Below are 57,671 nucleotides of genomic sequence, written 5' to 3' on the forward strand. Positions count from 1 at the left end.
CCCTACTCAACTGTGCGGAGGTGGGACGACGAAATCGAATTCTAACGAATGACCGATTTCTGTCCCACTCTCTTTTTTATTCACCAATTTCTTGGTTAAATTTGTAGAAAGTATTCTTATAAATGAGATACGTCGCAAGAGCTCCAATACCCGCTATGAGAAGATAAATCACACTAGCAAGCAAGGTGGTGAAAGCTACAGCGGATAGATAGAAAGTAAAGCCTATCAGGACGAGCATAACGATAATAAAGACGAATATCAACAATCCTCTCAAGGCAGCATTTCCTCTATTACGGTTCATCAAATCCGTTACAGTCGACCAATTGGTCGTTAAGAGCTTGTAGTCTCGTCGAAAAGCGATCACACTCAAACTCAAACTGGTCAAAAACCAAATCAAAAGCATAGCTAGAAGAGAGAGGGGATGGACCCCAAAGTAGCTGGACACCCCTACTAATAGCACAATCGGCAAAGCAGACTGAACGGAAAAGAGAATCCAAAACTTCTTCAAACAATAGCGTTTAAAATCAATCGGAAGGGCACGAAGATAAGCGAAATTTTCCCGCTCCAAGGAGATTCCGATACTGGTCAAGCTTTCTACAGAGTTGAAAACTCCGATCATGAAAGCGATAAGAGACAAAGGAAGTAAATATTGGGGCGTGAGGTAGTTTTCAATTTGAAGGGAAGCTCGCGATGCCCCTAAAAACAAGCCAAAGGTAAAAAGATAAGGAAAGATCGCCATCATAAAGATGACCTGCGTCAGCAAGGTACCATCACTTAGAAGCCGTTTATGATAGGAAACGGTAAAGCGATGGAAGGCCTTTTGATCTCCTACCTTCATCTGGCTCACCCGCTCCTTGACTGCATGGCTGGAAGAGACCTCAAGGGCAGCATCATAGAAATGAGGCAAGACCTGACTTTTGACCAGCCAAAGGAGGACTGCTAGAACCAATATCCAAGCCAACATCCCAAGCAGAGCACCTGAATCCAAAGGATTCAAGATAAAGGTATGAAAGACCTCTATCGGAGGAAAAATACTCGGTTGAGTGACCAAATCACCAGCCACCGAGTGCTCTGACTGGAGCATATTGATATAGAGATAAGCTCCAATGGAGATAAGACTACTCAAGCCAATGATGACGTTAGACACCAAACTCGTGTGCTTCTTAAAGACAGCTGATTTGGTAATCAGGTGAGATAAGAACAAGGTGCCCAAGAAGAGGATAGAGAGGAGAATCATGGCACAAAGAAGGCCAAGAAAGAGCCCCACTAGGATATTTCCCCCTGCTTGGATAGGAAGAATGATAAAATAACTGACCATTGGAAGCAGGGCCATCAAGAGCACTAAAATGACTGAAATACTCTTTCCTGCAATGACTTCTGCATCCGAAAAAGCATAGGGACGGTAAAATTGCAAATCCTTGCTCTCGTAAAAGACATTGTAAAAACTCATCAAGCCCTGGGAAATCGTCAAGAGCCCAAAGAGCGTAATCATATTGACAAAAGGACCAGGGCTAGAGACGAAATCATTGGCACTCGAGAGAATCCCAAAAAGGAAAAGATAAAGGAGACCAATAAAAATATAGGTCCGAATGGACTGGGCGGAAACATTCACCTTCCTAGTCGGATTCTTTTCCTGCTTCTTACGAAATTTCGCTAATTGTGCGGGCTGAGTAGCATAGATGATGTTGACATCCACTAGGCGACGAACCATCTTAAGACGCATCTGGACTCACCTCTTCTCTTCGACCAGCCAGTCCAAGATAGATGGACTCTAGGCTTTGTTCTGGGTGTTGCCCCTTCAGTTCCTCAATGGTTCCATAAAAGATGAGGTTCCCCTTCTTCAGGATGGCAATCTTATCACAGAGTTGCTCTGCCACTTCGAGGACATGGGTTGAGAAGATGACGGTATTCCCCTTATCTGCATGTTCCCGCATCATCTGTTTCAGGTCGTAGGAGGCTTGTGGATCCAAACCAGTCATCGGCTCATCTAGAACCCAGATGTCTGGATCAGATAGGAGAGCTCCGATAACAAAGACCTTCTGGCGCATCCCATGAGAGAAAGACTCAATGACCTCATATCGATGACTTGTAAAGTCAAAAAGGTTCAGCAAATGTTCCAAACGCTCATCACATTCCTGCTGACTCATATCATAGGAAGTGGCAACCAACTCCCAAAATTCATTGGCTGTCAAACGTAGAAAGAGATCTGGCGAATCGGCTACGTAACCAATTTTCTTTTTGATTTCTAATCGATTGCTGTAGAGATCCTTCCCATCGACTAGAATGCTGCCTGTCGTCGGTGTGATGACACTGACCAAGCTCTTAATGGTCGTTGATTTTCCGGCACCATTATGGCCAATCAAGCCGACAATTTGCCCATCTTCAATGGTCAAATTCAAGTGGTTTAATGCCAGATGCCCATCGTAATCCTTTGTGACTCCTTGAAATTCAATCATAGATTCTCCTTCTTCTATCCCACTTCCCTGATGAAAGAAAACGGTTTACTTGTTTTGCCAATATTTTATTCCATTTTTCCTCTTTTGTCAATGGAAAACTCAAGTATTAAAGTAATTCATCAAAGCGGTAGAGAAGGCCAAATAGATAACTAGGAATGGTATCTAGGAGGTCCTCCCTAAAGACCCGCTCCCCTCTTTGGTGGAGTTCCTTGCCCCAAGGCCCTAAATTGACCGCAGGCACTTGAATCTGTGCAATGTTTGCAAGATCCAACTCGTAAACTTGAGAGGGACTAGCTAAACTATCCAATACGACTTGATAGCTTTCTAGCTCTCTCTCCAAGGCACAATAACTGGTGTCGCAAATGCCCATGAAGTACTCTTCCACCTTCAGTGACAAGCCCCTGCTTGCTAAATAGTAGCGATAATCATCTATTAGGTTATCAATTTTTAGACTGGTATTCGGTAAATACCGACAATTCATAGAAGGGTAATAAGGTGGAGCAAAGCCAATAACCACCAGAGGATTTTTCTCACTCAAAAACTCTAAGAAACTTTGAATCTGCTGGATGGCAATGGTCTGATAGCTGACTCCTGATAAGAAATCTTGATAGGCTCTTTGCTCACACTGCTCTTGAAAGCTTAAAAATCCTTCCTTCTTTTGGCAACCATCCAGCAATTCTTGATAGCTGATGACTATTGGCTGAGAGATCAGATGTTCTTGCCCTGCTTGGTCCTGAAGGGACAGGTATTTGACATAAAATTGATCAACCGCTTCCTGGCTCAACTCTTTGATGCGTTGCAACAATTCTTGAGGGGTCTTTTTCAGATGCAGAACGCTGAAATAGCCGGCAGCATGGAGGACAGTCGACACGTCATATTGATCCTTCAAATCCCTCAGATAAGACCAAGAAGGAAGGGGAGACCGCTCACCCAGAGCATGATCAGATAAGTCTGGGTGAAGGTCCAATTTTGATGCAACTGCTATTAGGAGAGAGAGGGCGTTGATTCCTTTGAGGGGCTCCTTCATATGAGACAAAACTCCTTGGACGACAACGACTGGCATCAGCTTGCCAACCGTTCCGATATGAAGAACTTTCTCCTTGTCACTCCCTGCTTCAAAGGGCTCTGAATCCACTGCTAACACATAGTCCAAGTCAAACTCATCTTTTAACTGACAGAGTAGACCCAAGGCTCCTCTCATCCCACGAGAATAGGACTCCTCGTCTCCCACGGATAGATAAAGCAGATTTACCTGGCCCCCATCAGGATCTGAGGCATAGGCTTCTAGGACTCCTAGCTGGAGTGCTAAGGCTGCCTTCATGTCACAAGAACCTCGTCCGAATTGCCATTGGCCAGAATTTAGGTCCTCCTGCATTTCTGAACGAAAATCAATGCCCTTCAAGGCTTGAACCAGTGCCTCAGAATCCAAAGCTATTGGTGCTAGAGGACCGTAATCTTCTAGATCTACCGTATCATGGTGGTGAAAAAGAATCACTGTTTTTTTCTTTCCCTTATCGACCAAAGCCCAGTTGACACTACGATGAAGATGGTCATTAGGAAGAGGGTAGCGACCAAAGTGATGGGGGTGACTCTTTAAATATGGAATAGCCCCAATTCGTCGGTCTAAATAGTCTTCCATCTCCCTTTCTGTCTCGGTATTGGTAAAGCTAGGAATTGCCATGGCTTCTTGAAATATAGTGGCAATTTGTTCTTGGAAATCTTCTATGGATCTCAATGGAGGCCTCCTTTTAATGATAATAGCTATCTCTACTAGAAAGAGTCTATATTACCTCTATTCTAGGACCTTCAACCTGCTTTCAAACAGGATCACAACTTAACTTACAGCAGGGAAAGCTCTCTGTACTTTCCTTCCTGTAAATCAAATGATGGAGACACTTTTTCAACTAGCAAAGCCTTCTTAGACAGATTGAGCGAACTTGAATAAAAATAAAAAAATAGTTCCTATTCATGGGGCCAAATCCCTCTCTCTGATCCATACAAGACCTATCTTTTTACCCATTTATACACTATGAAATAAAGACAGCGCTTTCGAGAGCATAAACCTTTGCCCTATCCTTTCATTTTTGGTAAAATAAGGCATTAATTCACGAAAGATGAGAAACAAATGGAAAATCAAGCCTTAATGCAATATTTTGAATGGTACTTACCTTCGGATGGTCAACACTGGTCCCGCTTAGCTGCAGATGCTCCTCACCTAGCAGACTTGGGTATTCGTAAAATTTGGATGCCTCCTGCTTTTAAAGCCACTTCTGCCAATGATGTCGGCTACGGCGTCTATGACCTCTTTGACCTTGGGGAATTCGACCAAAAAGGGACTGTTCGGACCAAATATGGTTTCAAAGAGGACTACTTGCAAGCCATCCAAGCCTTAAAAGAAGCTGGAATCCAACCCATGGCCGATGTCGTTCTCAACCATAAAGCAGCTGCCGATGGTTTAGAAACATTTGAAGTAGTCGAAGTGGACCCTAACGATCGGACCATCGTCTTGACAGAGCCTTTTACGATCAAAGGTTGGACAAAATTTACCTTTGATGGTCGAAATGGGGCCTACAATGACTTCCACTGGCATTGGTACCACTTTACTGGTACCGATTACGATGCTTCCCGCAATAAGAGTGGGATTTACCAGATTCAAGGGGAAAACAAAGGTTGGGCACAAGACTACCTCGTTGATAGTGAGAACGGAAACTACGATTACCTCATGTACGCCGATATCGACTTTAAACACCCCGAAGTGATCGAAAACCTCAATCAATGGGCAGAATGGTTTATTGAAACAACTGGGGTTCAAGGCTTTCGTCTAGACGCTGTTAAACACATCGACTCCTTCTTCATGAAGAACTTCATCCAACAAATTACGGACAAATATGGAGAAGATTTCTATGTATTTGGTGAGTTTTGGAATGGGGATGAACAAAGCAACAATGACTACCTAGCCAGCATTGACTACAAGTTTGACTTAGTGGACGTTGCCCTCCACCAAAATCTCTTTAGAGCTAGCCAAGAAGGGGAAAACTTTGATTTAACGACTATTTTCAATGGTACACTTGCAAGTAATCATCCAGAAAGTGCGGTAACCTTTGTCGATAATCACGATACCCAAAGAGGACAAGCCCTTGAGTCCACAGTTGGTGAATGGTTCAAGCCTGCTGCTTACGCCCTCATTCTCCTCCGCGAGGCTGGTCTCCCATGTGTCTTTTATGGAGACTACTACGGGATTTCAGGTGAGTTTGCCCAGCAAGATTTCCAAGCGGAGCTTGATCAACTCCTTCGTATCCGCAAAGACTTAGCCTACGGTGAACAAAGAGACTACTTTGACGATCCTAACTGTATTGGTTGGACCCGCTCTGGAACTGAAGAGACTGCTCCTATCGCCTGCGTCATTTCAAATGCTGCTTCATCCGCAAAACGGATGGAAATCGGCCAAGCCTATGCAGGACGGACTTACCACGACGCTTTAGGAAATTACCAAGATACCATCCAAATTGAAGAAGACGGTTGGGCTGATTTCCCAGTCTCAGACCGCTCCGTCAGCGTATGGGTTTTAGCAGACTAACTAGAAAATGAGATTGACTAAAGAGGCTGGGACAAAAGTTCTAGCCTTTTAATTGTCTTTGGATTGTCGAGCAAGACGCAGTGGTTGAGTGGGACGACGAAATCGAATTCTAACGAATGACCGATTTCTGTCCCACTCTCTTTCTTATATTTTATAGCAAACTACAGGTTCATTCTAACACCTTAGGAAAGCGCTGTCAATTCTTTATCTGATTCTGTTAACAACTTCATGAAAGAAAAAACTCGCTCACTTCCTCAGTTGGAAATGAACGAGTTTAATCATCTAACAAGCAAGGGCTTCTTTTCTGTTAGCTTAATTCTGCAACAATCGCTTTGAGTTGTTCTTTGGTATGAACACCAGCGACTTGTTTCACCACTTGGCCATCTTTCTTGAATAAGAGAGTTGGGATGGACATGATGCCGAAGTTGCGAGCAGTGTTTGGATTTTCATCCACATCCATCTTAAAGATTTTCAAGTCATCTTCATGGATTTCTTCTGCCAGCTGTTCTAAGATTGGTGCCTGCATCCGGCAAGGACCACACCAAGTTGCCCAGAAGTCGACCAAGACCAAACCTTGGCTCGTTTCTTGTTCAAATGTTGCATCTGTTAGTACGTGTACCATAGTTCCTCCTTTGATCAGTGATTGTCACTAATCTCTCATTGATAGTTCTATTCTACACCAAAATTCAAGTTTTTAGAAATATTTGCTACGTTCCTCAGCCTTGGGACTCCTCTTTCTTTTTCTTCCAGAAAAGAAGGCTAGACAAGAAGAGGGTACCTAAACCATAGAATCCCATCCATTCCTCTGCGCTACCTGTTTGAGGAAGCTGACCTGCTTTTTCTTGTGCTGGAGTTGCTTCTTTAACCGTCTCAGAGACAAATCTTTGTCCATAAGCAACAGATAGAGCCTCTGGTTTTGCCGTTTCTTTCTCAGCTGTTTTGACGAGAGGAAGTAGACTTGGACTAGCAGGAATTTCTGGTTTTCCATATTTTTCAGGCTCTGGAAGGACTGGCAAATTGTATTCTTCGATAGAATGAATGGCTGGTTCTACTAATTTTGCTCCTTGAATCTCAGGAAGGGCAGCATATGCTGTATCAGCCGCGTTCGGAAGATAAGAGGCTACCTGGGAACGAGTCCCTTCTACGATCGGAATAGTCGCACGGATCGAATCTGTCTTGAAGGTCACTTCATAAGGATTCTCAACGGTTAAGTCTGATGGATCATAAGTATTGAAGACTAGGGCTAGCTTGTGTCCTTTTTTAACCGTATAAAGGTTTGGTTGGAGATGGACCGTATAGTCGTGGAATTCTCCAATTTTTGGCTCGATGCTATTTCTTGAGCTAGCTGAATCATAGCCAGACTCAGGGTTGGCCAGGTTGATCCAACCTTTTGCGATGACCTTATACTTGGTCTTGATGGTTTCGAATTCAGCCACAGAAAGGTTGCTTAAATTGCTACCCATCCAGAAGCCATCTGCTTTTTTATCCGCCTTAACCCCACCGTTGCCGACCACATCAAATTCTTCATCCGATACGTCGACTAAAAGAGCATTGATTTGGAAGTTCTTTCCTTTCCCCTTAGCCAGGGCTGCCTTGAAGTGTACAGGGATATGTCCTTTGATAGTCGTGTCTTCTGTCACTTCCGATACGAAGGTCATGTTGGCTTTTGAAGAACCTTGGCTCACGGTTTCATCACGCTTGGCAACTTCGACACCAGCTCCAGCATAATCGCTCGAAATGGTTTCTTCCAAGCGTTTCGACTGCGCATTGAGGAAGAGGCGCTGCGTGGTCTTCCAATTATCATAAGTGGTCCACTTGCTTGGATCATAGTTATTTTGCGCCAAGACAGCTGGTAAATTTTCGACGTGATTGTCCACTCCATATAGGTAATGGGTCAACCAGGTATTGAGCAGGTCATAGAAATCTTGGCCATTAGCCTGAATACCATACCCACGAGACATGGCTGCTGGATAGACGTGGTCTCCTTGGTGGAGATAGAGTTTGACATTTTGCCCTGCCTTCTTAAGGGCATCGTACATGAGCTCAAAGTGTTTGGTCTTAACATTGTCATCATTCAAGCCATGAACCAGGAGGGCACTGGTCTTGAATTTTTCAGGATTGAGGGTATAATCCCGTTCCTTCCAGACATCGCTATAATTGCGTTCATGTGCATTTTGATCCTTATTGAGCTGGTTGATGTAGTTGGCATAATTTTGCCAAATGCCTGCCCAGTCTTTTTCATCTAGGATCCGAGTACCGACATAGAGGGACAACCAAGATAAATCACTATATGGTGGGTTCCCATAAGCTGTTCCTTGACTATTGAAATAGTCATACCAAGAAGCAATCCCAGCAGCTGGTACGATGGTCTTCAAACCTTCGACTCCTGTACCTGCGACACCAAAGGTCGTGGTTCCAGCCCAGGATAGACCGGTCATGGCGACATTTCCTGTAGCCCAATCTGCCTTGATTTCGACATTGCTAGTCTTATCTGTGTAGGCCTTGCGCTTGCCATTGACCCACTCGATAATATTCTTGAAGGCATTGATTTCGAGATCAGACCCTGTCGTATTGAACCCTTCTGATCCCTTGGTTCCTAGACCAGCACTGGAGATAAAGGCATAGCCTCTGACCAAGAAATAGTCATACCAGTTTAAATTTTCGTAGTCATAGATATACTCGTAGGGACTATAGTAATACCAATCAGAAGCCTTGGCTTTCTTGGCTGCTTCGACTGTCGAAGAGCTTCCGACTGCCTGGCGTTTAGCTGGTTGCTCCCGCAATTTCTTCATATCATAAGAACCATCTGTCGGCAAGCCCAAGCTTTCAAGGGTCACAGAGTTCTCATCCAAGGTTCCTGCTACATATGGACGCGCTTCGAGAATGGTCGCCGCCTTAAAGTCTCCCCTGGCCACAGCCTTAGGTAACTGCACAATGGCCTTGACTAAGTCAGGCTTGCCATCCCCATCTGTATCATAATCGGTCTCTACATAGACCGGGAAGCGAACAATTTCGCTATCCTCATAGTGATAGTCTTCATCTGCTTTTTCCCCTGTAGTATAAGGGAAGATGGGTTGAGCCCGCCCATTCAAAAAGAGAGGAGCTTTCTTTTCAGAGCGATAGGCATCATAGAGCTTTTTAGCAATACTGTACATATTGGTCAGCTCTTCCTGACTGACCTTACGACTCAAGTCCTCATGGCTACTAATCATTCCCAGACTTTTAGCAAATCGTTCCCGATCTGCGGTCGATTGACCAGCCTGCTTGGGATCCTTCGCAGCCCACTGAAGCAATTCATCAACGGCATCTTGAACGGTTAATTCCTTGTCCTTGAGTTCACTATTTGCCAAGCTACCTGTATAAGAAGTTAAGGCTTGTCCTGTTGCTGGAGAAGTTGCTCCTGTCGAAGCTGCAGGGCTAGCTTTGTCACCTGTTCCCTGAGGTGCCTGTGGGATGCTTGTTTTTTCAACAATCGTAAGAGGCTTGTCTTGACCAACTTGCTTGTCGACCTTCTCCATCTCTGCTGGATCCTTTGGATTCCCTATCACTGGTTCAGAAGTCGCTACTTCATTTTTTTGATCCACACTTGGGACTGATGCAGTCTGATCCGCTTGAGATTGGGAAGCTGCTCCTTCAGAAGTTACAGGCTCAGGAGCCACCTGAGTCACGACTTCTTTCGTTGGAGAAAGCTCTGGTAGATTCTCATCTGCTGCCACCACTTGATTTAAGATAAAGGGAGCTAGCAGGAGGCTAGAAGCCACCATCGACACCATTGTTTTCTTTTTCATAAAAGAGACCTCGCTATTTTGTAATCAATATAGCTATTATACTATGTAAGCGCTTTTATATCAAATTCTTTTTAACAAAAAAATCGAGGCGAACTGCCTCGATTAATTCATGCTTATTTCACATGGTTTTTTAATTCTTCTTGAGCTTTTTGGTTAGACTCTGCTTGCTCTTTCTTCCATTTTTCAAGAGCTTTGTTGTAGTCTTCGGTTGTTACAGCCTTGTCTTGAAGTTCCATACCTTTATAGACAACGTTGTCTTTCCCTTTACCACCGGTCCAGCCAAATGGTGCTGAAAATGGTACAACACGAGTCAAGAATGGACGACCAGTCTTAGATGTTGTTGGGATGACCAAAGCACTATCTGTCAACCAAGCTTGAGCTGCAGCATATTTCTCATAACGTTTGTTAAGGTCTTGTGTTTCAGCTCCTGCTTCTGTTACCATCTTCTCAAAGTCGTACAAACCAACTTTCTTAGCTGCCTCATTGTTTTCGCTTGGGTCAAATCCAAGGAAGGTACGAGTGTTTTCACCAGAAGATGCTTTCAAGATATCAAGGTAAGTTGATGGGTCTTGATAGTCAGGGCTCCATCCAACGTTATCTGAGATATCCCAGTCTTCGTCTTCTGCTTTTGCAGCAAAGAGCGTTACGTTCAAGAGGTCTTCTTTGGATACCATATGGATGTCGACAACGACGTTTTCTTTTCCAAGCGTACTTTCAACCGATTGTTTGAAGGATTGAGCACGTTGAACCTTAGATTGAGTCGTTTGGTCTACTGGCATATCCAAGTGGATTGGGAATTTCACACCATCTGCTTCAAGTGCAGATTTAGCTTTCGCAAACTCTTCTTTGGCTTGTTTTGCGTTGTAAAGACCATTTTGACCATCGTCAAGATTTGCATCTTTCCACTCGTCTCCATAAGTCACCAACTCAGATTTAACCATCTCACCGAAGGACTTGCCATCTGCTTGAACGAATGTAGGTGGGATGTACAAGTTACGGATCAGTTTGCTTGCTCCATCTTTACCATTTGCTTGGGCAGCATAGGCTTCACGGTCAAAGGCAAAGCTGATTGATTGACGGAAGTCCTTGTTCAAGAGAGCTTTCTTAGTAGATGATTTTTCTTCATCTGTTGTTTTTGATGTGTACTTGTATGACTGACGATCGATGTTGACACCGATAACGAAGGTGCTGGCATCTTGAGGAGTGTAGATGATTTCATCTTTAAACTTCTTAGCTTGGTCAGTAAATCCAGGTCCAGTTGGGAACAATTTAGCAAGGCTAAGAGCGTTGTCCTCAAATGAGTTGGCCAATTTACTTTGGTCTTGACCATCATAGTATTCTAGCTTAACATCTGTGATGTGAACATTGTCTTTATCCCAGTAGTTTTCATTCTTGCTCATCTCGATAGATGATTTAGAAGTGAAGCTCTTCAAGATGTAAGGACCATTGTAAAGAAGAGAGCTAGTGTCACTTGCTTGGGCAAATTTATCCCCTTTAGATTCTACGAATTTCTCATTGATAGGGAAGGTGATCCCAAGAGTCAACTTAGAATTCCAGAAAGGCTCTGCCTGGTTCAAAGTGATTTGAAGGGTATGATCATCGACTGCTTTAATGCCAACATTTGAGAAATCAGAGGTCTTTCCTTCAACATAATCATTCAAGCCCTTGATGGAATTTTGAATGATGTAGAGCATTTCAGACTTGTGGTCAGCGGCATATTTGATCCCTGCAACGAAGTCATCAGCTGTCACGTCCGCATACTCTTCCCCTTCTGAATCATACCATTTAGCATCATCACGAAGTTTGTAAGTATAAGTCAAGCCATCTTCTGAAACTGTCCAATCTTTAGCAAGTGAAGGAATCAAATTTCCATACTTGTCGTTTTCAAACAATCCATCAATCAAGTTTCCTGTGATTTCGTGGGTTGCAGCTTTACCAGATGTGATGTAGTTCAAGTTTTCAGGTTCTGTCTCATAGACGTATGAGAATTTTTGACCTGCTTCACTTGATTTTGAGCTAGAGCTAGATGATTTAGAACCACCAGAACATGCTGCAAGAATACCTGCTGAAAGAAGAGCTACTCCTGCAAGAGCAATGACATTTCTTTTTTTCATTGTTTACTCCTAATAAATTTTTAAGGTTGTCCTAAGATTATACCACAAAGATTTTCAGAAGAGAAGTAATTTTCTGAAAATTTATTAAATTTTGTAATTTTTCTTATCCTTAGCATTTATTAAAGTGGGAACCATAGTCTACAAAGTCCTTGACATCGCTGGTTTTGCCCTCATGAAGGTCCCGAACAATTTTCGATCCGACGATGACACCATCAGATACCTGATTAAAGCGGTCGATATCTTCCTTAGTGGAGACTCCAAAACCTGTCAGTACTGGAATAGTGGCCAAGTCTCTCAAGGTCGCCAAGTGCTGATCCAAGTCATCCCGGTAGTTGCCCATTTTCCCAGTTACCCCATTAATGGCTACCGCATAGATAAAGCCTTCTGCTTCTTGGATCAAAGTCTTCTGGCGTTCGATACCAGTGGTCAAGCTGACCAAGGGAACGAGGGCAACGTCACTCTCTTTCAAGTAAGGGGCTATCATATCCGCATGTTCGTTTGGCAGATCCGGAATGATCAAACCTTTGACTGAAGTAGAGGCTAACTCTTTTATAAAGGCTTCTATCCCATATTGGTAGACCGGATTGATATAGGTCATGATGACGAGAGGAATCTTGGTCTCTTGCTCTTGGAGTTTTTTTACAATAGCTGTTAAGGTCACGCCCTTGGCTAAACTGCGTTGCCCAGCCATTTCGATGACCGGCCCATCTGCTACAGGATCAGACCAAGGAATCCCCACTTCAATAGCCGATGCTCCACTTTCTTCCAAGAGCTGAATAGTATCAAAGAGGCCATCGAGTCCCTTCTCATGATCCCCCGCCATGATGTAAGGGACGAAGATCCCACGCTTGCTGTCTTTAATGGCTTGTAAATGCTCTGTTAGTGTTTTCGTCATTTCTACTTCCCTTCTGCTTCAAACCGTTCTTTGACCTGCATGACATCCTTGTCTCCACGACCAGATAGGCAGATGATCAGCGTTTGGTCTGGAGTCATTTCTGCTGCGACTTTTTGCGCTAGAGCGATAGCATGACTGGACTCCAAGGCTGGGATAATCCCTTCCAAACGTGAAAGCAACTGAAATCCTTCTAGAGCTTCTTCATCCGTGATCGCATCATAGGTTGCCCGGCCAATTTCATTGAAATAGCAATGCTCTGGACCCACACCAGGATAATCCAAACCAGCAGAGATGGAGAAAGCTTCCATGATCTGTCCATGGGCATCTTGAAGCACTTCCATCAAGGCTCCGTGAAGGATACCAGGACGACCTTTGGCAAAGGTCGCTGCGTGTTTGTCCGTATCCAAACCAAGACCGGATGCTTCTGCTCCGTACATCGCTACAGATTCATCTTCTACGAAGGGATAGAACATGCCAATGGCATTGGAACCTCCACCGATACAAGCTAGGACCGCGTCAGGAAGCTTTCCACCTGAGACCTCTGCAAACTGACGTTTCGCTTCCTTACCAATAACAGATTGAAAATCTCGAACAATCTCTGGGAAGGGAGCTGGTCCGAGGGCAGATCCCATGATGTAATGGGTATCATCAATCCCAGCTACCCATGCACGAAGGGCCGCATTGACCGCATCTTTCAGCACGCGCGATCCGTCTGTTACACTATGAACTTTTGCTCCCAAGAGCTCCATCCGAAAGACATTGAGGGCTTGGCGTTTGACATCTTCCTCCCCCATGTAGATGGTACACTCCATCTCGAAGAGAGCCGCAGCCGTCGCAGTCGCTACCCCGTGTTGACCAGCCCCTGTCTCTGCGATGATTTTCTTCTTGCCCATCCGTTTAGCCAGCAAGACCTGACCAAGGGCATTGTTAATCTTGTGAGCCCCTGTGTGGTTGAGGTCTTCCCTTTTCAGATAGATTTGTGCTCCACCGATGTGCTTGGAAAGACTTTTGGCATGGTAAAGTGGAGTCTCCCGTCCCACATAATTCTTGAGCAAGTCATCCAATTCTGCTTGAAAGCTTGGATCTGCTTTGGCTTCTCTATAAGCCTTATCGAGTTCAATCACGGCTGTCATCAGGGTTTCTGGAACAAACTGTCCTCCAAATTTTCCATAAAATCCTTTTTCATCCGGTAGTTGATAGTTCATGCTTTCGCTCCTTCTATAAATGCTTTTATCTTTTCTATATCTTTGCGACCGTCCGTTTCGACCCCCGAGGATACATCTACTGCATATGGCTGAAAGGTCTCTCTAGCTTGGCGGACATTGTCCTCTGTCAAGCCCCCTGCTATAAAGAAGTCCTGCTGGATCTTCTGATCTTTCAGCAAGCCCCAATCAAAGGTTTGACCACTCCCAGCTACTGGTGCATCAAAGAGCAGATAATCTGCCTGGCTGCTTACTTGGGCTTCCTGATCACTGAGCTGGATCGCTCGAATGACGGGAACTGAAATCATTGGCATCAGCGCTTCATCAAAAGCCCCATGAATCTGAACCATGTCTAAGGGAACCCGACTAATCGCTTGCTCCAAGTCCTCTAGACTCGGTGAGACAAAGACTCCGACAATTTTGGTCTTGCCAGTCACCCGTTTTGCCAATTCCTGGGCTTGCTCTAGACTGACTTGTCGTTTGCTCGCAGCGAACACAAAACCGATATAGTCTGCGTCTGCTAGGACAGCTGTCTCCACTGCTTCCACTGTAGACAGGCCACATATTTTAACCTTTGTCAATTTGTAACTCCTTGACCTTTTCTGCTACATCCCCTGCTGTCATGAGAGCAGTCCCTACTAAAATCCCATTAAAGTAGGGAGCAACAAGGCTTGCATCTGCTCCATTAAAAATAGCGGACTCAGATATATAAACGGGCCGGTCTTTGAAATGCGTAGACAATTCAAGACTGGTATTCAGATCCGTTTCAAAGGTGACGAGGTTCCGGTTGTTGACCCCGATGATGTCAGCCCCGATCCGATGGGCTATTTCGAGCTCAGGTAAGTTATGGGTTTCTACAAGAACCTCCAAACCAAGCCCCGTCGCAAAGTCATAGAGTTCTTTGAGCCGGGCTTCTGGTAGGGCTGCGACTATCAAGAGAATGACTGTAGCTCCCGCATTGCGAGAGCGGACAATTTGTTTCTCATCAATGATAAAATCTTTGGCCAAAGTTGGAATCGTCACCTGGGAAGAAATCTCACGAAGGTAGTCTAGATCCCCCTTAAAGAAGACTTGGTCCGTCAATACCGAGATCATGGCAGCCCCATTTTCTTCATAGGTCTTAGCTTGGGCAACAATATCCACATCCAGATTGATATCCCCCATACTAGGACTGGCTTTCTTCACCTCGGCGATGATCTGTAAGTGCTCTTGATGGCTCTTGAGAAAATCATAGAGACGGTAGGTCTGACGGAGAGGTTGGAGGTCTTCCATGACCATTTGAGCCACTTCTTTTTCTTTTTGTTCTAGGATCGTTGGTAGAAAGGCTTTACTCATACTTGAACCTCTTGTAAGTGTTGCAATTTAGCAAGGGCAGAACCATCCGCTATCAATTGACGTGCCAACTCTACACCTTCTTTGATCGTTGCGACTTTTCCATTGGCAAAGAAGCCAAGACCAGCGTTGAGAACCGTCGTCTCCAGATAAGGGCTGGCTTCATTCTTCAAGACACTGAGGAGAATCGCAGCATTTTCCTTGGCATCACCACCTGTAATTTCGGACAGCTCCACCTTGTCCATCCCCAGCTCTTCATAGGTAAAGCTATGCTGGCTAATGTTCCCATCTTCTAGTAGGGTGTAGGTATTGGTCCCATAAAGGGCCGCTTCGTCCATATTGTCAGGACCTGTGATAACCACTGCACGTTTGCGTCCCAACTGCTGGATGGCACGCGCGACAATCTCTTGCAATTCGACACGGTAGAGTCCCATGAGTTGGGTTTCAAGATCCAGTGGATTGGCAAGAGGACCGACCAGGTTCATAATGGTTGGAATCCCCATAGCTTGACGAGCAGGACCAATAAAACGCATAGCCGGATGCATGGTTTGCGCAAAGATAAAGGCCAAACCAACCTCGTCCAAGGCTTTAGAGAGAGTCTCTGGCGAGGCAGCAACGTTGATGCCCAGCGCTTCAAGGACATCTGCAGAGCCTGACTTAGAAGAAACAGAGCGATTGCCGGCCTTGGCCATGCGGATCCCTCCAGCAGCCAAAACGAAGCAAACAGTCGTCGAAATGTTAAAGCTATAGGATTGGTCACCACCAGTCCCACAGTTACACATGGCATCTGAGAAGGTCTCTGGCAATACCGTCGCATGGGCCTTTAAGGCGCGTACAATTCCGGTAATTTCGTCTGCTGTTTCTCCCTTGGTTTTGAGTCCCATCAAAAAGGCAGCGATTTGACTTTCTGATAGTTGGTTTTGCAAGATTTGATCAAAGACTTCTTGGACCTGCTCTTGCGTCAAGTCTTGGCGATTAGAGATTTGTAAGAATAGTTCTTTCATAAGGGTTTCCTCTTGTTTTTTCTATACGTTTCAATAGAAATTTTAGCTGCTAGGAACTGCTGGTCTAGTCTAGGACCAGCTTCACAAAATTTTCAATCATTTTTAGACCATCTGGACTGCCGATACTCTCAGGATGATACTGAAGTCCGTAGATTGGCAGGCTCTTGTGTTGGATGGCCATGATTTCTTGGTCGTCCGTGGTAATGGCCGTGACCTCAAATTCTTCTGGCATTTGGTCAACGACGATAGAATGGTAACGCATGATGGGCACATCATTCTCAATATCCTTGAAAATGGGAGATGGCGTTTCAAAGGTAATCTGGCTTTGTTTGCCATGCATGACATTCTTAGCCAGGCGCAACTTGCCGCCAAAGGTCTCCGCCAGGGCTTGGTGACCTAAGCAAATCCCCAACATGGGCTTTTTACCTGCAAAGTCTTTAATCATGGCTTCCATTTTCCCAGCATCTGCTGGCCAGCCTGGCCCCGGGGAGAAGACGAGGGCATCTGACACTTCCGCTTGCTCATACAAGCGCTCATCATCATTTCGCAAGACTTCGACCTCTGTAAAAGTTCCCAAGTATTGGGCCAAATTATAGGTAAAAGAATCGTAATTATCCACTAATAAAATCATTGAACATCTCCTATTCTTGTCATCGATTTTGCCTTGTTAATCGTTTCGTAAAATTCATTCTCCGGAACACTGTCGTAGACAATCCCTGCTCCTGCTTGGACGTAGGCCTTTTGATTCTTGAGGATCATGGTCCGGATGGCAATGGCGAAGTCCATATCCCCTGTCGCAGAGAGGTAACCAATAGCTCCCGCATAGACGCCACGTTTTTCCTCTTCCAATTCATAGATCCGACGCATGGCCCGAATCTTAGGAGCCCCAGAGACTGTTCCCGCTGGTAGTGTCGCTTTCAAGGCATCAAGAGCTGTTAAATGAGGCAGGAGTTGCCCCTTGACCACACTGGTCAGGTGCATGACATAGCGGAAATACTCGACCTCCATATACTTGGTCACTTCGACCGTCCCGTTTTGAGCGATTTTCCCGATATCATTGCGACCCAGATCCACCAGCATGCGGTGCTCGGCTGTTTCCTTGATATCGTGAAGGAGTTCATGTGCCAGGGCTTGGTCCTCTTCTTCCGTTGCCCCACGAGGTCGGGTTCCGGCGATCGGATTAGTCGTCACCTCTCCCTTTTTCACCGATACCAGACTTTCAGGACTGGCACCAATGATCTGGTAGTGACCAAAGTCATAGAAATAGAGATAGTTGGATGGGTTGGTCACGCGCAAATTCCGGTAATAATCCAAGGGATCACCCTCAAAATCTGCTGAAAAGCGTTGACTAAGGACACATTGGAACATATCGCCTTCACGGATCAGTTTCTTGGCCTTATCCACCATCTCCATAAAGACTTCCTTCTCGATGTGGTTGGTGAAGTGGAGAGCCTGCAAGGCCTGAGGGGTGAACTCGTTTGGCGCTTGGGTTTGCAGATCGGTCACCACTTGCCCCAGTGATTGGCGGACCGCATCATTGCTTCGACCAGAGTAGATATTGTCTTCCACCACATAGACTTTTTCCTTCTTGTGGTCAAAAATTAAATAAGACTCGTAGATGAAGAAATGCATATCTGGCGTCCCGATGGTATCCTGAGGAATGGAGCCAATCTCCTCATAGACTCCGATCATATCGTAGCCTGCAAAACCGATGGCCCCTCCAGCGAAAGGAAGATCAGACGTCAGCCCCTTTACCGTTACCTGGTGGAGGTAGTCAAAAGGATCTTGCTCCAGCACCTTACCATTCTCATACAGGATACCATCCTGATAGGTCACCTCAAATACTGGATTGTAGGCTACGATAGAAAAACGGGCATTCGCCTTCTCACGCGGGATCGACTCAAGGATGACCTTATGGTCACCTTGGACACGCATGTAGGCTAGAATGGGGGTTAAGGTATCAGCTGGTAAAATTTTTTTCATAGGAATTCCTTTCTTTTCCTAGGGACGAAGCGATGAAAGTCCTGATCCAAGCACATCCAATACTCTTCGAAGTTAGCAAGCTGACCAACTTCAACAGAATACAAAAAAACTCACAGAGTAACACTCTGTGAGGGCATTAAATCAGGTTTAACACGGTACCACCTCAGTTAATGGTCAAAAGGGTAGAAAGCGACCATTATCTCTATCTCCTCTAACAAGGAGTCGCACGATAAGGGGTGCCTACCGAGAAGAATATGTGTTATCTTCTCCTACTCTAAACAATCAGCCCAATGTTCACTAACTCCGACTACCTGCTCACAATAGCCGCAGGCTCCCTGAAAATCTTAGACTAGTTACTTTCTGATTTACTACATATTTTACTACATTTTTTTAGCTTGTCAAGAATTTTTTGACAGTTTATTCTAAAAAATCTACCCAGTCAACTTGACCAGGCAGATTCAATCCTATGTTTTAATCTTGAAAACGAAGCTTATTTGACCAAGTCGCTCTTGAGATAAGCATCGACCATGCGCTCTGTCGCCACCACAGAATCCACGTGGGTGCGCTCATAAGAGTGGCTAGATTCGATCCCTGCTCCGAGAAGACCATGCTTGACTTCTGCTCCTGCGCTCATGGCTGCAGAGGCATCCGAGCCATAGAAAGGATAGATGTCCAGTTTGTAAGGGATGTTTTGCTCCTTGGCCAAGGCCACCAAGTGCTGGCGGAAACCATAGTGGTAAGGACCAGAAGCATCTTTGACACAGATAGAAACCGTGTACTCATCTGTCTGCTGGTCATCTCCCATAGCCCCCATGTCCACTGCCAAATATTCGACCGCTTGAGCTGGGATGCTGGAGTTAGCCCCATGTCCCACTTCTTCAAAGACAGAAAAGGCAAAGTGAGTCGTCACTGGAAGGGTCACGCCTTCTTCCTTGTAGACGCGAAGGAGGTTAAGCAAGATAGCAGCGCTGACCTTGTCATCCAAGTGGCGAGACTTGATAAAGCCTGTATCTGTGACGATGGTCCGAGCATCAAAGCTGATAAAGTCTCCCACTTCAATCCCTAAGTCACGGGTTTCTTTTTCAGAGGTCACTTTTTCATCCAAGCGCACTTCCATATTGTCCTGGGTCCGCTCTACAGTTCCCGCATCCTTGTAGACGTGGCAAGAGGTTTGGTGGACAAGGATAGTACCGGAGTGGGTCTTACCAGTATTGGCCACATGGACGGTACAGTTTTCCCCTTCAATCATGTTCCAAGGGAAGCCACCGATGCGATCCAGCTTGAGACGCCCATCTGGTTTCACAGCACGGACAATTGCTCCCAAGGTATCCACATGGGCCGTGATATAGCGGTGTTGCTCGTCATTCTCACCCTTGAGGACGACGGTCACGCCTCCCTTAGCTGTCCGAACAGGGCTGTAGCCTAGGTCTGTCAAAGTCTTGACTAGGTAGGTCGCCACTTCTTCTGTAAAGCCTGTCGGTGATGCGATGGCTGTGAGTTCTTTTAGATATTCGACTGTTTGATTCATGAATTTCTCCTTCAATAATCTGCTAGTACGATTATAGCACGACTGCTCCTAAAAGACTAGCAAAGCAAGACAGCAAAAAAGAGTCAGAGAGTGGGACAGAAATCGGTAATTCGTTAGAATTCGATTTCGTCGTCCCACCTCCGCACAGTTGAGTAGGGCTGTAAAAGCTGATGAAATCAGCGTAGTAGAGCCCACTCAACCACTGCGTCTTGCTCGACAATCCAAAGTCAATTGAGAGGCTAGGACTTTTGTCCCAGCCTCTCACTCTTTTATTCATTTCGATCTTGATCCAATCTATAACTGCAGAAACTAAGTTCCCACAGAGAAGATAGGGGATTAGCTAGTCAAACCCCCAACAAACTTATAAGCAGTTACCAAAGCATTTGTCATGGTATCACGAGTTGCTTTGAAGGCCTCAATAAAGGCTGCACGGTGCTCTTCTGGGAAAAGCGTCGTATCATCTCCAAATTGAGTCAGTGTTTCATTCACAGAAGCCAACTCTTCATCCATCTTTTTGATACCAGGTTCCAAGGTCTTGAAGTAAGATTCTTGTTCAGATTTTGGCAATTTTTCTCCCAATTCATTGGCATGCTTCTTATAATTTTCAGCTAGTTTTGCATAAAGTCCCTTGATATCACCGATTGTTTTCGCGTTTTCAATTTCTTGATCTGTCACCAAAACAACTTCTGGAGCTGTTACTTGAGCGCCAGAGCCTGATGAAGACTGACTGGAAGAACTACTTGTATCATCCGTCAACTCAAATTTCTTTGAAGAAAATGATTTCTTCTTAGATGAGGATGTTTTCTTAGAGGAAGAAGATTTCTTTTCCACCTTGCTAGAAGATTTCTCTGAAGAAGCCTCTGGTTTTGCAGTTTGATTTCCCGAACATGCGACCAAGGTCAAGACTGAAAGCAAAGTGATTCCACTTGCGACTAATTTTTTCATGGTTCTCTCCTATAAATATTTTTACTTTTGTAAATTATATCTAAAATTATTTCGAATGTCAAAACACTATAATATCTATATTTCCCTCTCTTACCTTAGGGTTAACTCAGGATTAAATGGTCATTAGACTTTTCTTAAATTGTCGGACTTTTATCATTTGGGACAAAAGACTTGCAAACTGATAAATATTTAATTATAATCATTCTAAATAAGAAATCAGGAGACAAGTATGACTGAAACAAAACATGGGGTTGATGCCTCTTTTAACGACCGCTTAAATATCTTACGGGCTGGAGTGCTCGGTGCCAATGATGGCATTATCTCAATCGCTGGAGTTGTCATTGGGGTTGCCAGTGCAACCAGTAACCTCTGGATCATCTTTCTATCTGGCCTTTCTGCAATTCTAGCTGGTGCCTTCTCTATGGCAGGTGGTGAATACGTGTCTGTATCGACTCAAAAGGATACAGAAGAAGCCGCTGTGAGTCGAGAACAAGCCCTTTTGGACCGCGATCCAAAAGCTGCACGCGACTCCCTCTACGCAACCTATATTCAAAATGGGGAATGCGAAACAGCTGCTCAAATCATGACCGAGCGGGCCTTTCTCAAACACCCTCTCAAGGCCTTGGTGGAAGAAAAGTATGGCCTAGAGTTTGAAGAGTTTACCAATCCATGGCATGCGGCTATATCTAGCTTTGTTGCCTTTGTCCTCGGATCTCTTCCTCCCATGCTGTCCATCCTTCTCTTTCCCAAAGAAATCCGAATCCCCGCAACAGTGATCATCGTAGCCCTTTCCCTCCTCTTTACTGGCTACACCAGCGCCAAACTAGGAAAAGCCCCAACCAAGCAAGCCATGATCCGTAACTTGGTCATTGGACTACTTACCATGGGTGTTACCTACCTCTTTGGACAATTGTTTAGTATCTAAAAAAGCTGAGACTTCTGTCTCAGCTATTGAAGATAAAATCTTTAAAAAAACTTTCCTTAGGTGAGTACGGACGTCAGCGAATTTCATAGAAGTTCCATGACTTAGTTTTGAACCTAAGGTTCCAAAACTCCCGAGTGCCTGAAACAATTGCGTTTCAGGCACTTTGCACACAGCGGAAAGTTTTAGATCTTCTTAAATGACTAAAAATAGAAGTCATTATATTGAAGAATCATCTAGATAGTTTACGTAAAAAGTAGTTTCTCTACATTCTAAGAGGCTGGGACAAAAATCCTAGCCTCTTAATTGTCTTTGGATTGTCGAGCAAGACGCAGTGGTTGAGTGGGCTCTACTACGCTGATCACATCAGCTTATACAGCTCTACTCAACTGTGCGGAGGTGGGACGACGAAATCGAATTCTTACGAATGACCGATTTCTGTCCCACTCTCTTTTCTTATGCTTCCAATAAAGCTTGGGCTTGTTTTTCCAATCCTGCGATTGCTTCGTCTGTCAAGACCAATTCGCCTGTTGCCCAGGCTTCTGGGTTAACGGTTGTTCCTGTGAAGTCTCCCACTACTTGGGTACGAACGAATGGTAAGAGGGATTGGTAGGCTGCAAACATTGGCTCGTGTCCAGCATTAGCGACTGAAGAGACTGTTACGATCTTGTCTTGAAGAGCAGATGGGCCACGAGTTTCTGATAGGTCAAGGGCACGGCTGAGCCAGTCGAGCAAGTTTTTCACCACACCTGGAATGGCAAAGTTATAGACTGGTGAGAAGATCCAGATGGCGTCCGCAGCAAGGACTGCATCACGCGCCGCCTGCACCGCTGGCAAAGTTGGCGTTTCCAAATCTTGGTTCATCATCGGGATGTCCTTGTAGTCCAAGTAAGTCACTGTTGCTTTTCCTTCAAGAAGGCTTTCTGCTTTCTTAGCCATTTGGTGGTTGAATGATCCTTGACGAAGAGATCCGACGATAAATAAAATGTTTTTCATATTTTTCATAGATGTTTCTTCTTTCTGTTGTAAGATTATTTATTACAAGTACTATTCTACACGACCCAGATGTAAAGTCAAGAATTACATCTTGAATATTACTAATTCTTACTATTTTTTTGTTTTTTCTCTCAAAAAGACAGATTTATCAAGCATTCTAACCCTTTCTGACACGTGTTACAATCCCATCTGGGTCTGTAAACTCGAGCTCGCTTGAGGTCAACCAGGTAACAGCTGCCTCCTGCTCTTTTGCTCGCTCTGCGATGGCAACCAAGTCTTCTTTCTTTTCTACTTGGATGACGTAATAGGCAAGTCCAGGAAGGTGAGCTTCTCGTTTGGCCAAGTGCTTGCCAGCCCATTCATTGACTGCCAGATGATGATGCTAGTCTCCAGAGGCAATCCAACTTGCAGATGGAACGGTAAACTTATCAGCTAATTCCAGCACTTTTTGATAAAAGGTGGACGCTGCTCGACTATCTCTTACGGAGAGGTGGATATGTCCCATGCGGGTATCGGACGCTATCTGGAAGGGCTCCACCTTGCGCCCCATTTCATAGATTTCTTGAGCAGAGAGTTCCTCTGTCACCCCGATGATGCGACCATCCTCACGGATATCCCACTCCGCCACTGGCTTATCCCGGTAGAGCTCGATGCCATTGCCCTCTGGATCTTCGAGATAGAGGGCTTCACTGTAGCCATGATCCGCTGCCCCGACAAAGGGAACGTTCAGCTCAGCCATATGCTTGAAGACATCCGCCAAGTCCTCCCGACTAGGTAGGAGAATGGCCATGTGATAGAGACCATAGCTGGCCTTAAGAGCCTCAGTCCGATCCGTTTGGATGAGACGCACCAAGGGTTTATCTCCAGCCCCAAGAAGGACTTCATCCTCCATCTGAGACAACATCTCCAAGCCCAACATTTGGGTGTAAAAAGCGGTCTGGCGCGCCAGGTCCTTCACATTGAGGACTGCTTCTGCCAGGTAAATCTTGCTATTGTAGGCGTAGGTCATGGGTATCTCCTTTTCGGTTTTGTTTTGTTGTAATAATTTGTATTACATCATTATACACTCTTTTTTCAAAGAAGCAAGAAAAACAACTCGACAGAAAACCCTCCTTAGAAAAATAAGGAGGGAATTGTTTGTTAATAGTGATGAAGAACTAGCCCTTAAACTCTTGAACAAATTTCTTGAGTTCAGCATCGGCTTCTGGAGTGGCGTAACTCTTAAAAATATACAAATTGACTTAAATTCTAAAAGACTTTCTTATTGATTTCTGAAACATTATTTTTACCAGCTCGACCATCACTTGGTGTCTTAGCCATAGAAATAGTATAACGATTATCATCAAAATATGTTAGTTTATAATGTTTTCCATCCTCTGTAACGGTGAATCCCAGTTGTTTCAATTCTTGATTCAACTTTTTATTCAATCCGCTATAGTTTGTCAATAGACGTTTAATCTTATCTCTCTTATGATTGAGAATATTTTCACTATCATTCTGTTGTATAATATCTTGAATGATATGTTTCTTACGAGTTCCATCTTGGATATTCTGTAAGGAATCACTCAGAACTGACAAAACAAATTCCTTTTTCTCACCTTGAAAGAATTCCTTCTCAGATCCACTTGATATAAAACTACTATCACTATCTTGTTTATTATTGAAAAGATTTCTATAGTAGGTTAACTCTTGTTCCAGATCAGAAATACTACTACGTAAACGACCATTTTCTTCAGTTAACTCATCAAAATCATTACTAAAACTATCTAGGAGTTCTTCTGTCTCCTCTTTGGTTCTCTCAGCTTTCGTACGTTTAGATTTTTGACTTTCAAAACGATCTCGAAGTAAAGAAGTTAGTACACCATCCCATGTGTACAAAGGATCGATGCTCTGCTGGTTAGTGAAATTAACAACTGCCTTAACAATTCCTTGTCTAATTGTATCTGAATCAAATCCATTATGATAAAGAACTGTTCTATTATTCATCCTGTCGGATTGGAAATACAGACCAATAGAACCCCCTACCTCAATGACATCTTCATTAAGATCCTCAAGAATATTATTTAAATCAAGCTCTTCTTGCACAAGAACATGTGCAACCCCTTTTAGATCATAGGCCAATTTGCTAACATCGACTGGAGTGTCATTTGAAAGTGTTTTTGAAACATAAACAATAGGAAGATTATAAGAACGAATATCATTTACAATATCTAACAAAAGCTGATAGTTATTCTTACTTATAAAATGAGGGTTCATGGTCACTGGTAGATTACCATCAGCAAGGACATATCCCTTCTCAATCAATAGTCTGATAAAAAATGGAGTAGAAAATGAAGGAGCAATTCCAACAGCATCCTCAGTAAAACTTCGGTCCAACATGATTGACATTTTATACTCTTTAAAGTTCATGACGTAATCTGTGTTCCAAAGAATGCCATCATCCAATTTTTTTACATATCTAACGGCAATAATTTCTTCGTTACGGTACTCCTTAAACTCAAGAGATACCTTTTCATTACCAAACTTTTGGTCATAAGAACCGTCCCAACTTAAATCAGGAATCACATTATCATCGTGGGGGCTCTTTTGATTCCATTCAATAACTAAATTCAAGAAATCATCTTTGGTTAATGACTTGTCAATGTTTAAGATTGTAGAAAAAAGTAGCATTTATTTTCCTTTCAAAATCTAATATCAGAGCATCTAAAACGGTAAATCATCATCTGAAATATCATCAAAAAAATCTGAAAATTCAATACCATCTGATGTTTTTTGTTCTTTTGGAAATTTTTTCTCATAGAATTCAATTAAAAATAATCCAACGGTCGCACATGCATTAACTACAAAATAGGCATATAAGGGTTCCGAGATTAAGTATTTTTCAGAATCCTGACCATGAAAAAGAGTATTATCACTCCTTAAATCCTCTATCGCTTTTGCAACTGTTATAAATGAAGATGAGATAGATTTCATTTGGGTTGGTAATTCAGGGCTATCTGGATTAAGTTGAAATACTTTTAGTATTTCCTGAACCACCTTCTTACTAGTAGCATTAGAAGCACCAGATATATGAGCAAATCGGTTATCTGACAAAATTTCTTTAATAATACTTTCTAAAACAGAGTTTGCATTTCCAACCGCATCTGCTGGATTTTTCTCTATGCTCTGAAATGCTTGTTCAAAACTCGTTGAAGCGTTTTTATAGTTATCCTTGAGTTTATTACGAAATGTTGGAATTGATGGTATAAAATCAGGAGTTTCAATTCCTAAATCAATGGCCATTTTAATTAACAGTTCGGAATCAGTTTGAGCAATATTTCCTAAAGTATCAAGTAATTGGATATTATTATTCACGTAAACAATACCAAAATTCGCATTGCCAAAATCATCATATAAAGTTTGATTTAATTTCACATATTGCTCAACCTTTTTGTAACTACCATACTTTGACCAAATCGTTTTATCTAATTTCTCAATTAACTCCATACGATAAACGGCAGAAATATCCATCCTTACTCCATTTCTTTTATATTTTCTTCAATGAAGATAATTTCTTCTTCACTTAGCTCATATTTTCGATACAATTGCTGATTGATTTCTGCAATGGATTGTGACCAATCAATATCTAAGTCACTTGTAAAACTTTGAAGAGGTACAAATCTATAGGTTTTTCTTGTACCATTTTGATTTGCCTTTGCTAACATAATCAACATGCGAACAAATTTTGTTTTTAGATATTTTGATAAATTATTAGCAGTATCTCTGGTCAACTTAAGATTCCCACCAATAACCAGATATGTTTCTGTACAAGCACTTTTGGGTTCCGAAACTATAGTATTCAAATTATCGTCTGGCAAATCTGTCCCAATATTATTTGCAAATGCAGTTAAAACTTTATAAGAATCAACTAATTCCAGATTTCGTTTAATTGTGGACCTAGGTAAAAATCCTACACGCCCTTTACTTGCATAGATTTTTACATCATTATCATCATTTTCATCTCCAAAATCCTTCATCGTTGTAGCAATACCAAAAGGATTTCTCTCTGAAACAAATCCATATAACATTAATTTCTTATCTTCAAAGTCCAAACTAATATAGTTTCTTTCCAACATGTTCTGTAGAAGTGTATACGCTCTACTATCAGAAATAAACAAATCTAAATCTAGTAAGCGATAAGGTCTATCCGAACTATCTACTATCTTAGAGTTTTTTATAGTCTCCGTATGTATGAAGTATTTCGTATTATTAAAATTAGCATCCCAAACAAAGAAATTAACTCCTCCTCTTAAACTTACATTTTGAAAAACATCATTTGGTGTGACATAATTATGAAAAGATTTGATATGAATATCTTCTAGCATTTTTCTTCTAAAATTATCTAAACCTTTCCCTCCCAAGAACCAAACACTAGGCGTAATTAACGAAATATACTTAGGTTTAATACTAATAGAAAGTTCTATAAATTTGTCGTACAACGGCGTGGCACTTCCATTACCAGATTTATTATCTGACTCCTGATACGGTGGATTCCCAATCACAACATCAAATTTCACTTTATCAAAGGCCTCCTCTACTTGTTTTTTACCTTCTTCAATACTTGATTTCAATGTATCTGAGAAGTTTTCGATATAGGCTACGTTGGTCTTATATTTCTTGTAACCTGTTAAAGTTCTTTCTGTAATGGTCTTAGCCATTGGTGTTTTTGCAATGGCATAAATATTGTTTTCTAAGATTCCACGATAGACACTATCAGCATCGAATCGATTATCATCATTATTTTGTACGTATTGATAATAAAGACTCATAGCAGCATGCAAAGGGTAGAGGCCTGTCTTAGCATTGATATCAATGATTTTAGTCTCTGGATGATAGACACTATCAGTAACATCTGTGTCTACCCAATGTAGATTTGGTGTAGCACCATCAGTCATTGACTCAAAGTTATCGTCATAGAAATTAAGTCCACCAATACCTTTTGCAATTTGCATATTGACCACTCGCCATGGTGTCAAAACAGTTTCCTTATCGGGATTCTTGAAGCTACCAAATAAGGTTGCAATTTCTTCAGCACGTTCTATAAAATCAAGACTATCAAAAGATTTAGCTCGTTGACGAATGATTCGACCCGCTTCAATAAAGACCTCTGCGTCATAATACTTGGTTATATCTTTGAACATGTCTTTTGTGAATCCAGCAGGCATAAATTCTTTCCAAGATTCGTCATCAACTTCTTTGATAAAGTCTCCGATAGTAATATCTTTACTTAAATCGACATCCATTCCGTAGATCATCATTGGAATACGAATAGAAACTCCTCTTAAGATAGAAATCATCGTTTTTTGTTGTTTACGAGCCTCTTTGAGTTTTTCTATCGCTTCTTTTTCCTCTTGACTACGCTCATGAGGTTTCTTTTTCTTAGCTTTTTCTGCCTGGTCATATTCTTCATCAGTCAAACCACTATCGTTAATTGTTACTTTAGTAGGAGTTTTTTGTTTTTGCGTTTTACCAACGATAGCATTTAGTTTATTGAAACGTTCTGCATCATCAGCAGTTAGTGTTAAGAGATTATCATTGTAGAGACTGTCATCTTCAAAACCTGAACGTACTGCTTTTTCAGCATATACCTTTTTGATTTGAGTCAACATACGGTCAACATTAAATGGTTCCATTCCATTATCACTTTTACCTAAAATGGGCAAAAAGTTAAGCAAATTTGCCATCGCCTGTTTTTGCTGATTTGTATTTTTCTTCCCAACACCAGAGTTTATTTGAGCCGTTTCAGCCATTACTGTTAAAGCACGGTCTGGAGCAAAATCAAAAATATAACAACGTTTCTTCATTCCAATCTTTTCATGAGAAAATGGTGTTTGTGCACGAAATGCAGCCTGTAGGTAATTCGTTGAACTGCTAGTATTAGAAAGGAACATCACTGCTGTCCATTCAGGAACATTGACACCTGTTGTCAACCTACGAACTGTCAAAGTGATTGTTTTTGTTTGTGAAGGATCATCCGTAATCGCTTGACGTACCTTCGAAAGATCATCTCCTGAAGCATCTATGATATTATCACTCTTATCGTTTCGTACAACATTAACAATATTGTAGTCCATCCCAAACACTGGGTGTTCTTTTAAAAGCTTTTCAAAAGCATTAGCTTCTCTAACTCCCGGCATGATCCAAAGAGTATGACGGAGTTCATCACGATATTCTCTTGTTGAAAATGGATAATTAGTGTCACTATTTGGGTTAGTGATATTATCCAAAAAACGTCGGACATCAGCTTTATAAACTAATTCACCCTTATCATCCACTCTGAAAAATTCACGAAAATTGAAGGCTTTGTTTTCATCGGTAAATTTTTCCTTATATTTCATCTCAAAGGTATACATTTGTACCTCTGGAAGTTGCTCATAAGGGTTAGGAAGTTCAGGATTTTCCAAATCCCATTTCAGTTTAGCTTGTTGTTCCATGACATAGTCCCAAGTATAGACTTGTTCAGGTGCAAACTGATCAAGAAGATTAAAAGGTGTACCGGATAGTTCTAGAATCTTGGTATAACCTTCTTTTACCAAAGATTTCATGACAGTATCGCTAAGTTCAGTCTGTGTTCCCTCATGTGCTTCATCAATGATGATTAAATCCCAGTCTACATCCGAAAATAAAGGGAGATTGGCTTGAGCGCTATTATAACGTAAATACTGAATAGATGCGAAATAAATGAATGGATTATCACCAGATTTTAGGGTAGTTAATTTCTCTCCCTTATCAACCGATCCATACAAATACCCTGCTTCTGCCATTTCCATTTTTTTGTAGTCCTCAAACCATGAATCACGGACTACTGGTCTATGTGTCATGATTAGAACACGTTGAAAACCTTCTTGCTTAATAAGCTCCAATGAGGTTAAGGTTTTACCAAAACGCATTTTGGCATTCCAAAGCATACGGTCTTTTTTCTTAAAAGTCTTTTGAGTTTGTTCCACGGCAGCATTTTGTTCAGGTCTAAGAATAATATCCGATTTATCTGCTATATATTCAGCCGGTACATCACTAATAAATGACCGTCCATCTTTGACTGCCTTAATAGCCTTCTTAGCTGTCAATAAATCAGTCTTAAACCATTCATTACCTGCTAATTCTTCAGGGTGTTTAATTCCTGACCTCTTTAAAACTTCATGGACGTCATGATCATGAAACCAAGTTTTTGTAGATTTTTTATAAGCCAGTTCAACCCACCCAAGTTCAAAATGAAGACCAGCGGTTGTCATATATTGCTTAATTCTTTTTGGTGCTATTTTACGTAAAAACTCACTATTTGCTGTCCAATCGGCTTCAATATCGTCTGAAGATATTGTTCCTTCACCGATCTTTTGAGCACCCTCATAAGCAGCAAGTTTTCCACTTTCGTTATTAACAGTCTGTACATAGATAAACTTACGTTCAGCTGTTGTATAACGCTCTTGAGCTTTAGGTTCTAAGAAATTATCATACAAAGAAACTTTAATTTGATCATTAACATACTTAGTCACGAACCAAACTAAAATCATATAAATCTGTTCCAATGATTTTAATGCATTCTCTTGAGTTGCCTCTTTAGGATTAAGTTCATGAGCTGAATTATTTCCATACCGTTTAATCTCAAAAAAAGCATCCACGATTTCTTTATTTTTAATATAAGATTTGATATTTTGTAACGTCACATGAAAAGTCGAATTTGATGGTAGTTTGATACGTTTACAATTAGCAAATAGGATTGCTGTATTTTCTGCAACTTTACGAACTCTTATCAACACACCTTCATAATCTTTTTGTGAGTAGTTATTCTCAGCCTCATTAATAGTCGAAAAAAGTACTGCTGTTTCTGTGTTCAATTTTAAAAAATCAAAATTTGATGCCATAATTATTTAATCTCCCAATGTATATACTTTTTTAATAACTACTTTCTTCGTATTGGCAATGCTAAAGTCTTCATCGAACTCTTCAAAGAGGCTTAATTGTCCCTCAACAACCCTATCCTCACCATCAATATTTTCACCAAAAAGTTCAGCAAAAGCAAATCGCTTTTCTTCAACAAGACTAGGGTGTCCTTTTACTCGCATCCACTCACTAAACATAATAAGTTCATTTGAATCAGGGTGTCGCTTTGTCAAAGTATTTCCTCTTACAATATTCTTTTTGATTAGGTAATGAGCTGATTTATAGATATCAGTATTGCTACCCAATCTCTCACCAAAAGAGTCTTCATACCAATCTAGATAGCGCAAAAACATTCTTGACCTAGCAACTTCAAGGTTATCTTCTAAAAATTCAATTCCGTAAATTGAAGCTATTGCAAAAAGAGATTTAGTTTTCCAATTTTTCTTGTCATAATTCCTAGTAACAGCAGAGAGTTTTCTTTCAAGTATGGCCTCTAAAAAATTCCCATCTCCTGCTGATGGTTCCAAAAAAGTCGCATAAATATCTTCTGTTTTTTCCCTTACCCCAGGAGTATCTAGCATCTTTTGTACCATCCACGATGGTGTAAAAACTTCACCATGTTTTTGAACACGATGTTTAGACTTTATAAGTTCTTCAGTCATAATTCCCTCCGTGATATCTCCTATTATTATAGCATGTTTGGGAAAGAAATTAACGCTTTCAAAGCATTTTGTTTGGATTTGGCGCAAAAAACGAACCTGGTCTGGTCCGTTTTTTCTTAGTCTAATTGAATCCCTTTTTCTGCTAGATTGTCCAGGCATTCTTTAAGATAGGTGTTCTGATGTTCAGGATAGATAGGGGTGCTCAAGCCTTCTTCTTCCAGCTCTGGGTAGGCTGGGCAGGTCTTGCCTCGGTAGGTCGGCTCCCACCACTCTGGACTTACCTTGTAACCACGAGCCGTCATCTCCTCCATGATCAGGCGGTGATAGGCATAGAGGCGATAGGGCGAGTAGTCAAAGACATAGTTGACCGTCGCGTGCTTCTTGCCCCAGCCATTGCCTCGAAGGGCGCAGCATTCCCGGTGTTGGCCCAGGAGCTGGGGACGAGGGAGTTTGGGAATCAAGTCTTGGTGCCAGAGTCTCATCTATTGACCTCCTAGTAGCGTCGAGTCTTGTAAGTAGCGATTAGGGTAGCGCTCAAGGAGAGTTTGAATCCCCTTGATAAGATCCACTTGCTGGGCCTGGCCATGCTGGTACTTCTCAAGTAGCAACATGAAGCCCGCCTTTTCGTTTGCAGTCGCCTGCTTTTTGAAATAGCCCCAGATATGCTGGAAGGCATTGGAGACCTGGCCACGATTTTCCGGCAAGGCCAGCGCTTGCTGAATCAGGTCCTCGACGTGACTGACCTCAACCTGGTCTTGCTTGAGGTATTCCCGGATCTCCTTGTAAATGTTGCTGGAATGACTCAGCACCAGGTATTTATTTTTCGCCCATAGGACTTGGCAGTGATGTTTTTGATCCACTCGTGTCTCCTTTTGATCTTCTCTATCAATAGTCCTCCCATTATACCATGGAAATGAGTGAAGTCATAAAAAAAGCGGACCTATTCGGCCCGTTTTTTCTTTCCGCTTTATCTATCAAAGGGAGGCTTTAACTGTTCTAGACTGAGATTAGAAAATAAAGAGCGAAGGAGCTCAAATCGAATTGAACACGGGCTGCGGATTGTGTCAAAAGCGCAAAATACATTAGTACTATATCCAAGACAGAGTAGCTGATTGAATTCTTCTCTCGCCTTTTAGCTTGAAAGAATCCTAATCAGCCTTGTGGGGGCAGGACAACGAAGCAATCCCATACAACAGTGCTTCTGTCCTGCTCCCTATTTTGACTTTATCCGCAGGCGCCCTTTGTATCTTGATTTAGTCATGGAACTTCTTCGAAGTTCGCTGACGTCCGATCTCACCTAAGGAAAGTTTCAAAGACAACATTATCCATAAGTAAAAAGTCTGAGAAAAGCTCAGACTTTTTTGTATTAATCAATTTCAAGGCCACCGGTGTAGAGGCGGTAATAAGTCCCACGTTCTGCCATCAAGGAAGCGTGGTTGCCTCGCTCGATGATGCGTCCCTTGTCCATGACCATGATCACATCCGAGTTGACGATGGTTGAGAGACGGTGGGCGATGACAAAGACAGTCCGTCCTGCCATCAGGCGATCCATCCCCTCTTGGACCATCTTCTCTGTCCGTGAGTCGATTGAGGAAGTTGCTTCATCAAGGATTAAGACTGGCGCATTAGCCAAGGCTGCACGCGCAATAGCGATCAGCTGACGTTGACCGTTAGAGAGACCAGCTCCATCATCGTTCAAGACGGTATCGTATCCTTGGTCCAAATGTTTGACGAAGGAATCCACATTGGCAATGCGGGCTGCTTCCAGGATCTCCTCCCGGGTCGCATCTGATCGACCATAGGCGATATTTTCTGCGATAGTTCCAGTAAAGAGGTGGGTATCCTGCAAGACAATCCCTAGCGAACGACGGAGCGAATCTTTCTCGATCAGCTTCACATCGATCCCATCATAGGTGATAGATCCTGATTGGATATCGTAGAAACGATTGATCAAGTTGGTAATGGTAGTCTTCCCTGCTCCTGTCGCGCCGACAAAGGCCACCTTTTGCCCCTTGTCCGCGTAGAGGTTAATATCGTAGAGGATTTGGTTCTTATCATTGTAGGAGAAGTCTACATTTGTAAAGACGACATTTCCGACCAGTTTGACCAGTTCGTAGTCGCCGTTTTCCCGAGGGTGTTTCCAAGCCCAGAGATTGGTCTTCTTATCAGTGATGACCATGCGACCATCGACCTCTTCATAGTTGACCAAGGTGACTTTCCCTTCATCCACTTCGACTTCTTCATCCAAGAGATCAAAGATCCGATCTCCCCCAGCAAGAGCCATGAGGACAAAGTTCAACTGTTGCGATACTTGGGTGATTGGTCCGTTGAAGGAACGGTTGAGCTGGAGGAAGGCCATGAGCCCACCAATGGTGAGGCCACTGATACCATTCAAGGCGAAGATCCCTCCGACCAATGAAGTCAAGACGAAGGAGACATTTCCCAGGTTCCCCAAGACAGGCATCAAGACATTGGCATAGCGGTTGGCTTGATAAGATGATTCAAAGAGTTGGTCATTGATCCGCTCAAAGGCTTCGATGCTTTCCTCTTCGTGGACAAAGGCTTTGACTACCTTTTGACCTGACATCATCTCTTCGATAAAGCCATTTTCAATCCCTAAGTTCTTTTGTTGGTCAGCGAAATAGCGACCAGACTTTCCAGAGATCTCCTTGATGACATAGGCCATGACTCCGACCATCGAAAGAACGAGAAGGAAAAGGAGAGGGCTGATCATGATCATGCTGACGGCTACACCGATGATGGTGATGGCAGACTGCAGGAGCTGCGGGATGGACTGCTCGATTGCTTGGCGAAGAGCGTCAATATCATTGGTATAGATCGACATGATATCCCCGTGCTGGTGGGTATCAAAGTACTTGACAGGGAGCTTCTGCATACGAGCAAAGAGCTGATTCCGTAGAGAGCGCAGGACATCCTGAGACACTGTCGCCATAATGAGGGAGAAGCCATAGTTGGCCAAAACTCCCACCACTCCAATCACAGCCAGTGTTGATAAGAAAGTTAAGAGGGGTCCAAAATCCTTGCTTCCTGAATCCAACATGGGTTGGATGTATTGGTCTACCAAGGCTCGGATAGAGGACGTAATATAGACCGTAGAGAGGGAGGCTGTCACGATGAGGGCAGCTGCTAGGAGAAGAACAAACTTATATTGCTTCCACATATAGTCTAGCAAGCGTACCAGAGAGCCCCAGCTAGCTTTTTTCTTATTCTTCATCTGCTTGTCCTCCTTTCCCTTGGGTTTGCATGTCATAGACTTCACGGTAGATGGCATTGCTCTCGATCAGTTCTTGGTGACTACCAATCGCATCGATCTTCCCATCATTCATGACCACGATTCGATCTGCATCTTGGATAGAAGATATCCGTTGGCCAATGATGATTTTGGTGGTGTCCTTGAGACTAGTCGCTAGACCTTGACGGATCAGACTATCCGTTTTGGTATCGACAGCTGAGGTCGAATCATCCAAGATCAAGATTTTTGGATTCATCAAGAGAGCGCGGGCGATACAGAGGCGTTGGCGCTGACCACCTGAGACATTGGCACCACCACGTTCAATCATGGTATCATAGCCATCCTTAAAGTTCTGGATAAATTCATCCGCTTGAGCGATCTTACAAGCTTCTATGATTTCTTCATCCGTCGCGTTCTTATTCCCCCAGCGCATGTTTTCCTTGATGGTACCAGAGAAAAGGACATTGGTCTGAAGCACCATGGCAACTTGCTTGCGCAAATGGTCTAGATCATAGTTTCGCACATCCTGACCAGCGACCTTGACGCTACCAGACTCCACATCATAGAGACGAGGGATGAGCTGGACCAGGCTAGACTTACCAGAACCAGTCCCTCCAAGGATTCCGATCACTTCTCCCGAGCGAATGCTGAGGTTGATATCGGACAAGACATGGGCCTTGTCGCCATTTTCGTCCGTGTAGGCGAAGTCTACATGGTCGAAGGTAATGGATCCATCTGCTACTTCTGTCAGACCATTCTCCGGAGAGACGATGGTTGACTCTGTTCCAAGGACTTCATTGATCCGCTCTACAGATGCCATAGAGATCGAGAGCATCACGAAGATCATCATAAACATCATGAGGGACATAAGGATGGTCATGACATAGGCAAACATAGAAGTCAGCTCACCAGTGGTAAAGCTTCCACCCACGATGAGATGTGCCCCAATCCAAGAAATCAAGATAAAGGAAGCATACAAGGAGAGCATCATGGCTGGACTACTCAAAATCACGATGCGAATAGCCTTCATGAACATGTTGTAGATCAAGCGAGAAGCTTTCTTAAACTTGACCGTCTCTTCTTCTTCCTTGACATAGGACTTGACCACGCGCATGTTGGTGATGTTTTCCTGAATGCTATTGTTCAAGTTATCATAGGCATCAAAGACCTTGGTAAAGAGTGGATAGACGATCTTAGTGATCACACCCAAGACCAGACCCAAGAAGATAGTAATCCCTATAAAGATACTAGCCATTTGCGGATTGATCAAGTAGCTGGCAACAATGGCAAAGATCAGATTGAGAGGTGCCCGCACACAGATCCGGATCACCATCTGATAGGAGTTCTGCACATTGGTCACATCCGTCATCATCCGGGTTACCAGACCACCTGAAGAGAAACTATCGATGTTTTCGAAGGAGAAGGTTTGGATTTTCTTGAAGATTGCCTTCCGTAGATTCTTGGCAAAACCTGCTGATGCAAAAGCCCCGTAGCGAGCCGACTGCATCCCACAGAAAAGAGAGAGAAAGGCAAAGACCAACATGAGGAGACCATAGGTAAGAACAGTGGTCATATCCCCCTTCTGAACCCCCTTGTCCAGAAGCGTCGCCATAATGAATGGAATAGAAATCTCAAACATGACCTCAAAGACCATATAGAGTGAGGCTAAAATTGAGGGTTTCTTGTATTCCTTGATTTCAGCAATCAATGACTGAAGCATAGATACCTCCTAAAATACTAGTTAGTAAAGTTTTCTTTAGCAAGACGTCCATTTCCGAACAAAGAAACAGTTCCTCGGTCTGAAAGGATTGCACCTACAAAAGAAAGCTATAGAAAGAGAAAGCGCCCTGACAGCGTTACTGTAGGGACGACTTTCATTATTCATAACAGTTATTATAGCTTAACGATGGATAAAAATCAAACTTTTAGTCAGTCCTTACCAAATAGACTTACACTCTTCTGGAGACAAGTTCCTACTCTTCACTGGTACTGAGAGACACCAAGCTCAGGAAGCGATCAAAGTAGGTCTTGTTCTTCTTCAAGTTTTTCTTCAGGGTTTGCGCCGCTGCTACTTCATCCGTGATGATCCCATCAACCGGCCGTTGAAGGTAGGCCGTTAACTTTTGCTCATCATTGATGGTCCAGACATAGAGCTCTTTTTTCATCTCATGGGCCTGGGTTACCAAATCCTCCTGATAAGAAAAGTCTTCGATCGCAAAGAAGTCGACTGAGGCGTTTTCAAATTGACCAAACTGAATCGGAATGACATAACCGGTCTTAATCTCCGGAGCTTTCTTCTCCACCTTTTCCATCACCGACAGATCCAAGGACATGGTTGGATAGTCCTTTTCAACTCCCAACTCCTTCATTTTTTGGACGAAGAGATCTACATAATTCTCTGGTTCTGCACCGTGAGGCTTGAGCTCAACCAAGAGGGGCATCTTCAGCTCCTTGGCCCGGGTGACAAACTCCTCAAAGGAGGGGATATGACTGGTATGACCATCCTGTTGGATCTTCAATCCCTGTACCTCAGCCAACGTCATATCTTTGACATCCTTGTCCACTCCAGCCAAGCGTTTGAGATTGTAATCATGCATGACGACGAATTGATGGTCCTTGGTCAAGAGGATATCCATCTCGACATAGGAAGCCTTCTCCTTGGCAGCCGACTCGAGTGCTTCGAGAGAATTTTCTACACCCTTGGCCACATAGCCACGATGGGCTACGATTTTTACCTGGTCATTGACCTCTAAGGTCGCTAAGTCATATGCGGCCATCCCTGACTGAGCCAAGAGGAAAAGAAAGGTCAGGACAAAGAGTCCCTTCATCTTCCGAGAGCCCCGAGTCTTGATGACCGAACGACTTGGAGCTTCCCAACCATTGTCCAGGATGATTCCCAAGGTTCCCAGTTTAGACATGACAGAAAAGAGGAAAATGTAGAGGCGGATCAAGACCAAAAAGATAGTCTGCACCCAGATATGCTGGCCCGTTTTGTCCAGCTGACTAGACGCAAAGACCAGGCCAAGGATCAAGAGAATGCCCGTTACAGAGAGGATAAACTCAAAGGAGAAGATCCGCAAGATAAGTCGAACCCCACCTTTTTTAGTCATCTCCCAGCTCTTACGCATGGCAGCCCCAAAAAGCAACTCTTCAATCACGATATTGGGTACCGTATAGATGAGACGCAGATTGAGATAGATCAGAAGCAATTGAACTATGAAGAGACCGACGGTCCCAGTGGTCGTCTTGCTAAACTCCCCTGTGATAAAGTTCGGAATATAGAGACCGTCCGTCAGAGTAGAACCAATGAAGAGACCCGCTACAGGCAGAGTCAGAACCATATAAAAGAGAAAATGCAACAGATTCCAACCGCTAAAATCCTTTAAGCGACCAAAAGACTGGCGAAAGACCTTTTTAAAAGACAGGTGCTGATCCGTACGAGACAGATATATCAGGGCGATCATGGTCCGCATCTCCAGCATAAAGAGAAAAGCGAAGACGATGGCAAAGAGAATTAAAGCCACTAGACTCAATGGATTGGTCAAGGTCGTGAGGATATTGTTCTTGTCAATGTTGGACTCACCCGATAAGAGGAGGGCCAGTTGAAAGACCCAACTCAAGGCCGCAGCCCCTATACCAACCACAAACTGCAAAAGGATCCCCACAGAGATAAAGGACCATTTGTTGCGCCAGATTAAGTAAAAGGCCCCTTTCAGGTCCTGCCAATAACTCCGTTTCATGCTGTCTCTCTTTCCTTTCTTTTATTCCCCTAGAATAGCTGAAAAGCCTCTCCCTGTCAATCATTTATTACAAGCAAAAAAGGCTGGGACAAAAGTCCTAGCCTCTCAATTGTCTTTAGATTGTCGAGCAAGGCGCAGTGGTTGAGTGGGCTCTACTACGCTGATTTTATCAGCTTTTACAGCCCTACTCAACTGTGCGGAGGTGGGACGACGAAATCAAATTCTAACGAATTACCAATTTCTGTCCCACTCTCTTTTCTATTTATTCTGCTAAGAGCACTTCTTTGATGGTTTGTTTTTGGAGTTTTCTGTTGGATAGATAAAAGAGGCTTTCATAAATCACAGCAAAACCTATCAAGGTCCAAAAGCACACATTCCCATCAAAGTGATGCTCAATCTTTTCAGGAACCGTATCTTTGATCACACCGATCAAGATTTCCATGATGCCATATTGATAAGCTGTCCCAAGAACAAATCCTAAATAAGCCCAAAAACGATAGGGAGCGAGAATATGACCTTGGCATTCACGATTGGTGTAGCCAAAAGCCTTCATAAGAGCCAAGGTTTCACGACTTTCTGAGACCACAATCCCCAATGACAACAAGAGAATCGAGAAAGAAAGGATCAAACCAATCATAATCATCATGGTTTGGATGATGTCATCTGTGTAATCCTTGAGGCCAAAGGACAATTGAACCATGGCCGCAAAACACATGGAGCCAAAGACCACAAAAAACAAGATAGATTTTCTCCCCCATATCAGTGACGAAGACAGCTCTTTTAGGAAGGCCTTCTCTTTCTTGGGAGCCTTCTTTCTCCTTTTGACCTTGATCGGACTTGGAGACTTTTTCAATAAGCGAAGTGCCGGCGTTTGTAATTGTCTTCTAGCATAGCCAATCGCGAGAAGCATAAAAAATGTCGTTGGCAGGATCACCAAAGCAAGCAAGAGCTGCCAGTGAAAGTGAATGGTAATTTCTGGCAGGATCCCCTTCTCATTACGAAAGTCATAAAAATGTCCCATCATGAGAAAGGAAGCAAAATAGCCAAGAAGCGCTCCAGCCCCAAAACTGAGTCCAAAAGCCCAAAATCGTTTAGCTAACTGGCCATTGCTATAGCCCAAAGCCTTTAAAATTCCTAATTGTTCCTTGTGGTCATCGACAAATTGTTTGATATAAAAACACATGAGAAGGACCGACGTCAAGGACAAGACGACCCCACTGACCATGGCCACCATCCAAGAAAGCGAAACCTGGGCATCATAGTAGGTCTGAATCATGGGATTGGTTTTAGAAATCTCCAACTGCTCGATGTCCAGGTAAAAATTTAAGAAGAGATTGGACACAAAGACCGCACAAGCCCCAATGATACTGACGACAACTAATTTTCGAATATCTTTTACTGAAAACATGGCTTACCATCCAATCTCATAGACAGTCTGAGGCTGATCATTGGTCACAACTTCGGTAATCTTGCCACTATTGACACGAATAATGGTTCTAGCCATATCCGCAATATTTTGGTTGTGCGTCACCATGATGAGGGTAAAGCCCAGCTTTTCCTTCAGTTTCCAGATATAGTCGAGAATCTTGCGCCCTGTTTCTTCATCCAGAGCTCCCGTCGGCTCATCTAAGAAAAGAATCTCTGGCTTTTTGGCCAAGGCCCGAGCAATGGACACTCTCTGCTGTTCCCCACCCGACAATTCACTCGGATACTTGTCCAGCTTATCGCCAAGCCCCAAATCCTCGATGATCTGCAGAAAATCATGATTGTTTGCCAGGTCAGCTCCCATCTTTACATTTTGTCTAACCGTTAGATTCGGCAATAGATAATACTGCTGGAAAATAAAGGCAATCTTCTCCCGTCTAAAGGCTGTCAATTGAGCATCCGTGAGTTGCGATAAATCTTGTCCTTGAATAAGGATATGCCCCTCGTCTACCTTTTCTAAGCCTGATAACACATTTAAGAGAGTTGACTTGCCCGATCCAGAAGGACCAAGGATAACCATATCATCCTGGTCTTGAATCTGCAAATCAATCCCCTTTAAAACCTTGGTTTGGCCGTAACTTTTGTGAACATTTTCTAGTTGAATCATTTCTTTCCTACCATTTCTTTGATGAGAGATTGACAAACCTCTGTCAGTAATCCAATCACTTCTTCCATGCTGAACTGATAAATGCCAGAAGCAACCATTGAGGCCATCCCGTGCGAGTAGATAAATAGATGCTGGTACAAGCGACTAGCCTCCTCTACAGTCAAAGGATAGTCTGCGACAATCGAATCCAGAACCAATTGGTAACTATGATCCTTCATGGGAAGAAAATCTTGAAAGCGACGAATCGGCTCTTTGCTAGGATTTTGGAAAAGCAATTGAAAAAGTTGGGGCTCATTTGAGGCGAAAAGGATATAAGCAACCCCGACAGATCGAAAAGGCTTCTCATCTTCTAAGGCCTTACGAATATACTCCACCACGACCATCTCCGCCGCAGCAATAACCTCTGCTTGTAACTCAGCCATATTGGCAAATTGCCCAAAAATGACTCTCGGTGTGGCTCCCAGCTTCTCCGCTAATGCTCGAGCTGTCAAGCTAGCCATTCCCTCTTCTCTCACCAATTGTAAAGCTGTCCCAATGATAGCCTCTTTACTAAATTTAACCTTGGGTGGCATAAGACTCCTTTCACGCAACATACGTTGCGCAACACTTGTTGCATAAAGATTACCATAAAAAAGAAAGACTTGTCAAGAAAAAACTGAAAACCACAAAAAAAACCAGACCACCGATAAGAGTGGAATCTGGTTTACTAACAAGATTCTAAGGCAAATCATTTCCTGCCGCCAAATAGATTTGGTACCATTCCTTGCGAGTTAGGGTGACTGTTGCTGCTTTCCCTGCTTCAAGGACATGCTGGGGCTTGGTCGTTCCAATGACGGCCTGCATCTTACCTGGGTAGCGGAGGACCCAGGCAAGGGCGATAGCTGTCGGTGTGACCTGGTATTTTTTCGCTAAGTCATTGAGGACATGATTGAGAGCTGCAAACTCTTCTTTGCCCACAAAATTACCCTTGAAGTAGCCATGCTGGAGGACAGACCAAGCTTGAATCACCGTGTCGTTTAAGCGACAATACTCAAAGACACTGCCATCTCGCACGGCTGCTTTTGGGCCTTCCATATTGACATGAAAACCAGCTTCAAAGCTCGGTGTAAAGGCAGCACTCAACTGCAGCTGGTTGACCTTGAGTGGTTGTTTGACAGCCGTCTTAAGCAATTCCATCATCATGGGATTTTGATTGGACACCCCAAAATGACGGACCTTTCCCGCTTGCTCCAAGTGATCAAAAGCTTCCGCCACTTCTTCCGGCTCCATGAGGGCATCCGGTCGGTGAAGGAGGAGACTATCTAAGCGCTCGATCTGCAGACGCTCGAGGATACCGTCGACAGAGTCCGAAATATAGTCCTTAGAAAAATCAAAATAGGTAAAGCCATCTTTGCGAATCCCACACTTGGACTGGATCCACATCTGGTTCCGTAGATCCGGACGACGCTTGAGAACCTTCCCCAGCAGGACCTCACACTGGCCATCGCCATAGATATCCGCTAGGTCAAAGGTGTTAATTCCAATCGACAAGGCTGCTTCCACCAAGGCCTCCACCTCATCTTCACTCATCTGACTGATCCGCATCATCCCAAGGACAATCGTGGACAGACGCTCATTTTCAGCAAACTCAATATAGTTCATGTCCGCCTCCTTTTCATTCTACTTTCATTATAATGTAAAGAAGATCAAACAGCAATGATTTCACAAAGGAAAACACCTCCAGTATCTACTGAAGGTGTCTCTTTTAACGATAGCTCAAGGCTTTTTTAACTGTTTTGACCAAGCCTAGGTCATCTGTTTGTAAGATTAGGCTAGAATAGATTTTTCCAATGATCATGGTGCCGAGGAGCGTGAAGGCCAAGGCAATTCCGAATGAACCCCATGATTCAAGTCCACTTGCATAGCCATTGATGGTACGGAATGGCATGAAGAAGGTTGAAATGAATGGGACGTAAGATCCAATCTTCAATAGTGGGACATCTCCTGCGCTACCCAAGGTAGTCACTCCAAAGAATCCAACCATCACCAACATCATCAAAGGAGAGAGGGCCTTCCCTGTATCTTCAGGACGAGCAACTGTTGACCCTAGGAAAGCTGAGAGTACAACGTACATGAAGATTCCGAGAATGATAAAGAAGAAGGTATTCAAGGAAATAGATTGTCCAATATGTTGAGTAATAGGAGAGTCTGGAGATAAAATATCTTTCACAAGAGGAATGGAATCTCTAAAGATCCAAACGCCTCCCAAACCGACTGCATAGATACCAATATGGGTAAAAATCACTCCGAAAAGACCAATCATACGAGCATAGAAATAGTGAGTAGCGCGAATGCTTGAGAAGACCACTTCCATGATCTTGGTTCCTTTTTCACTAGCTACCTCTTGAGCAGTGATACTTGAATAAAAGATCAGAATCATATAGAGAAGAAAACCAATTCCTCCAGCTACCATGGTCTGCACCATTTTCAATCCTTCTTTTTTCTCATCAATTTTTTCAGTAAATGAGACCTGTTGAGAAAGGGCTGTTAACTGCTCTTGGCTTAAGTCTGCCTTAGAAACATTGAGCATTTGTTGGACCTGACTCAATTTTGCCATGACGATTGATTTGAAATCTGGCTTCATGGCATCCTCACTCTGGTAGCGAGCCTCTAGCTGGCCATCCTTTTCTTCAACTGTGAGGATACCTTTAATCTCTTCCTCTTTCATGGCCTTTTTAGCTGCTGCTTCATCCTTATAGTCAAAGGTCAAGCCATCGGTGTCTTTCAAGCCTTCCTTGACAGGAGCTTGATCTGTAATCAAGGCGATGTTGCTTTTAGCAGAGGTAGAAGAGCCAACGAAGTAGTTTATTCCGATGGTCAATCCAATGAAGAGAAAGGGAGAAAGGACCATCAGGAAAAAGCTCCATGATTTCACTTGGCGTAAATAAGTTTCTTTGATAACAATCAGCATCTGTTTCATACTTCTACTCCTGATTCTAATTTAAAGATTTCATCAATGGTTGGGGCTTGTTGGTCAAAGGTTGCTAGATAGCGACCCTTGGTCAACTGGTCAAAGAGGTCTGGACCTGCTGTCTCATCATCCAATACCAACTTCCATAGACCTTGCTTGGTCATGGTCACTTTAGTCACATGAGGCAAGGCTTCCAACTCCTCTTGACTGAAGTCATCGGATACGAAGAGACGAGTCTTGCCAAAGCTATTACGAACTTCTTGTACGGGACCTGAGAGAATCACAGATCCATCACGGATCATGACCAACTCATCACAGAGTTCTTCTACATTGGTCATGACGTGGTCTGAGAAGATAATGGTCGCACCACGTTCTTTTTCTTCAAAGATGACCTGTTTGAGGACTTCTGTATTAACAGGATCTAGTCCACTAAAAGGCTCATCTAGGATGATCAATTTTGGCTCATGGATCATAGTAATAATCAATTGAACCTTTTGCTGATTCCCTTTTGAGAGGCTCTTGATCTTATCGGTTAATTTCCCTTTTACTTGGAGTTTTTCCATCCAGATTGGAAGTTTCTCCTTGACCTCAGCTGTTGACATGCCTTTGAGATTGGCAAGGTAACGGACTTGCTCATAGATGGTCAACTTAGGCATGAGGCTCCGCTCTTCTGGCAGGTAACCAATTTCCTTATAGGTTTCTTGACTGATTGCTTTGCTATCCAATTGGATATCGCCACTGTATTCTAGGAAGCGGAGGATACTATGGAAGATGGTGGTCTTCCCTGCTCCGTTCTTCCCGATCAAACCTAAGATGGATCCTTTTTTCGCAGTCAAGTCAATGCCGAACAAGACTTGTTTTTTGCCAAAGCTCTTTTCTAAATTTCTGATTTCTAACATAGAAAACTCCTCTACTCTTTATAGTAACGTTTGGTAATCTTGTACTGAGAGACCAAGATATAGACATAAATCAGTGATACAACTACTAATGCTAACAAGATATCTGCCTGGAATGTAATGCCAACTAAGAATATCGCCATTAAGGAAATCGGTAAGACATAATTGCTTAACTTAAAGACAATGTCGAAGTTCTCCTCATAGCAAATTTGTTTCTCTGCCTCATCCATCATGCTCATCATTAATTCACGGACTTCTGCCCCACTAGCATTGCGTGGGATTGCTTTTCCATAAATCTGTTTGAAGGTTTTTCGAAACTGATGTTCCAGTCCAAAAGTAAGAAGGAGCAAAGCAAGGAAAATAAGCGGTATGGTGTATTTCCCAAAAACACCTGTTAGTTTTTCTTCATAGACTAGTTTTTGGCAAGAAAAGAAGATCACTAATAGATAGGGAACAATCATGATGCCTTTGAAAATCGCGGCCAAGTCATAAAGCCTTCTCGTTTGACTTTCATAATGGTAGGCTTCGTCCTCATCTTCTGTCTCCTCCATCATTTGATAAGACTGGCGGGACGACAAGAGATAAGTAGACGCAATTCCGAAGCTCACCAGATATAAAATGGTTGACCCTATATAGAGCATATCTCGATCAAATAGCTTTTGGATTTCAATAGGATGATCTGAACCAAAATAACCTGTCAAAAAGCCAATGATTAATCCTAAAAGGATCAAGGCCATGTTTCTCCAAAAACGAAAACGGGCTGACCTTTCTTTATACTTCTTTTTCACTTTTATTCTTCTCCCTCTACTAGACTAAAAACATTCTCCACCGGTTCCTTGAAAATCTGGGCGATGGTAATAGCAATGATAACCGAAGGGGTGTATTCCCCTCGCTCCAAGAGACTGATGGACTGACGCGAGACTCCTGCTAGCTTAGCTAGCTCGGATTGGTTGAGCCCATCACGCGCCCTCAGCTCTTTCAGTCGATTTTTTAAGATCATGGCTTTCGCCCCCTTATAGTTGAATACCTTGAATATCTTCGATGCGAACTAATTTTGTCTCTCTTTGTTGTTTATTATTCACACGAGTCAGTTTGACCCAATCTTCGTCGATATCCAAAATTTCATACTCGAATCCAACACCACTCACTGTAACAGTGGCCGTTTGGCCTTTCAATTCTTCTAAAATTCTAGACATGTCTTGATTTCCTTTCACTTGTTTTTCTAATCGTCTAATGCGTTTGTTCAACCTTTTAATCTTCTTTTCTGAGCTCGCATAAACCATAATCAGAAAAGGGATAAAAAGAATCCATATGGCTCCCATAAGAAACCTCCCCTTCTTTCAACTAAAATCATTGTAACACTTCTTTTTCTTTTTGACAAGTATATTTGTCAAAAAAATAAAAATATTTGTCAAAAATAGAAGAATGCTTGACATAGATATTTTGAGTACTTAAAGGAATTTCTCTACTTTAATAGGGTTTCAAGGCTTATAACTTGCAAATCCTATAAGAAAAAAACAGTTGAGAAATTCTCAACTGTTTCATCTTTTTACGATTTAACGCACCTCTGCGTCTACTTTTTCTTCAAGTGATGCTTGGATTTTTTCCATGTAGCGTGCGACTTCTTCGTCGGTTAAGCTATCTTCAGGATTTTGGAAGGTCAAGCTATAAGCCATGGACTTCATTCCGATACCCAGTTTTTCACCTGAGAAGACGTCAAAGAGTTTGATATCTGTCAAACGTTTCACGCCTGCAGCTTGGATGGCATCGACCACTTCTTGGTGAGTCACTTCTTCTTTGAGGAGAAGGGCGATATCACGGCTGACTGCTGGGAACTTCGTAATTTCCACAAATGGAGCGGCTGGTTGAAGGGCTGCTTCAATAGCTGAAAGGTTAAGCTCAGCTACATAAGTCTCTGGAATATCATAAGCCTTAGCCGTCACAGGGTGTACTTGACCGAGGAAACCAAGAACTTGATCCCCGAGTGAAATCAAGGCTGTACGTCCTGGATGGAGACTAGCTATTTCAGAGGTTGCTGTATAAGTCACTTCAAGACCCAAGCGAGCAAAGAGGGCTTCCAAGATTCCCTTAGCGTAGAAGAAATCAACTGGAACAGCTGCAGTTTGGAAGTCTTTTTCAGCGACTAAACCAGTCAAAGCAAAGGCAAAGCTGTTGATCTCATTTGGCAAGTCTTCTTTTGGATTACCCGTTTGCTCGAAGACTTTTCCAATCTCGTAGAGAGCCAAGTCTTTGTTCTTACGCGCAACGTTGTAGGCAACTGTATCAAGGATACCAGAAACCATATTTTGACGGAGGACTGAACGGTCCACTGTCATTGGCCACATGAGCTCTGTTAAGTTGCTTGGCGCAGTTGTAAACTCAACGGCTTTTTCAGGAGTTGTCAGAGCGTAGGTAATGATTTCAGTCAAGCCTGCCCCTTCAGCAATCGTCCGAACTTGACGACGGAGTTTTTGTGTCGCAGTCAATTCACCTGCTGTCCCATCGTCTTTTGGAAGACTGGTTGGCAAGCGGTCATAACCATAGATACGAGCGATTTCTTCAAAGAGGTCCGCTTCGATAGTGATGTCCCAACGACGACGTGGAACGCTTACTGTGAAGCTGTCAGCATTTCCAGAAAGGCCAAAGCCAAGACGACGGAAGACATCTTCGACATCGGCATAAGTAAGTTCAGTTCCAAGGACACGGTTGACGTCTGCAAGGGTTGAAGAAACTTCTACATCAGAAGTATCCAATTCACCTGCTGAAACAATACCTTTACGAACAGTTGCTCCTGCAAGTTCAGCAATCATGCTGGCTGCCGCATCAAGGGCTTCATTGACTGTTGCCACATTGATGCCTTTTTCAAAGCGAGAAGATGATTCAGAACGAAGGTTGAGACGACCACTAGTCTTACGGATAGATTTGCCATTGAAGACAGCAGCTTCAAGGACGACACGACTAGACTTTTCAGAGATTTCTGTAGCCTGACCACCCATGACACCTGCAAGGGCTACTGGTTTGTCAGCTACTGTAATCACTAAGTCATTTGTTTCCAACTCACGCTCTTCCCCGTCCAAGGTTACTAATTTTTCACCCGCACGCGCTTCACGGACACGGATGTCGTTTCCTTCAAAGGTATCCAAGTCAAAGGCATGCATCGGCTGACCAAAGTAAAGCAGGATATAGTTGGTCACGTCAACCACATTATTGATGGGACGGATTCCTTCATTCATAAGGAGATTTTGCAACCATTGTGGACTTGGTGCGATGGTTACATTGTCCAAGATACGAGCCGCATAATAAGGAGCTTTGTCTGTGTCAATGCTGACAGAAAGAGCATCTGATGCAATTTGGTCTGTTTCTGTTAAACTGAATTCCTTAAAGTTGACTGCCTTGTCATAGATAGCAGCTACTTCGTGTGCTACCCCACGCATAGAGAGGGCATCTGCACGGTTAGGCGTGATGGAAAGTTCGATGATTTCATCATCCAAGTCTAGGTAAGAGAAGACTTCGTCTCCAGGAACAGCATCTTGAGGCAAGATTTGGATCCCATCTGCAAATTCTTTTGGTACAACGGAGTCAGAAATCCCTAATTCACCAAGGGAGCAGATCATTCCGAGAGATTCTAAACCACGGATTTTCCCTTTTTTGATCTTGTAGTTGTCCGCGATACGAGCACCTGGAAGAGCCACCATGACCTTGATGCCAGCGCGCACATTTGGTGCTCCACAGACGATTTGACGGGCTTCTTCTTCACCCACATTGACTTGGCAGACATGCAAGTGTGTTTCTGGCACATCTTCACAAGACAGGATTTCTCCGACGACAATTTTTGAGAGACCGGCAGCTGGTGATTCCACACCTTCTACTTCGATCCCTGTGGTTGACATTTTTTCAGCCAACTCTTGTGATGGCACATCAATGTCCACCAATTCTTTTAACCATTTATAACTAACTAACATATGTAAGATACCAAGGGCCATGCTGAAATCTAGATAGCTTTCCTAAATCTCCATCCACCCTCGTTTTGATCCTTTCATTTTGTGTTTTCCAGCTCGAGGCTGGCTTAGGAAGGTCTAGTAACCTCCCCATCTCTAGAATAGAAGTTTCTCATTCCTTCTAGGTCAATTTCTTTCTCAACAACCAGTCAATATCAACCGTATCACCGGTAGGATACTCGTGTTCACTAAATCGTTCAAATCCAAAGCGGTAGTAAAAATCTTGTGCCTTAAAGTTGCGTTCCCAGACACCTAGCCAGGCCCACTCAAAGCCACGGCTCTTGGCTTGATCCAGCGCAAAGAGAAACATTTCCTTGCCAAAACCAGCCCCATGCCATTCCTTTTTGACATAGATCCGTTGGATCTCAAAGGACTTGTCCATCTCTACTGGCTCGGTCTGCGCTTGACCCCAGTTAATCTTGAGAAAACCACAGATTTCTTGATCTTCATTGAGGACAAAATAAGTTTCGGACTCTGGATCTAGCAGATCCTTCTCGACTTGCTCCAAAGAGAGCACGGTAGAGAAGTAATCTTCCAAATCTTTCTCAACAATATAGGGACCAAAGGTATCCCGGTAGGTCTCCACCTCTAAGTCACGCAGGGTCTGTGCCTGGTCGATTTTTACTCTAACTAACATGATTATTTAAACTGTTCTGAGAAGCGAACATCTCCTTGATAGAAGCCACGGATATCATTGATTCCATAACGAAGCATGGCTACACGCTCCTGACCAAGTCCGAAGGCGAATCCTGAATAGACTGTTGAATCAATGCCACTCATCTCAAGCACGCGTGGGTGAACCATACCGGCCCCCATGATTTCGATCCAACCGGTCTTCTTACATACATTACATCCCGCTCCACCACATTTGAAGCAAGAGACATCTACTTCAACAGATGGCTCTGTAAATGGGAAGTAAGAAGGACGCAGACGGATTTGGCGTTCTGCACCAAACATCTTTTGCACGATCAACTGAAGCGTTCCTTGGAGGTCTGCCATAGAAATATTCTTCCCAACGACCAAACCTTCGATTTGATGGAACTGGTGGCTGTGGGTCGCATCATCTGTATCCCGACGGAAGACCCGCCCTGGAGAGATCATCTTCAAAGGCCCCTTGCTAAAGTCATGCGCATCCATAGCACGCGCCTGAACTGGTGATGTGTGGGTCCGAAGCAAGATTTCTTCTGTGATGTAGAAGGTGTCCTGCATATCCCGCGCTGGGTGATCTTTTGGAAGGTTCATGCGTTCAAAGTTGTAGTAGTCTTTTTCGACTTCAAACCCATCGACGACTTGGTAGCCCATCCCGATAAAGATATCTTCGATTTCTTCACTGGTTTGGGTCAAGACATGACGATGACCACTTGCGACTGGACGTCCTGGTAGGGTCACGTCGATACTTTCACTAGCCAATTTAGCTTGGACTTTCTTTTCTTCCAAGAGCTTGGCTGTTTCTTCAAAGGCAGCCGTCAAGACATCACGCGCTTCATTGACGTGTTTTCCGATAACCGGACGCATTTCAGCAGAGACATCTTTCATCCCTTTAAGGATTTCAGTAAGGGAACCTTTTTTCCCAAGGACAGAGACGCGTAACTCTTGCATCTCTTTTTTGTTTTCAGCAGAGATCTGCTTCAAAGCTGCCAGCGTTTCTTCCCGAAGCGCTTTTAGTTGTTCTTCAATCGTTGACATATTTCCTCCATCATGGTCTTCACTCAGACATAGAAAAAACCACGCGCCACACCCACATTCGGAGCGTTGACACGCGGTACCATCCGTCTTTTATCTGAAACTCAGACCTTAATTTCTAAATCCTTGCGCAAGTGAATTCACTCAGCTTTCATGCAAAGAGCTTTCAGTCACGGCTCTTCTCCCTGTTGCACTTCCCTTGAGGTACTAGTCTTGCAGATTTCTATTCAGTTACATTCTAGTTTAGCAGATTTTACAAAAAATGACAAGTGAAGCCTGTTTTTCTTCACTTGCCATTCTTGTTATTCGTTTGGTTTTTATTCGATGACTTGTCCAGCTTCTTTCAAGACAGATTCTGGAATGGTAATGCCTAATTCTTCTGCCACTTTTTTGTTAATGACAGACTTACCATCTGTGAAGATTTCAACTGGTGTGTCAGCTGGTTTTTGACCTTTCAAGATTTTCGCAGCCATTTTACCAGTTGCCACTCCAAGATCGTGTTGATCGACAACGACTGAGCCTAAACCACCAGCTTCGACCATGGCTGTCGCACTTGGGAAGATTGGTTTTTTAGCTGTTTTGTTTGCTTCGACTACCGTTGAGAAGGCTGAAGCGATGGTGTTGTCAATTGGAACCCAGATAGCATCCACTTTACCAGTCATGACAGAAACCGTTGAAGCAATTTCATTTGTAGAAGGGACTGAATAAGGAACCACCTTGTAGCCTGCTTTTTCAGCCAATTTTGTAAATTCTTCTACTTGCGTTTTAGAATTATCTTCACTGGTTGAGTAAAGGACACCGATTGTTTTCACGTTTGGAGTCAACTCTTTGATCAATTTCAACTGTTGTTCCGTTGGGTTGTGGTCAGATACTCCTGTGATATTGCCACCTGGTTTTTTCAAATCTTTGACCAAGTTAGCGCCGACTGGGTCTGTGATAGCACCCATGACGATTGGTTTGTCCTTGGTTGCACTAGCCAAACCTTGAGCAGATGGGGTTGCGATTCCGATCAAAACGTCGTTGTTGTTTTGGACCAATTGCTTACTCATGGTAGCAACCTTGTTTTGGTCCCCTTCTGCATTGAGGAATTCAATCTCAATCTTGTCCTTGTCATAGCCTTCTTCAGCCAAGCCATCTTGAATCCCCTTGTAGATTTCGTCTAGCGATGGGTGGCTGACCAACTGCAAGACACCGACTTTTACCTTTTTAGTTCCATCTGCTTTATTAGCTTCATTTTTATTGTTTAACATTGGATAGACTACTGCTACTAAAATAATAGCTAGCAAAGCACCAATCATTCCCAATACACGTTTGTTTTTCATTTTCTTTACCTCAATTATTTATTTTTTCGTTTTTTCGCATCTTTGTTAAAGACTGAGTCGCCATCGTTTCTTCATCTTCTTTTCTCCCTTCTTTTTGAAACAAAAACACGCCCACACATAGCTATAGCTATGTGAGGACGTGTCATCGCGGTGCCACCTCACTTATGGGAAAATGGATATACTCCTCCCATGTCTCTGTCTTGTCTAGCAACAAGTTGCACGATAAGGTGTGCCGACCGAATTTTTATTGTTTCAAATTCATCTCATCATTAGTCCAATTTCATAAATGTCCACTACCCACTTCCACCAACCGTGAGCTCTCTATTAAATTTTCATTTATTACTTTTCTAATTGAATCCATTGTAAATGTTTCCGTAAGCCTTGTCAATACTTTTTTATGTTTTTTTTGAAAACGTTCGTCATTTCCTGAAATTCATTTTCTAACGGATGCTTTTACAAGGATTGAAAACCGCCTTCTTACTGGGTTTTCAGGCACTTTTTTGATATAATTTACTAGAATTAGTCTAGAATGTTGAGGAACCCCATGTCTTTTGATGGATTTTTTTTACACCATATGGTGAATGAATTACAAAGCGAACTCCTATATGGTCGCATCCAAAAAATTAACCAACCCTTTGAACAAGAGTTGGTTTTACAAATTCGTAGCAATCGCAAGAATCAAAAACTCTTGCTGTCTTCCCACTCTGTTTTTGGTCGGATCCAACGGACTCAGACCAATTTTGAGAATCCTGCCTTCCCTAATACCTTTATCATGGTCATGCGCAAGTATCTCCAAGGGGCAGTCATTGAGCAGATCCAGCAACTGGAGAATGACCGTATTTTAGAAATTGCCGTCTCCAATAAAAATGAGATTGGGGATGATATATCTGTAACCCTGATTATTGAAATCATGGGTAAGCACAGCAATATCATTCTTCTGGACAAGGCAACTGGAAAAATCATCGAAGCAATCAAGCATGTGGGCTTCTCACAAAATAGCTACCGGACCATTCTCCCTGGATCAACCTATGTAGCTCCTCCAAAAACCGAAGCGGTCAACCCCTTTACCATTAAAGACGAAGCCTTATTCGCCTTTCTTCACCGAGAAGAGTTGACACCTAAAAACCTTCAAACCCATTTCCAGGGTCTTGGTCGAGATACTGCTCAAGAATTGGCCAGTCGATTAGAAAGCGGAGAAAAATTAAAAACCTTCCGAGCATTCTTTGAAGCTCCAACAGATCCCCGTCTAACGAAAAAATCTTTTGCTGCTCTCGCTTATGCAGATAGCCAGGAGGAGACCTTTGAAACCTTATCAGATCTACTCGACCACTACTACTTGGACAAGGCTGAGCGCGACCGGGTCCAACAACAAGCTGGGGAACTAATCCGCAAGGTGGATAATGAGCTAGAAAAGAACCGGAAAAAATTGGCCAAACAGGAAGCCGAACTAGCAGCGACAGAAAATGCCGAAGAATTCCGTCAAAAAGGCGAACTACTCACTACCTTCCTCCATCAAGTCCCAAATGATCAAGACCAGGTCACCTTGGACAACTACTATACCAACCAGCCTATTACCATTGCTTTGGATAAGGCCTTGACCCCCAGTCAAAATGCTCAACGCTACTTCAAGCGTTACCAGAAGCTAAAAGAAGCCGTCAAACATTTGACCTCTCTCATCCAGGAAACCAAGGAAACTATCTCCTACCTAGAGACGGTCGAGACCGCTCTGGCCCAAGCCAGCCTTTCTGAAGTAGCCGAGATTCGCGAAGAGCTGATCCAAACAGGCTTTATCAAACGACGCAACCGAGAAAAGATCCACAAACGGAAAAAACCAGAGAAGTACTTAGCATCAGATGGCAAGACCATTATTCTGGTCGGCCGGAACAATCTTCAAAACGAAGAATTGACCTTCAAAATGGCTAAAAAGGACGAACTCTGGTTCCACGCTAAGGATATTCCAGGTAGTCACGTGGTCATTACAGGTAACCTCAACCCTTCAGATGAGGTCAAAACCGATGCAGCTGAGCTTGCAGCCTATTTCTCTAAGGGACGCCTGTCCAATCTGGTCCAAGTCGACATGATTGAAACAAAAAAACTCAACAAACCGACCGGAGGAAAACCTGGATTTGTAACCTATACCGGTCAGAAAACCCTACGGGTCACCCCTGAAGAAGAAAAGATCAAATCTATGCGCATCAATGAGTAATAAAAAGGGCTGAGAATCATCTCAGCCCTTTTGTTTTATTCTGATTTGTGGATATCCTCTTTGACCTGGTCAACGTTGAACTTGGCAAAGAGATACTGGCGGTCCTGGACAGGAAAGCGTTGGTCCAATTGATCAATGGCTCCAACTTCGACGATGCCCTCTTTGATGACAAAATCCATAACATGTCCTCCAAAGGTATGGTCATCTGAGATAAAGTGAAGGTGATAGCCTGCTACACTGACCCCATGAAACATCTCTGGCGTCCAAAAACCAACAATGGTTCCTGTAACATTTTCTCGTGTAAATTCTGGCTGATGGGTTGCTACATCTGCAAACTTGGTCTCCGAAGTTGATTTGGGAATCATGCGCACATGCATTTTGGCGAAATCACCGTGAATCTTGATGGAACGAAACAAATTTTCGCCATCGTAATAAGATTCAATGCGAGCCTCTAACTCCTCATCTGTCATTTCAAAGCGTTGTCGAAAAATCACTTCGGCCTGGTGGGGAACAATGGCTGCATAGGGGACAGTCGCATCTGAAGATACTTCCACAATCTCTGGTTCCTCTCCTGAACCCTTAGCTTGATAAGCCTTACCATCTAAGACAATCAATTCGCCATCGATTGAGTCCAGGGTCCCAATTCCTAAATCTCCATGCTCTAGTAATTCTTTAACCGTAAAGGATCCTCCATAGAGACCAGCCATCAAAGCCCCCAAGGTATTGTATTGAAACAATTTCACCGGTTCCATTATCTTCTCCCTCATTCATCTTGTCTTCTTTTTAGCCCTTCCAGTATACCATATTCTCAAGGACAATAACAGAAAGACTGATTAAAAAAGAGCGGGACCGAACCATGATACAAACTTGTTCTGATTCCCGCCCTTCAAGGGTCAAGTAGTTAATCTTCTAACAGGCTCTCATAGAAAGCTTGCATTTGCCCATCATCTGGGACTAGCTGCAAATAGCCTTCTGCCACTTCCCGGGCTTTTGCGATTTGTCCCAACTCTCTCAAGAGGTAACTATAGCTTTCTAAGTACTCTGGATTTTCTTTCAAATCTGGGTAGAGCTCTTCATAGATCGGAGCCGCTTTTTCAACCTCTTCGAGTGCTACCAAGGCACGAGCGATATTCCAACGGGTGACGACATTTTCCACTTCCACTTCTTGCCATTCAAGGACGTCTTCATAACGTTCCTGTTCCAGATAAAGAGTTGTCAGACGAAGGGCGATATCTTCAAGATCCTCAGCAACTTCTTTGGCTTCTAACAAATACTTCTCTGCTTTTTCTGGCTGGTGCAACTCGTAGGCCAATTGGGAGGCTAGAAGGAGGAGATAAGCGTCAAAAGGATTCTTTTGGATTCCTTGCTCTGCTATTGCTAACGCTGTTTCTCGGTCATTTTCAGCTTGAAGAGCCAAGGCATAGCCGTATTCATACCCTTCAAAGTCTGGCGACAGTGTATCAATCTGCTTGAAGTAGATCAGAGAACGTTGATACTCTTCTCGGTCAGAGAGAAGGGTTGCCAATTCATAGGCAATCTGGTCATCAAACTCAATTTCCAAGGCCTTTTCTAAAAACTCAATAGCAGACTCAAACCGACCCAGATTCGCATAAGCATAGCCAATCCGCTGGTATGTGGAAATGCCCGTTTCTTCTAAAATGAGACGGTTGTCTAACTGAGCATACTCTTGAATGGCTTCTTGGTAATTTTCAAGTTCTAAATCAATCTCTGCCAAGCCTAGTTGAATAATAGGGTCATCTGAAAGAGTCGCTGCTTCCATCAGTTTTTCTCGAGCCACATCTGCCAAGCCCTCACTTTGGTAGAGGTCTGCCTTGACTAAGAGACTGGCTAGATACCATTCCGAACTTTCCGGGATTTCTTCCAAATAAGCAAAGGCTTCTTCCATTAGTCCATCTTCCGCTACGATAGTGGCTAGACTCAGATAGACCTCTGGATAATCATCTCTCAGATGCAAGTAGGTTTGCTTGGCTTCTGGGTAAAAACCAATACTTTCAAAATATTGTCCCAATTCTAACAAGGTAGCTGGATCATCTTCTAGCAAAGCCTTATCCAAATAAGCTGGCAGACGATCTAGCTCTTGTTTCTCAATTGCTTCTAGAATTTTTTGACTATTCTTCACTTTGAATTTCCTCAACTTCGTCCTTTTCGTACAAACCACTGACCTCTTTATACCATTCAAATAGAGCACTGATGACTACTTTAGCCGAAGCATAAACCGGGATTCCTAAGAAGACTCCCCAGATTCCAAACATAGAGCCAGAAGTAATCAATACAAACAGAATCGTGATTGGGTGGATATTGAGCTGACTCCCCAAGACAAGTGGGGAAACGAAACGTCCCTCGATTGTTTGCTCAACAATAAAGACAATGACGACTTTGACAAACATCTCTGGTCCTGCCACCAACCCCAAGACTAAGGCTGGGAGCATGGCCAAGAAGCTGCCCAAGTATGGTATCAAGTTCAAAAAACCAGCGGTTACACCGAGTGTCACAGCGTAACGAAGCCCAATGATCTTAAGCAGAAGAATAAACATTAAAGCTACGATGATAGCAACAGTAATCTGACCTCTGACATAATTAGCCAATTGTGTATTGACATCAGACAGTACTTTGTCTGCAGATTTACGAATCTTGGTTGGCAAGAAACGGATGATTTGCCCTTTTAAGTTCTTTCCATCTCTCAAAAGATAGAAGACGATAAAAGGCATAATAATCAAAGCGATAATGACCTGAGAGGCGACAGTAATCAGATTGCTGACCCAGTTGACTGCTCGGGCGGAAAAAGAACTCGCCCAACTGGTAATATTCTGCGACAATTGGCTGGTCCATTCATCCAGCTGAGGCTTGATTTCTGGCGACACTTTGTTGTCTAAGACATCATCGATGGTCCTATTGGCCTTTTCCAAGTAATCTGGCAGGTTCTTCATAAAACTAAGAACTTGATGTTGAATAGCTGGAATAGCGACAGCCAAGCCCCATAAAATGAGAAGCGCGATCAAAATAAAGACGATGGAAATTGCAATGATCCGTTTGACTCGGTGCCTTTCCAAAAAGTCCACGATTGGATTTAACAAATAATAGAGGAGCCCTGAAATAATGACTGGTAGCATGACTGCTGCTCCAAACTCTAACAGGGGTGTAAAAATAAAACTAATCTTGCTGAGAACTAAAATATTCAATCCCATCAGTAAGGTTACTAGAAAAACAGTAATGGCTTTATTATCTACAAACCATTTAAAAAACCAGGATAAACTAAAATCTTTTTCTTTATGTTCCACGGGAATCTCCTTCGTTTTCAATCTGTCTTTATTTTAGCATTTTTAGTCCATAATTTCACGATATAGCTGAAATGTGAGCTTTTTTTTAATGCTTAGCTTGTCAATCCTTCACCTAATCGTTTTCCATCCCCTTCTTTTCTGATATAATGGAGCTATCAACAAAGTCGAGGTGCATGTGATGCAAGATATTTATTTCGGAACCTATACCAAACGAGACTCTAAAGGAATTTATAAGGCTTCCTTCGATGAAAGAACTGGTCAACTTAGCGACTTAGAACTAGTTGCTCAAGAGCCAAACCCAACCTATCTCGCTTTTTCAAAAGCTGGTTTCTTATACAGTGTGGGTGCGGAGCAAGGTCTTGGCGGCATTGCAAGCTTTAGTCCTGATCACCAGTTAATCAATCATGTGGTCGAGGAAGGGGCGCCCCTCTGTTATGTCTCTGTTGATGAGGCGCGTGGCTTGGTCTATGGAGCTAACTACCACAAGGGACAAGTCCTCTCATATCGCATCCATGAAGATGGTCATTTAACCTTTGTCGACCAAGCGACTCATCAGGGTTCTGGACCTCACGAAAACCAAGCGAGTCCCCATGTACATTATGCAGATCTCACTCCCGATAAGCTACTCATCACTTGTGATTTGGGTACCGATCAAGTAGTGGTCTATCAAGTCGATGATCTTGGTAAACTAACGAAGACTCAAACCTATCAAACAGCTCCAGGTGCTGGTCCACGTCATATCATTTTCCACTCTCATTACAAGACCGCCTACCTCATTAACGAATTAAACGCTACCATCGATGTCCTTTTCTATGACGGACTTGGCTACTTTGAACATTTCCAAACCATCTCAACCCTACCTAAAGAGTATGAAGGTCAAAAATGGGCCGCTGCTATTCGCCTCTCAG

General features: G+C 43.2%; 45 protein-coding genes, 1 pseudogene and 1 other annotated feature (1 of these 47 running past the window's edge). Of the genes and pseudogenes, 4 read left to right on the plus strand and 42 right to left on the minus strand.

Going from position 1 to position 57,671, the window contains the following annotated elements; genetic code table 11:
- Positions 1 to 76: 76 nt before the first annotated feature.
- The 3 genes from I2D56_RS08015 to I2D56_RS08025 form a co-directional block, all read right to left on the minus strand.
- A complete protein-coding gene (locus I2D56_RS08015; protein WP_023027014.1) occupies positions 77 to 1,723 on the minus strand; it encodes a hypothetical protein in 1,647 nt (548 codons plus the stop codon).
- On the minus strand, positions 1,713 to 2,456 hold the full coding sequence (locus tag I2D56_RS08020) for an ABC transporter ATP-binding protein (RefSeq protein WP_023027015.1): 744 nt from the start codon (positions 2,454 to 2,456) through the stop codon (positions 1,713 to 1,715). The genes I2D56_RS08015 and I2D56_RS08020 overlap by 11 nt, the downstream gene beginning before the upstream one ends.
- Before the next feature lie 106 nt (positions 2,457 to 2,562).
- Positions 2,563 to 4,137 carry a M20/M25/M40 family metallo-hydrolase gene (locus I2D56_RS08025; RefSeq protein ID WP_195348354.1) on the minus strand — a complete coding sequence of 525 codons (1,575 nt, stop codon included), beginning with the start codon at positions 4,135 to 4,137 and terminating at the stop codon, positions 2,563 to 2,565.
- Between the two features lie 444 nt (positions 4,138 to 4,581).
- Between I2D56_RS08025 and I2D56_RS08030 the strand changes: the two genes are divergently transcribed.
- The gene (locus I2D56_RS08030) at positions 4,582 to 6,033 is read left to right on the plus strand and encodes an alpha-amylase (protein WP_195348313.1); all 1,452 of its coding nucleotides are present in this window, start codon (positions 4,582 to 4,584) and stop codon (positions 6,031 to 6,033) included.
- A 307-nt stretch (positions 6,034 to 6,340) separates the two neighbouring features.
- Here I2D56_RS08030 and trxA read toward each other — a convergent pair whose 3' ends face one another.
- The 12 genes from trxA to I2D56_RS08090 all read right to left on the minus strand — a co-directional run bounded on the left by trxA (position 6,341) and on the right by I2D56_RS08090 (position 20,824).
- Entirely contained in the window at positions 6,341 to 6,655 is a 315-nt protein-coding gene (trxA, locus tag I2D56_RS08035; RefSeq protein WP_006595996.1) for a thioredoxin, read from the minus strand.
- Positions 6,656 to 6,749: 94 nt separating this feature from the next.
- On the minus strand, positions 6,750 to 9,821 hold the full coding sequence (locus I2D56_RS08040) for a CocE/NonD family hydrolase (protein WP_195348314.1): 3,072 nt from the start codon (positions 9,819 to 9,821) through the stop codon (positions 6,750 to 6,752).
- Between the two features lie 113 nt (positions 9,822 to 9,934).
- Entirely contained in the window at positions 9,935 to 11,935 is a 2,001-nt protein-coding gene (locus I2D56_RS08045) for a peptide ABC transporter substrate-binding protein (protein WP_023027020.1), read from the minus strand.
- Positions 11,936 to 12,044: 109 nt separating this feature from the next.
- Complete coding sequence (gene trpA, locus I2D56_RS08050; RefSeq protein WP_195348315.1) at positions 12,045 to 12,830, minus strand: tryptophan synthase subunit alpha; 786 nt, start codon at positions 12,828 to 12,830, stop codon at positions 12,045 to 12,047.
- Positions 12,831 to 12,832: 2 nt separating this feature from the next.
- Positions 12,833 to 14,035, minus strand: a complete 1,203-nt coding sequence (trpB, locus tag I2D56_RS08055) for a tryptophan synthase subunit beta (RefSeq protein ID WP_023027022.1) — start codon at positions 14,033 to 14,035, stop codon at positions 12,833 to 12,835.
- Positions 14,032 to 14,613: a phosphoribosylanthranilate isomerase gene (locus I2D56_RS08060; protein WP_195348316.1), complete on the minus strand. Its 582-nt coding sequence runs from the start codon at positions 14,611 to 14,613 to the stop codon at positions 14,032 to 14,034. Before I2D56_RS08060 ends, trpB begins: the two co-directional genes overlap by 4 nt.
- Positions 14,600 to 15,367 (minus strand): indole-3-glycerol phosphate synthase TrpC, encoded by a 768-nt coding sequence (gene trpC / locus I2D56_RS08065; protein ID WP_195348317.1) that lies wholly within the window; start codon positions 15,365 to 15,367, stop codon positions 14,600 to 14,602. The genes I2D56_RS08060 and trpC overlap by 14 nt, the downstream gene beginning before the upstream one ends.
- On the minus strand, positions 15,364 to 16,368 hold the full coding sequence (gene trpD, locus I2D56_RS08070) for an anthranilate phosphoribosyltransferase (RefSeq protein WP_195348318.1): 1,005 nt from the start codon (positions 16,366 to 16,368) through the stop codon (positions 15,364 to 15,366). Before trpD ends, trpC begins: the two co-directional genes overlap by 4 nt.
- A gap of 64 nt (positions 16,369 to 16,432) precedes the next feature.
- Positions 16,433 to 16,999, minus strand: a complete 567-nt coding sequence (locus I2D56_RS08075) for an aminodeoxychorismate/anthranilate synthase component II (RefSeq protein ID WP_195348319.1) — start codon at positions 16,997 to 16,999, stop codon at positions 16,433 to 16,435.
- On the minus strand, positions 16,996 to 18,351 hold the full coding sequence (trpE, locus tag I2D56_RS08080; RefSeq protein ID WP_195348320.1) for an anthranilate synthase component I: 1,356 nt from the start codon (positions 18,349 to 18,351) through the stop codon (positions 16,996 to 16,998). The genes I2D56_RS08075 and trpE overlap by 4 nt, the downstream gene beginning before the upstream one ends.
- A gap of 490 nt (positions 18,352 to 18,841) precedes the next feature.
- The gene (locus tag I2D56_RS08085; protein WP_125335918.1) at positions 18,842 to 19,879 is read right to left on the minus strand and encodes a M42 family metallopeptidase; all 1,038 of its coding nucleotides are present in this window, start codon (positions 19,877 to 19,879) and stop codon (positions 18,842 to 18,844) included.
- 336 nt (positions 19,880 to 20,215) lie between these two features.
- Complete coding sequence (locus I2D56_RS08090) at positions 20,216 to 20,824, minus strand: hypothetical protein (protein ID WP_195348321.1); 609 nt, start codon at positions 20,822 to 20,824, stop codon at positions 20,216 to 20,218.
- Positions 20,825 to 21,053: 229 nt separating this feature from the next.
- Between I2D56_RS08090 and I2D56_RS08095 the strand changes: the two genes are divergently transcribed.
- Positions 21,054 to 21,749 (plus strand): VIT1/CCC1 transporter family protein, encoded by a 696-nt coding sequence (locus tag I2D56_RS08095; protein WP_195348322.1) that lies wholly within the window; start codon positions 21,054 to 21,056, stop codon positions 21,747 to 21,749.
- A gap of 453 nt (positions 21,750 to 22,202) precedes the next feature.
- Here the strand turns inward: I2D56_RS08095 and I2D56_RS08100 are convergent, their stop codons facing one another.
- The 24 genes and pseudogenes from I2D56_RS08100 to trpX all read right to left on the minus strand — a co-directional run bounded on the left by I2D56_RS08100 (position 22,203) and on the right by trpX (position 51,258).
- Positions 22,203 to 22,742 (minus strand): NADPH-dependent FMN reductase, encoded by a 540-nt coding sequence (locus tag I2D56_RS08100; RefSeq protein WP_195348355.1) that lies wholly within the window; start codon positions 22,740 to 22,742, stop codon positions 22,203 to 22,205.
- Positions 22,743 to 22,899: 157 nt separating this feature from the next.
- Positions 22,900 to 23,751, minus strand: a pseudogene (locus I2D56_RS08105) (VOC family protein).
- Between the two features lie 239 nt (positions 23,752 to 23,990).
- Complete coding sequence (locus I2D56_RS08110; protein ID WP_195348323.1) at positions 23,991 to 25,412, minus strand: hypothetical protein; 1,422 nt, start codon at positions 25,410 to 25,412, stop codon at positions 23,991 to 23,993.
- Between the two features lie 33 nt (positions 25,413 to 25,445).
- Complete coding sequence (locus I2D56_RS08115; protein WP_195348324.1) at positions 25,446 to 26,252, minus strand: abortive infection family protein; 807 nt, start codon at positions 26,250 to 26,252, stop codon at positions 25,446 to 25,448.
- 2 nt (positions 26,253 to 26,254) lie between these two features.
- Positions 26,255 to 30,643 (minus strand): Eco57I restriction-modification methylase domain-containing protein, encoded by a 4,389-nt coding sequence (locus tag I2D56_RS08120; protein ID WP_195348325.1) that lies wholly within the window; start codon positions 30,641 to 30,643, stop codon positions 26,255 to 26,257.
- A gap of 6 nt (positions 30,644 to 30,649) precedes the next feature.
- The gene (locus tag I2D56_RS08125; protein WP_195348326.1) at positions 30,650 to 31,324 is read right to left on the minus strand and encodes a methylase; all 675 of its coding nucleotides are present in this window, start codon (positions 31,322 to 31,324) and stop codon (positions 30,650 to 30,652) included.
- A 116-nt stretch (positions 31,325 to 31,440) separates the two neighbouring features.
- A complete protein-coding gene (locus tag I2D56_RS08130) occupies positions 31,441 to 31,806 on the minus strand; it encodes a TIGR02328 family protein (protein WP_195348327.1) in 366 nt (121 codons plus the stop codon).
- The gene (locus I2D56_RS08135; RefSeq protein WP_195348328.1) at positions 31,807 to 32,184 is read right to left on the minus strand and encodes a YbgA family protein; all 378 of its coding nucleotides are present in this window, start codon (positions 32,182 to 32,184) and stop codon (positions 31,807 to 31,809) included.
- Positions 32,185 to 32,690: 506 nt separating this feature from the next.
- Positions 32,691 to 34,559, minus strand: coding sequence for an ABC transporter ATP-binding protein (locus I2D56_RS08140; RefSeq protein WP_195348329.1), 1,869 nt, complete (start codon positions 34,557 to 34,559; stop codon positions 32,691 to 32,693).
- Entirely contained in the window at positions 34,549 to 36,297 is a 1,749-nt protein-coding gene (locus I2D56_RS08145; RefSeq protein WP_195348330.1) for an ABC transporter ATP-binding protein, read from the minus strand. Before I2D56_RS08145 ends, I2D56_RS08140 begins: the two co-directional genes overlap by 11 nt.
- Before the next feature lie 253 nt (positions 36,298 to 36,550).
- A complete protein-coding gene (locus I2D56_RS08150) occupies positions 36,551 to 38,317 on the minus strand; it encodes a glycerophosphoryl diester phosphodiesterase membrane domain-containing protein (protein WP_195348331.1) in 1,767 nt (588 codons plus the stop codon).
- A 262-nt stretch (positions 38,318 to 38,579) separates the two neighbouring features.
- Complete coding sequence (locus I2D56_RS08155; protein WP_195348332.1) at positions 38,580 to 39,725, minus strand: FtsX-like permease family protein; 1,146 nt, start codon at positions 39,723 to 39,725, stop codon at positions 38,580 to 38,582.
- A gap of 3 nt (positions 39,726 to 39,728) precedes the next feature.
- Entirely contained in the window at positions 39,729 to 40,409 is a 681-nt protein-coding gene (locus I2D56_RS08160; protein WP_195348333.1) for an ABC transporter ATP-binding protein, read from the minus strand.
- Positions 40,406 to 40,981, minus strand: coding sequence for a TetR/AcrR family transcriptional regulator (locus I2D56_RS08165; protein ID WP_195348334.1), 576 nt, complete (start codon positions 40,979 to 40,981; stop codon positions 40,406 to 40,408). Before I2D56_RS08165 ends, I2D56_RS08160 begins: the two co-directional genes overlap by 4 nt.
- A 145-nt stretch (positions 40,982 to 41,126) precedes the next feature.
- Complete coding sequence (locus I2D56_RS08170; RefSeq protein ID WP_195348335.1) at positions 41,127 to 42,050, minus strand: aldo/keto reductase; 924 nt, start codon at positions 42,048 to 42,050, stop codon at positions 41,127 to 41,129.
- Positions 42,051 to 42,153: 103 nt separating this feature from the next.
- The gene (locus I2D56_RS08175) at positions 42,154 to 43,368 is read right to left on the minus strand and encodes an ABC transporter permease (RefSeq protein ID WP_195348336.1); all 1,215 of its coding nucleotides are present in this window, start codon (positions 43,366 to 43,368) and stop codon (positions 42,154 to 42,156) included.
- Complete coding sequence (locus tag I2D56_RS08180; protein ID WP_195348337.1) at positions 43,365 to 44,258, minus strand: ABC transporter ATP-binding protein; 894 nt, start codon at positions 44,256 to 44,258, stop codon at positions 43,365 to 43,367. The genes I2D56_RS08175 and I2D56_RS08180 overlap by 4 nt, the downstream gene beginning before the upstream one ends.
- A gap of 11 nt (positions 44,259 to 44,269) precedes the next feature.
- Positions 44,270 to 44,992 (minus strand): DUF3169 family protein, encoded by a 723-nt coding sequence (locus I2D56_RS08185; RefSeq protein WP_195348338.1) that lies wholly within the window; start codon positions 44,990 to 44,992, stop codon positions 44,270 to 44,272.
- Positions 44,993 to 45,045: 53 nt separating this feature from the next.
- Positions 45,046 to 45,255 carry a helix-turn-helix transcriptional regulator gene (locus I2D56_RS08190; RefSeq protein WP_003002675.1) on the minus strand — a complete coding sequence of 70 codons (210 nt, stop codon included), beginning with the start codon at positions 45,253 to 45,255 and terminating at the stop codon, positions 45,046 to 45,048.
- 13 nt (positions 45,256 to 45,268) lie between these two features.
- On the minus strand, positions 45,269 to 45,577 hold the full coding sequence (locus tag I2D56_RS09900; protein WP_061455075.1) for a hypothetical protein: 309 nt from the start codon (positions 45,575 to 45,577) through the stop codon (positions 45,269 to 45,271).
- Positions 45,578 to 45,811: 234 nt separating this feature from the next.
- Positions 45,812 to 48,217: a phenylalanine--tRNA ligase subunit beta gene (gene pheT, locus I2D56_RS08200; RefSeq protein ID WP_195348339.1), complete on the minus strand. Its 2,406-nt coding sequence runs from the start codon at positions 48,215 to 48,217 to the stop codon at positions 45,812 to 45,814.
- 157 nt (positions 48,218 to 48,374) lie between these two features.
- Positions 48,375 to 48,890 carry a GNAT family N-acetyltransferase gene (locus I2D56_RS08205; protein ID WP_140814151.1) on the minus strand — a complete coding sequence of 172 codons (516 nt, stop codon included), beginning with the start codon at positions 48,888 to 48,890 and terminating at the stop codon, positions 48,375 to 48,377.
- 2 nt (positions 48,891 to 48,892) lie between these two features.
- Positions 48,893 to 49,939: a phenylalanine--tRNA ligase subunit alpha gene (gene pheS, locus I2D56_RS08210; RefSeq protein WP_023023788.1), complete on the minus strand. Its 1,047-nt coding sequence runs from the start codon at positions 49,937 to 49,939 to the stop codon at positions 48,893 to 48,895.
- A gap of 314 nt (positions 49,940 to 50,253) precedes the next feature.
- Positions 50,254 to 51,258 carry a tryptophan ABC transporter substrate-binding protein gene (gene trpX / locus I2D56_RS08215; protein WP_195348340.1) on the minus strand — a complete coding sequence of 335 codons (1,005 nt, stop codon included), beginning with the start codon at positions 51,256 to 51,258 and terminating at the stop codon, positions 50,254 to 50,256.
- Positions 51,259 to 51,388: 130 nt separating this feature from the next.
- Positions 51,389 to 51,623, minus strand: a binding site (T-box leader).
- Positions 51,624 to 51,802: 179 nt separating this feature from the next.
- Here trpX and I2D56_RS08220 point away from each other — a divergent pair.
- Positions 51,803 to 53,464, plus strand: coding sequence for an Rqc2 family fibronectin-binding protein (locus I2D56_RS08220; protein ID WP_048714896.1), 1,662 nt, complete (start codon positions 51,803 to 51,805; stop codon positions 53,462 to 53,464).
- A gap of 35 nt (positions 53,465 to 53,499) precedes the next feature.
- Here I2D56_RS08220 and budA read toward each other — a convergent pair whose 3' ends face one another.
- The 3 genes from budA to I2D56_RS08235 all read right to left on the minus strand — a co-directional run bounded on the left by budA (position 53,500) and on the right by I2D56_RS08235 (position 56,763).
- Positions 53,500 to 54,216: an acetolactate decarboxylase gene (budA, locus tag I2D56_RS08225; protein ID WP_048714898.1), complete on the minus strand. Its 717-nt coding sequence runs from the start codon at positions 54,214 to 54,216 to the stop codon at positions 53,500 to 53,502.
- Between the two features lie 149 nt (positions 54,217 to 54,365).
- Positions 54,366 to 55,604, minus strand: a complete 1,239-nt coding sequence (locus I2D56_RS08230) for a tetratricopeptide repeat protein (protein WP_023027056.1) — start codon at positions 55,602 to 55,604, stop codon at positions 54,366 to 54,368.
- Entirely contained in the window at positions 55,594 to 56,763 is a 1,170-nt protein-coding gene (locus I2D56_RS08235; protein WP_048691022.1) for an AI-2E family transporter, read from the minus strand. The genes I2D56_RS08230 and I2D56_RS08235 overlap by 11 nt, the downstream gene beginning before the upstream one ends.
- Before the next feature lie 175 nt (positions 56,764 to 56,938).
- Here I2D56_RS08235 and I2D56_RS08240 point away from each other — a divergent pair, with 175 nt between their 5' ends.
- Positions 56,939 to 57,671, plus strand: the 5' portion of a protein-coding gene (locus I2D56_RS08240; protein ID WP_042361161.1) for a lactonase family protein. 278 nt of this gene lie beyond the right edge of the window; 733 of the gene's 1,011 nt are visible here — the first part of the coding sequence; it begins with the start codon at positions 56,939 to 56,941; its stop codon lies off the right edge, out of view.

Source organism: Streptococcus australis (genome assembly GCF_015553625.1).
Classification (GTDB): domain Bacteria; phylum Bacillota; class Bacilli; order Lactobacillales; family Streptococcaceae; genus Streptococcus; species Streptococcus australis_B.

What these genes read in the sequence shown, in the direction of transcription:
- I2D56_RS08015 (WP_023027014.1), bottom strand. Translation starts at nt 1,723, where the DNA reads ATGCGTCTTAAGATGGTTCGTCGCCTAGTGGATGTCAACATCATCTAT.
- I2D56_RS08020 (WP_023027015.1), bottom strand. Translation starts at nt 2,456, where the DNA reads ATGATTGAATTTCAAGGAGTCACAAAGGATTACGATGGGCATCTGGCA.
- I2D56_RS08025 (WP_195348354.1), bottom strand. Translation starts at nt 4,137, where the DNA reads ATGGCAATTCCTAGCTTTACCAATACCGAGACAGAAAGGGAGATGGAA.
- I2D56_RS08030 (WP_195348313.1), top strand. Translation starts at nt 4,582, where the DNA reads ATGGAAAATCAAGCCTTAATGCAATATTTTGAATGGTACTTACCTTCG.
- trxA (WP_006595996.1), bottom strand. Translation starts at nt 6,655, where the DNA reads ATGGTACACGTACTAACAGATGCAACATTTGAACAAGAAACGAGCCAA.
- I2D56_RS08040 (WP_195348314.1), bottom strand. Translation starts at nt 9,821, where the DNA reads ATGAAAAAGAAAACAATGGTGTCGATGGTGGCTTCTAGCCTCCTGCTA.
- I2D56_RS08045 (WP_023027020.1), bottom strand. Translation starts at nt 11,935, where the DNA reads ATGAAAAAAAGAAATGTCATTGCTCTTGCAGGAGTAGCTCTTCTTTCA.
- trpA (WP_195348315.1), bottom strand. Translation starts at nt 12,830, where the DNA reads ATGACGAAAACACTAACAGAGCATTTACAAGCCATTAAAGACAGCAAG.
- trpB (WP_023027022.1), bottom strand. Translation starts at nt 14,035, where the DNA reads ATGAACTATCAACTACCGGATGAAAAAGGATTTTATGGAAAATTTGGA.
- trpC (WP_195348317.1), bottom strand. Translation starts at nt 15,367, where the DNA reads ATGAGTAAAGCCTTTCTACCAACGATCCTAGAACAAAAAGAAAAAGAA.
- trpD (WP_195348318.1), bottom strand. Translation starts at nt 16,368, where the DNA reads ATGAAAGAACTATTCTTACAAATCTCTAATCGCCAAGACTTGACGCAA.
- I2D56_RS08075 (WP_195348319.1), bottom strand. Translation starts at nt 16,999, where the DNA reads ATGATTTTATTAGTGGATAATTACGATTCTTTTACCTATAATTTGGCC.
- trpE (WP_195348320.1), bottom strand. Translation starts at nt 18,351, where the DNA reads ATGAAAAAAATTTTACCAGCTGATACCTTAACCCCCATTCTAGCCTAC.
- I2D56_RS08085 (WP_125335918.1), bottom strand. Translation starts at nt 19,879, where the DNA reads ATGAATCAAACAGTCGAATATCTAAAAGAACTCACAGCCATCGCATCA.
- I2D56_RS08090 (WP_195348321.1), bottom strand. Translation starts at nt 20,824, where the DNA reads ATGAAAAAATTAGTCGCAAGTGGAATCACTTTGCTTTCAGTCTTGACC.
- I2D56_RS08095 (WP_195348322.1), top strand. Translation starts at nt 21,054, where the DNA reads ATGACTGAAACAAAACATGGGGTTGATGCCTCTTTTAACGACCGCTTA.
- I2D56_RS08100 (WP_195348355.1), bottom strand. Translation starts at nt 22,742, where the DNA reads ATGAAAAACATTTTATTTATCGTCGGATCTCTTCGTCAAGGATCATTC.
- I2D56_RS08110 (WP_195348323.1), bottom strand. Translation starts at nt 25,412, where the DNA reads ATGCTACTTTTTTCTACAATCTTAAACATTGACAAGTCATTAACCAAA.
- I2D56_RS08115 (WP_195348324.1), bottom strand. Translation starts at nt 26,252, where the DNA reads ATGGATATTTCTGCCGTTTATCGTATGGAGTTAATTGAGAAATTAGAT.
- I2D56_RS08120 (WP_195348325.1), bottom strand. Translation starts at nt 30,643, where the DNA reads ATGGCATCAAATTTTGATTTTTTAAAATTGAACACAGAAACAGCAGTA.
- I2D56_RS08125 (WP_195348326.1), bottom strand. Translation starts at nt 31,324, where the DNA reads ATGACTGAAGAACTTATAAAGTCTAAACATCGTGTTCAAAAACATGGT.
- I2D56_RS08130 (WP_195348327.1), bottom strand. Translation starts at nt 31,806, where the DNA reads ATGAGACTCTGGCACCAAGACTTGATTCCCAAACTCCCTCGTCCCCAG.
- I2D56_RS08140 (WP_195348329.1), bottom strand. Translation starts at nt 34,559, where the DNA reads ATGAAGAATAAGAAAAAAGCTAGCTGGGGCTCTCTGGTACGCTTGCTA.
- I2D56_RS08145 (WP_195348330.1), bottom strand. Translation starts at nt 36,297, where the DNA reads ATGCTTCAGTCATTGATTGCTGAAATCAAGGAATACAAGAAACCCTCA.
- I2D56_RS08150 (WP_195348331.1), bottom strand. Translation starts at nt 38,317, where the DNA reads ATGAAACGGAGTTATTGGCAGGACCTGAAAGGGGCCTTTTACTTAATC.
- I2D56_RS08155 (WP_195348332.1), bottom strand. Translation starts at nt 39,725, where the DNA reads ATGTTTTCAGTAAAAGATATTCGAAAATTAGTTGTCGTCAGTATCATT.
- I2D56_RS08160 (WP_195348333.1), bottom strand. Translation starts at nt 40,409, where the DNA reads ATGATTCAACTAGAAAATGTTCACAAAAGTTACGGCCAAACCAAGGTT.
- I2D56_RS08165 (WP_195348334.1), bottom strand. Translation starts at nt 40,981, where the DNA reads ATGCCACCCAAGGTTAAATTTAGTAAAGAGGCTATCATTGGGACAGCT.
- I2D56_RS08170 (WP_195348335.1), bottom strand. Translation starts at nt 42,050, where the DNA reads ATGAACTATATTGAGTTTGCTGAAAATGAGCGTCTGTCCACGATTGTC.
- I2D56_RS08175 (WP_195348336.1), bottom strand. Translation starts at nt 43,368, where the DNA reads ATGAAACAGATGCTGATTGTTATCAAAGAAACTTATTTACGCCAAGTG.
- I2D56_RS08180 (WP_195348337.1), bottom strand. Translation starts at nt 44,258, where the DNA reads ATGTTAGAAATCAGAAATTTAGAAAAGAGCTTTGGCAAAAAACAAGTC.
- I2D56_RS08185 (WP_195348338.1), bottom strand. Translation starts at nt 44,992, where the DNA reads ATGGCCTTGATCCTTTTAGGATTAATCATTGGCTTTTTGACAGGTTAT.
- I2D56_RS08190 (WP_003002675.1), bottom strand. Translation starts at nt 45,255, where the DNA reads ATGATCTTAAAAAATCGACTGAAAGAGCTGAGGGCGCGTGATGGGCTC.
- I2D56_RS09900 (WP_061455075.1), bottom strand. Translation starts at nt 45,577, where the DNA reads ATGGGAGCCATATGGATTCTTTTTATCCCTTTTCTGATTATGGTTTAT.
- pheT (WP_195348339.1), bottom strand. Translation starts at nt 48,217, where the DNA reads ATGTTAGTTAGTTATAAATGGTTAAAAGAATTGGTGGACATTGATGTG.
- I2D56_RS08205 (WP_140814151.1), bottom strand. Translation starts at nt 48,890, where the DNA reads ATGTTAGTTAGAGTAAAAATCGACCAGGCACAGACCCTGCGTGACTTA.
- pheS (WP_023023788.1), bottom strand. Translation starts at nt 49,939, where the DNA reads ATGTCAACGATTGAAGAACAACTAAAAGCGCTTCGGGAAGAAACGCTG.
- trpX (WP_195348340.1), bottom strand. Translation starts at nt 51,258, where the DNA reads ATGAAAAACAAACGTGTATTGGGAATGATTGGTGCTTTGCTAGCTATT.
- I2D56_RS08220 (WP_048714896.1), top strand. Translation starts at nt 51,803, where the DNA reads ATGTCTTTTGATGGATTTTTTTTACACCATATGGTGAATGAATTACAA.
- budA (WP_048714898.1), bottom strand. Translation starts at nt 54,216, where the DNA reads ATGGAACCGGTGAAATTGTTTCAATACAATACCTTGGGGGCTTTGATG.